At 44.2% G+C, this 57,671-nt stretch carries 53 protein-coding genes and 1 tRNA gene (2 of these 54 cut by a window edge); 24 read left to right on the top strand and 30 right to left on the bottom strand.

Translation table 11 applies throughout. From position 1 onward, the window contains the following. On the bottom strand, positions 1-62 hold the beginning of the coding sequence (locus OV592_RS05575) for a YHS domain-containing (seleno)protein (RefSeq protein ID WP_016402936.1). The gene continues 412 nt to the left of window position 1, outside the view; the window shows 62 of its 474 coding nt (coding positions 1-62); it begins with the start codon at positions 60-62; its stop codon lies off the left edge, out of view. A gap of 113 nt (positions 63-175) precedes the next feature. Here OV592_RS05575 and OV592_RS05570 point away from each other — a divergent pair, with 113 nt between their 5' ends. Further along, complete coding sequence (locus OV592_RS05570) at positions 176-1,006, top strand: AraC family transcriptional regulator (RefSeq protein WP_406610689.1); 831 nt, start codon at positions 176-178, stop codon at positions 1,004-1,006. Here OV592_RS05570 and OV592_RS05565 read toward each other — a convergent pair. Then, positions 1,003-1,611, bottom strand: coding sequence for a uracil-DNA glycosylase family protein (locus OV592_RS05565; RefSeq protein WP_406610688.1), 609 nt, complete (start codon positions 1,609-1,611; stop codon positions 1,003-1,005). The genes OV592_RS05570 and OV592_RS05565 overlap by 4 nt on opposite strands. Beyond that, a complete protein-coding gene (locus OV592_RS05560; protein ID WP_016402939.1) occupies positions 1,611-2,651 on the bottom strand; it encodes an NADP(H)-dependent aldo-keto reductase in 1,041 nt (346 codons plus the stop codon). Before OV592_RS05560 ends, OV592_RS05565 begins: the two co-directional genes overlap by 1 nt. 215 nt (positions 2,652-2,866) lie before the next feature. On the opposite strand from OV592_RS05560, the gene OV592_RS05555 reads away from it, so the two are divergent. Both OV592_RS05555 and OV592_RS05550 read left to right on the top strand, forming a co-directional pair. Beyond that, positions 2,867-4,228 carry a pullulanase-associated domain-containing protein gene (locus OV592_RS05555; protein ID WP_016402940.1) on the top strand — a complete coding sequence of 454 codons (1,362 nt, stop codon included), beginning with the start codon at positions 2,867-2,869 and terminating at the stop codon, positions 4,226-4,228. A 117-nt stretch (positions 4,229-4,345) separates the two neighbouring features. Next, the gene (locus OV592_RS05550) at positions 4,346-5,002 is read left to right on the top strand and encodes an HAD family hydrolase (protein ID WP_406610687.1); all 657 of its coding nucleotides are present in this window, start codon (positions 4,346-4,348) and stop codon (positions 5,000-5,002) included. 478 nt (positions 5,003-5,480) lie between these two features. Here the strand turns inward: OV592_RS05550 and bfr (OV592_RS05545) are convergent, their stop codons facing one another. The 4 genes from bfr (OV592_RS05545) to OV592_RS05530 form a co-directional block, all read right to left on the bottom strand. After that, positions 5,481-5,948 (bottom strand): bacterioferritin, encoded by a 468-nt coding sequence (bfr, locus tag OV592_RS05545; protein ID WP_016402942.1) that lies wholly within the window; start codon positions 5,946-5,948, stop codon positions 5,481-5,483. After that, the gene (gene bfr, locus OV592_RS05540) at positions 5,948-6,427 is read right to left on the bottom strand and encodes a bacterioferritin (RefSeq protein WP_016402943.1); all 480 of its coding nucleotides are present in this window, start codon (positions 6,425-6,427) and stop codon (positions 5,948-5,950) included. The genes bfr (OV592_RS05545) and bfr (OV592_RS05540) overlap by 1 nt, the downstream gene beginning before the upstream one ends. A gap of 451 nt (positions 6,428-6,878) precedes the next feature. Further along, the gene (gene mtgA / locus OV592_RS05535; protein ID WP_406610686.1) at positions 6,879-7,565 is read right to left on the bottom strand and encodes a monofunctional biosynthetic peptidoglycan transglycosylase; all 687 of its coding nucleotides are present in this window, start codon (positions 7,563-7,565) and stop codon (positions 6,879-6,881) included. A 44-nt stretch (positions 7,566-7,609) separates the two neighbouring features. Then, entirely contained in the window at positions 7,610-8,812 is a 1,203-nt protein-coding gene (locus tag OV592_RS05530; RefSeq protein ID WP_406610685.1) for a benzoate/H(+) symporter BenE family transporter, read from the bottom strand. 122 nt (positions 8,813-8,934) lie between these two features. Between OV592_RS05530 and OV592_RS05525 the strand changes: the two genes are divergently transcribed. Beyond that, positions 8,935-9,513: a helix-turn-helix domain-containing protein gene (locus OV592_RS05525; RefSeq protein ID WP_220718705.1), complete on the top strand. Its 579-nt coding sequence runs from the start codon at positions 8,935-8,937 to the stop codon at positions 9,511-9,513. Between the two features lie 53 nt (positions 9,514-9,566). On the opposite strand, the gene OV592_RS05520 is transcribed toward OV592_RS05525, so the two are convergent. Then, positions 9,567-9,642: transfer RNA gene (locus tag OV592_RS05520), tRNA-Phe, on the bottom strand. A 422-nt stretch (positions 9,643-10,064) separates the two neighbouring features. On the opposite strand from OV592_RS05520, the gene OV592_RS05515 reads away from it, so the two are divergent. The 4 genes from OV592_RS05515 (at position 10,065) to OV592_RS05500 (ending at position 13,044) form a co-directional block, all read left to right on the top strand. Beyond that, complete coding sequence (locus OV592_RS05515) at positions 10,065-10,514, top strand: Fur family transcriptional regulator (RefSeq protein ID WP_016402947.1); 450 nt, start codon at positions 10,065-10,067, stop codon at positions 10,512-10,514. Between the two features lie 87 nt (positions 10,515-10,601). Next, a complete protein-coding gene (locus OV592_RS05510; RefSeq protein ID WP_406610684.1) occupies positions 10,602-12,041 on the top strand; it encodes a peptidoglycan DD-metalloendopeptidase family protein in 1,440 nt (479 codons plus the stop codon). Between the two features lie 135 nt (positions 12,042-12,176). Continuing rightward, a complete protein-coding gene (locus OV592_RS05505) occupies positions 12,177-12,350 on the top strand; it encodes a hypothetical protein (protein WP_406610683.1) in 174 nt (57 codons plus the stop codon). A gap of 178 nt (positions 12,351-12,528) precedes the next feature. After that, a complete protein-coding gene (locus OV592_RS05500; RefSeq protein ID WP_406610682.1) occupies positions 12,529-13,044 on the top strand; it encodes a cysteine hydrolase family protein in 516 nt (171 codons plus the stop codon). A 19-nt stretch (positions 13,045-13,063) separates the two neighbouring features. Here OV592_RS05500 and edd read toward each other — a convergent pair whose 3' ends face one another. From edd to OV592_RS05480, 4 genes are read right to left on the bottom strand one after another with little or no spacing between them, the layout of a single operon-like run. Next, on the bottom strand, positions 13,064-14,872 hold the full coding sequence (gene edd / locus OV592_RS05495; protein ID WP_406610681.1) for a phosphogluconate dehydratase: 1,809 nt from the start codon (positions 14,870-14,872) through the stop codon (positions 13,064-13,066). Between the two features lie 7 nt (positions 14,873-14,879). After that, complete coding sequence (locus tag OV592_RS05490; protein WP_406610680.1) at positions 14,880-15,410, bottom strand: gluconokinase; 531 nt, start codon at positions 15,408-15,410, stop codon at positions 14,880-14,882. Further along, positions 15,407-17,848 carry a GH36-type glycosyl hydrolase domain-containing protein gene (locus OV592_RS05485; protein WP_406610679.1) on the bottom strand — a complete coding sequence of 814 codons (2,442 nt, stop codon included), beginning with the start codon at positions 17,846-17,848 and terminating at the stop codon, positions 15,407-15,409. The genes OV592_RS05490 and OV592_RS05485 overlap by 4 nt, the downstream gene beginning before the upstream one ends. A 4-nt stretch (positions 17,849-17,852) precedes the next feature. After that, positions 17,853-18,878 carry a LacI family DNA-binding transcriptional regulator gene (locus OV592_RS05480; protein ID WP_406610678.1) on the bottom strand — a complete coding sequence of 342 codons (1,026 nt, stop codon included), beginning with the start codon at positions 18,876-18,878 and terminating at the stop codon, positions 17,853-17,855. A gap of 405 nt (positions 18,879-19,283) precedes the next feature. Between OV592_RS05480 and OV592_RS05475 the strand changes: the two genes are divergently transcribed. The 3 genes from OV592_RS05475 to OV592_RS05465 all read left to right on the top strand — a co-directional run bounded on the left by OV592_RS05475 (position 19,284) and on the right by OV592_RS05465 (position 22,609). Continuing rightward, on the top strand, positions 19,284-19,916 hold the full coding sequence (locus OV592_RS05475; RefSeq protein WP_406610677.1) for a glutathione S-transferase family protein: 633 nt from the start codon (positions 19,284-19,286) through the stop codon (positions 19,914-19,916). Positions 19,917-20,135: 219 nt separating this feature from the next. Next, on the top strand, positions 20,136-21,326 hold the full coding sequence (locus OV592_RS05470) for a class I SAM-dependent rRNA methyltransferase (protein ID WP_406610676.1): 1,191 nt from the start codon (positions 20,136-20,138) through the stop codon (positions 21,324-21,326). A 233-nt stretch (positions 21,327-21,559) separates the two neighbouring features. Beyond that, complete coding sequence (locus tag OV592_RS05465; protein ID WP_406610675.1) at positions 21,560-22,609, top strand: alpha/beta hydrolase family protein; 1,050 nt, start codon at positions 21,560-21,562, stop codon at positions 22,607-22,609. Between the two features lie 57 nt (positions 22,610-22,666). Here OV592_RS05465 and OV592_RS05460 read toward each other — a convergent pair whose 3' ends face one another. The 3 genes from OV592_RS05460 to OV592_RS05450 all read right to left on the bottom strand — a co-directional run bounded on the left by OV592_RS05460 (position 22,667) and on the right by OV592_RS05450 (position 24,752). Next, a complete protein-coding gene (locus OV592_RS05460) occupies positions 22,667-22,915 on the bottom strand; it encodes a hypothetical protein (RefSeq protein WP_016402961.1) in 249 nt (82 codons plus the stop codon). A 228-nt stretch (positions 22,916-23,143) separates the two neighbouring features. Next, positions 23,144-23,533, bottom strand: coding sequence for a cyclic nucleotide-binding/CBS domain-containing protein (locus tag OV592_RS05455; protein WP_194164114.1), 390 nt, complete (start codon positions 23,531-23,533; stop codon positions 23,144-23,146). Between the two features lie 235 nt (positions 23,534-23,768). Then, positions 23,769-24,752, bottom strand: a complete 984-nt coding sequence (locus tag OV592_RS05450) for a lipase family protein (RefSeq protein WP_406610674.1) — start codon at positions 24,750-24,752, stop codon at positions 23,769-23,771. 280 nt (positions 24,753-25,032) lie between these two features. Here OV592_RS05450 and OV592_RS05445 point away from each other — a divergent pair, with 280 nt between their 5' ends. After that, complete coding sequence (locus tag OV592_RS05445; RefSeq protein WP_406610673.1) at positions 25,033-25,749, top strand: hypothetical protein; 717 nt, start codon at positions 25,033-25,035, stop codon at positions 25,747-25,749. A gap of 66 nt (positions 25,750-25,815) precedes the next feature. Here the strand turns inward: OV592_RS05445 and OV592_RS05440 are convergent, their stop codons facing one another. Next, a complete protein-coding gene (locus OV592_RS05440) occupies positions 25,816-26,580 on the bottom strand; it encodes an exodeoxyribonuclease III (protein ID WP_152781982.1) in 765 nt (254 codons plus the stop codon). A gap of 323 nt (positions 26,581-26,903) precedes the next feature. Here OV592_RS05440 and OV592_RS05435 point away from each other — a divergent pair, with 323 nt between their 5' ends. Then, complete coding sequence (locus OV592_RS05435; protein WP_016402966.1) at positions 26,904-28,478, top strand: BCCT family transporter; 1,575 nt, start codon at positions 26,904-26,906, stop codon at positions 28,476-28,478. A gap of 56 nt (positions 28,479-28,534) precedes the next feature. On the opposite strand, the gene OV592_RS05430 is transcribed toward OV592_RS05435, so the two are convergent. The 3 genes from OV592_RS05430 to OV592_RS05420 form a co-directional block, all read right to left on the bottom strand. Continuing rightward, the gene (locus OV592_RS05430; RefSeq protein WP_152781984.1) at positions 28,535-29,251 is read right to left on the bottom strand and encodes a 3'-5' exonuclease; all 717 of its coding nucleotides are present in this window, start codon (positions 29,249-29,251) and stop codon (positions 28,535-28,537) included. Then, positions 29,251-31,137, bottom strand: coding sequence for a DUF294 nucleotidyltransferase-like domain-containing protein (locus OV592_RS05425; RefSeq protein WP_406610672.1), 1,887 nt, complete (start codon positions 31,135-31,137; stop codon positions 29,251-29,253). The genes OV592_RS05430 and OV592_RS05425 overlap by 1 nt, the downstream gene beginning before the upstream one ends. 327 nt (positions 31,138-31,464) lie before the next feature. Continuing rightward, a complete protein-coding gene (locus OV592_RS05420) occupies positions 31,465-32,766 on the bottom strand; it encodes an anaerobic C4-dicarboxylate transporter (protein WP_338624571.1) in 1,302 nt (433 codons plus the stop codon). A 313-nt stretch (positions 32,767-33,079) separates the two neighbouring features. Between OV592_RS05420 and OV592_RS05415 the strand changes: the two genes are divergently transcribed. Then, positions 33,080-33,499, top strand: a complete 420-nt coding sequence (locus OV592_RS05415; RefSeq protein ID WP_406610671.1) for a GNAT family N-acetyltransferase — start codon at positions 33,080-33,082, stop codon at positions 33,497-33,499. Positions 33,500-33,516: 17 nt separating this feature from the next. Here OV592_RS05415 and OV592_RS05410 read toward each other — a convergent pair whose 3' ends face one another. The 3 genes from OV592_RS05410 to OV592_RS05400 all read right to left on the bottom strand — a co-directional run bounded on the left by OV592_RS05410 (position 33,517) and on the right by OV592_RS05400 (position 37,403). Then, positions 33,517-36,180 (bottom strand): family 14 glycosylhydrolase, encoded by a 2,664-nt coding sequence (locus tag OV592_RS05410; protein WP_406610670.1) that lies wholly within the window; start codon positions 36,178-36,180, stop codon positions 33,517-33,519. A gap of 196 nt (positions 36,181-36,376) precedes the next feature. Next, positions 36,377-36,847, bottom strand: a complete 471-nt coding sequence (locus OV592_RS05405; RefSeq protein ID WP_406610669.1) for a methyltransferase family protein — start codon at positions 36,845-36,847, stop codon at positions 36,377-36,379. Between the two features lie 13 nt (positions 36,848-36,860). Next, on the bottom strand, positions 36,861-37,403 hold the full coding sequence (locus OV592_RS05400; RefSeq protein ID WP_406610668.1) for a hypothetical protein: 543 nt from the start codon (positions 37,401-37,403) through the stop codon (positions 36,861-36,863). A gap of 1,055 nt (positions 37,404-38,458) precedes the next feature. On the opposite strand from OV592_RS05400, the gene OV592_RS05395 reads away from it, so the two are divergent. Further along, entirely contained in the window at positions 38,459-39,388 is a 930-nt protein-coding gene (locus OV592_RS05395; RefSeq protein WP_406610667.1) for a pyridoxal-phosphate dependent enzyme, read from the top strand. On the opposite strand, the gene OV592_RS05390 is transcribed toward OV592_RS05395, so the two are convergent. Beyond that, entirely contained in the window at positions 39,385-40,140 is a 756-nt protein-coding gene (locus tag OV592_RS05390) for a hypothetical protein (RefSeq protein WP_406610666.1), read from the bottom strand. The genes OV592_RS05395 and OV592_RS05390 overlap by 4 nt on opposite strands. A gap of 118 nt (positions 40,141-40,258) precedes the next feature. After that, entirely contained in the window at positions 40,259-40,975 is a 717-nt protein-coding gene (locus tag OV592_RS05385; RefSeq protein ID WP_406610665.1) for a substrate-binding periplasmic protein, read from the bottom strand. Positions 40,976-41,180: 205 nt separating this feature from the next. On the opposite strand from OV592_RS05385, the gene OV592_RS05380 reads away from it, so the two are divergent. Both OV592_RS05380 and OV592_RS05375 read left to right on the top strand, forming a co-directional pair. Next, entirely contained in the window at positions 41,181-42,215 is a 1,035-nt protein-coding gene (locus OV592_RS05380) for a DUF2157 domain-containing protein (RefSeq protein WP_406610664.1), read from the top strand. Positions 42,216-42,713: 498 nt separating this feature from the next. Continuing rightward, positions 42,714-44,345 carry a methyl-accepting chemotaxis protein gene (locus OV592_RS05375; RefSeq protein WP_406610663.1) on the top strand — a complete coding sequence of 544 codons (1,632 nt, stop codon included), beginning with the start codon at positions 42,714-42,716 and terminating at the stop codon, positions 44,343-44,345. A gap of 153 nt (positions 44,346-44,498) precedes the next feature. Here OV592_RS05375 and OV592_RS05370 read toward each other — a convergent pair whose 3' ends face one another. After that, the gene (locus OV592_RS05370; RefSeq protein WP_406610662.1) at positions 44,499-45,446 is read right to left on the bottom strand and encodes a LysR family transcriptional regulator; all 948 of its coding nucleotides are present in this window, start codon (positions 45,444-45,446) and stop codon (positions 44,499-44,501) included. A gap of 354 nt (positions 45,447-45,800) precedes the next feature. Here OV592_RS05370 and OV592_RS05365 point away from each other — a divergent pair, with 354 nt between their 5' ends. From OV592_RS05365 to OV592_RS05355, 3 genes are all read left to right on the top strand, one after another. Then, positions 45,801-46,925 carry an efflux RND transporter periplasmic adaptor subunit gene (locus tag OV592_RS05365; RefSeq protein ID WP_406610661.1) on the top strand — a complete coding sequence of 375 codons (1,125 nt, stop codon included), beginning with the start codon at positions 45,801-45,803 and terminating at the stop codon, positions 46,923-46,925. After that, on the top strand, positions 46,922-50,023 hold the full coding sequence (locus OV592_RS05360; RefSeq protein WP_406610660.1) for an efflux RND transporter permease subunit: 3,102 nt from the start codon (positions 46,922-46,924) through the stop codon (positions 50,021-50,023). The genes OV592_RS05365 and OV592_RS05360 overlap by 4 nt, the downstream gene beginning before the upstream one ends. Positions 50,024-50,279: 256 nt before the next feature. Beyond that, a complete protein-coding gene (locus tag OV592_RS05355) occupies positions 50,280-50,864 on the top strand; it encodes a PEP-CTERM sorting domain-containing protein (protein ID WP_406610659.1) in 585 nt (194 codons plus the stop codon). Between the two features lie 36 nt (positions 50,865-50,900). Here OV592_RS05355 and OV592_RS05350 read toward each other — a convergent pair whose 3' ends face one another. The 5 genes from OV592_RS05350 to hutX all read right to left on the bottom strand — a co-directional run bounded on the left by OV592_RS05350 (position 50,901) and on the right by hutX (position 54,871). Next, on the bottom strand, positions 50,901-51,218 hold the full coding sequence (locus OV592_RS05350; RefSeq protein ID WP_221074530.1) for a heavy metal-binding domain-containing protein: 318 nt from the start codon (positions 51,216-51,218) through the stop codon (positions 50,901-50,903). A gap of 463 nt (positions 51,219-51,681) precedes the next feature. Next, positions 51,682-52,326 (bottom strand): TetR/AcrR family transcriptional regulator, encoded by a 645-nt coding sequence (locus tag OV592_RS05345; protein WP_406610658.1) that lies wholly within the window; start codon positions 52,324-52,326, stop codon positions 51,682-51,684. A gap of 72 nt (positions 52,327-52,398) precedes the next feature. Beyond that, a complete protein-coding gene (locus tag OV592_RS05340; RefSeq protein ID WP_406610657.1) occupies positions 52,399-53,139 on the bottom strand; it encodes a DAPG hydrolase family protein in 741 nt (246 codons plus the stop codon). A 704-nt stretch (positions 53,140-53,843) separates the two neighbouring features. After that, positions 53,844-54,356 (bottom strand): pyridoxamine 5'-phosphate oxidase family protein, encoded by a 513-nt coding sequence (locus OV592_RS05335; protein WP_221074535.1) that lies wholly within the window; start codon positions 54,354-54,356, stop codon positions 53,844-53,846. Beyond that, positions 54,356-54,871, bottom strand: a complete 516-nt coding sequence (gene hutX, locus OV592_RS05330) for a heme utilization cystosolic carrier protein HutX (RefSeq protein WP_016402991.1) — start codon at positions 54,869-54,871, stop codon at positions 54,356-54,358. The genes OV592_RS05335 and hutX overlap by 1 nt, the downstream gene beginning before the upstream one ends. 180 nt (positions 54,872-55,051) lie before the next feature. Here hutX and OV592_RS05325 point away from each other — a divergent pair, with 180 nt between their 5' ends. The 4 genes in view from OV592_RS05325 to OV592_RS05310 are tightly spaced (at most 4 nt apart) and all read left to right on the top strand, a layout consistent with a single transcriptional unit that may run on beyond the window. Next, a complete protein-coding gene (locus OV592_RS05325) occupies positions 55,052-55,879 on the top strand; it encodes a TonB family protein (protein ID WP_406610656.1) in 828 nt (275 codons plus the stop codon). A gap of 4 nt (positions 55,880-55,883) precedes the next feature. Further along, entirely contained in the window at positions 55,884-56,621 is a 738-nt protein-coding gene (locus OV592_RS05320; RefSeq protein ID WP_406610655.1) for a MotA/TolQ/ExbB proton channel family protein, read from the top strand. Then, on the top strand, positions 56,618-57,040 hold the full coding sequence (locus OV592_RS05315) for an ExbD/TolR family protein (RefSeq protein ID WP_406610654.1): 423 nt from the start codon (positions 56,618-56,620) through the stop codon (positions 57,038-57,040). The genes OV592_RS05320 and OV592_RS05315 overlap by 4 nt, the downstream gene beginning before the upstream one ends. Next, on the top strand, positions 57,033-57,671 hold the 5' portion of the coding sequence (locus tag OV592_RS05310) for a hemin ABC transporter substrate-binding protein (RefSeq protein ID WP_406610653.1). 216 nt of this gene lie beyond the right edge of the window; the window shows 639 of its 855 coding nt (coding positions 1-639); it begins with the start codon at positions 57,033-57,035; its stop codon lies beyond the right edge, outside the window. Before OV592_RS05315 ends, OV592_RS05310 begins: the two co-directional genes overlap by 8 nt.

Raw genomic sequence — 57,671 nt, 5'->3', positions numbered from 1 at the left:
CTACTAACAGCTAGGGAAGTGGCAAGTGCGCTGGTACGAATAATTGCTTTTAGTGTGTTCATTTTCATTCTCCAAATAATAGTGTGCTAAACGACAATGAAACATTAACGGCTAGCTCCGGTCTGTTGGGATACAATCGTTCAGCAATTAGTGCAAAAAGTACGGAATAACTAAAATGGACCAACTTTCTAGCCTACTCAGACAGTTTTCAATCAGCGCTGGTGTTTTTTATTCAGGGCAATTATGTGGCTTATCTGATGTTGCTACAGGTGATGAGCTCGTTGGACACATTCATGTATTGCGATCCGGCAGATTAAGTATTCAAAGCAAGCAGCAACTGTTAAATGTAGTTGCACCAAGTTTAATTTTTTTCCCCCAACCGCAAGCCCATCGACTTATTGTGGATGAGCAACAGCCAGCAGAGCTAGTATGTGCCACTATTCGATATGACAATGCCAATCACAGTGCGCTAGCGAATGCCTTGCCAGAGCAAATTGTGCTATCGCTTAGTCAACATGCTCAATTTGCCCGTACTATAGAGTTGCTCTTTAGCGAAGCCTTTGAGACTGATCAGGGCTCGTTAGTGATAATGGACAAGTTGGTGGAAGTTCTCGTCACCTTATTACTACGCCACAGTATTAACCAACAAAACAAACACTCCGGCTTAATTGCCGGCTTATTGCACCCCAAACTATCGCTAGCCTTAGCAGCTTTACATAAGCAAACGGCTTTCGAGCACTCAGTTGAATGGCTAGCAGAACAAGCTGCTATGTCGCGCACTAGTTTTATTGAAAGCTTTAAGCAGACTATCGGCTGTTCGCCTGGCGACTATTTAGTGGAATGGAAAATCAACCAAGCCAAACAGCTGCTAAAGCGTGGAAAATCAATTACTTGGGTTGCTTCGGAAGTGGGTTATCAAAGTGTATCTGGCTTCACTCGAGCATTTAGAGCCAACACGAATATGTCTCCTAAACAATGGTTAGATGAGCGTAGCTCTAGCAACTAGGTTAATAACTGCTTGATCTGGTTTTGCAGTTTAGGTACTAAGTCTTGCTCAAACCATGGATGCTTAGCAAACCAATGGCGATTGCGCGGTGAAGGATGAGGTAAAGGCCATATACCTTGGGCCGCGTAATCCTGATAATTACCAACATTTTCGCTTAGCGTAGTTTTTGTATCTGTGGGCAAATAAAGAGCTTGGGCGTATTGGCCAATTAACAAAGTAAGCTCAACCTTATTGAGTTGCTCAATGATTTGTTGATGCCAAGTATCAAAACACAGTTTTGGTGGCGGCAAGTCTCCCTGCTTGCCTTTACCAGGGTAACAAAAAGCCGAAGGTACAATAGCCACCGTTTCTGCATCATAAAATGTCTCTGGTTCTAGCCCCAACCATTGTCTTAAACGCTTACCACTGGCGTCATCCCAAGGCACGCCACTTTTGTGCACTTTTATTCCAGGAGCCTGGCCAATAATCAATATCTTTGAGTGAACACTAGCCTGCACCACTGGGCGTGGCTCAAGCTGTTTCTCACACAAACGACAAGCACTTACCTGCTCTAGTAATTGCCTAAAGCTTTCAGAACGATCTTCTTTGATCATAGATTCACGCATTAGGGACAAGGTATCCTAAATTTATCACCCAACTCTTGAATTCGCTGCTCCAACTGATCAGACATTAACACTTTAGTACTACTCAGATTTTCTTTGAGCTGTTCAAGGTTGGTGGCACCAATAATATTGGCTCCCACAAAGCTACGCTGATTGACAAATGCCAAGGCTAACTGGGCAGGACTTAATTCAAATTCACGCGCTAAATCGACATAATGCTGAATCGCTTGTTGAGCTTCTGCGCCATAGCGAGCAAAACGCTTATATAAGGTGAGTCGTGCACCTTCGGGCCATTGATCATTCAAATACTTCCCAGTTAGTGCACCAAATGCTAATGGGGAATAAGCTAATAAAGGAATATTCTCGCGGTGCGACACTTCCGCTAAGGCAACTTCAAAACTACGATTAAGCAAATTGTAAGGGTTCTGGATCGAGACGATCTTCGGCAAGTTATGCTTCTCTGCTAGATGAACATAACGCATTGCTCCCCATGGTGTTTCATTAGAGATCCCCAGGTAGCGAACCTTTCCCGAATTCACAAGATCAGCTAAGGCTTCAAGTGTTTCTATAATAGGTGTTTGATCAGCGCCTTCTTGATGCTGATAGTTTAACTGGCCAAAAAAGTTGGTAGCACGATCTGGCCAATGCACCTGATAAAGATCAAGGTAATCGGTTTGTAATCGATTTAAAGAGTCTTCTAGTGCTTGATGAATACCATTCCATGTAAGCCGCATATCTTGGCGGATGTAACCACCGCGATCTGATTTAGAAGGCGCAGCAACCTTTGAGGCTAATATCAGCTCGTCTCTGCATTTTCGCCGTGTTAAGTAGTCACCAATGATAGTCTCGGTGTCACCTTGGGTACTTTGTTGAGGTGGCACCGGGTACATTTCAGCTGTATCAATAAAATTAACCCCATGCGCCAAAGCGTAATCAAGTTGATCAAAAGCCTGATCACGAGAGTTTTGCTCTCCCCAAGTCATTGTTCCTAAGCAAATTTCGCTTACTCGTAAATTTGACTCTCCTAATTGACGATATTTCATCATGCAATCCTCATAAGGTCAGACAATTTCTTTTTGACGTAAAAAACAATTAGCAGCAAAAACTGGACATTTTTACTGCAAAAACCTGCAGCAATTGGAGCTAAGTCTATTTTTCTTTAAAATTTAACACCATATTGGTGATCTAGTTGCTACTTCTTTAATGTTTTTTTAGTTATTATGGGTTCATGCGACTTAAACAAGTTAATGGAGTAATTGTGCAAAGAGCATCCATATTTATATTACTTTTCTGGTGTATTAGTACAGTTGCCAGTGCAGATAGCGTAACTGTTCACTACAAGAGCATTAATAACAACTATGATGGTTGGGGTTTACATATCTGGGCCGGTGAAGAAATGGTGAATGGCAAACAAGTTGGTGCTAGAACCGACTTCCGTTTGCGTAAAGGCACCACCCCTGGCGACCCGTTAATGCCGAGCAAGTTTGACGACTTCGGTGTAGCCTTTACGATCCCTGTACGTAAAGATGCTAAACAATTCTCATACACGTTAACTAATGGTGAACTTCACCATATGAACGTTGAAGAATGGAAGTGGATCAAAAGCAAGCATGGTTTAGAGATTTGGATTGTAGAAAAAGATCCGAAGATATACACCGGCGTGCCAAGACAGTTTGCTAAAAGCGCTACAACGCAAACGGCAAAAACCACAACTACTTCAGCTAAGCCTAAAGCAGTACTGCCACCGCCAGTGCCTAAAGCTAAAGCAACAACCACTACAGCCAAGGTAGCAGCTAAGCCTAAACCTACGCCAAAACCGGTTGCGAAGAGTACAGGCCCAAGCCCAGAAATGACGCGTACTTTGAATTTGCTTAAGAACGATTTAAGCAAAAAGAATAAGACTATTAACAAGCTTCAGTCTGCGCTAAACGATACTCAAAAAATCAACCAGCGTTTACAAAACGACTTAAACAGCAAGTTGATTGACTACCAAGCCTTACTGCAACTTAACGACAAAATAAGCAACGAAAACCGCACATTAACTGCGTCTAACCAAAGCTTATATGCGCAAGTTGAACAGGCTGGTAGCAGCAATGCCGAAGCTCAGTTGTTAGAGCGAAATCAGCAGCTTGAAAAACAACTTGCTGGCGTTAACGAGCAAGTGCTTGGGTTACAGAAAACCATTGCTGAAAACACCGGTAACTCTGAGCAACAAAAACAGTTGCAAGAGCAGTTTAACCAAATGCAAACGCAACGAGATGAGCTACGAGCAGACAACAACAAGTTAAGTGCTCATATTGTAGAACTTGTACAACGCTCGGAAAATGCCGGCCAAGCCCAAGAATCAGGCATTGCTTGGTGGTTATTCGGCGCGGTAGTTGCGGTGCTAGTGGTATTAATTGGTCTAGTCTTCTTGGCAACCAGCAAGCGTTACAAAGATCTTCAGTTAGATATGGAAGATGCGCTTAAACGTAAAGAAGAAGAAATCAAAACTGAGAAAATTTACGCTGCAGCTGCTAACGAGAAGCTACGCAAGGTACTTCACGGTGAAGCGCAACAACGCAGTTGGGCGCCAGTACCAGATGGCTTACCAGAGAATCTCAAAAAAGATACTGCATAAAATAACAAGGCCAGCTCAGCTGGCCTTTTCTTTACCCTCAATAAAATTTAGCCATTGAGCTATCCTTCAGTTTTCCTTAGCATCGTCTTTAGTCGTTCACTCGTGAAAGAGGCCTTTGTGGAACTACATATATTCGATTTAGATGAAACACTGATCGCTGGCGACAGCGGCGTACTATGGCATCAATTTCTAGTACAGGAAGGAGTGGTTACCCAAGCAGGTTTTCTTGAGCAAGACGCTGCAATGATGCAGCAATATGCTTTAGGCGAGCTAGCCTTAGAGCAATACATATCTTTCAGTTTGACTCCGATAAAACACCTTAGTGGTGAGCAAGTTGACCGTTTAGTAAGTCAGTTTGTTCGCCAGCAGGTTAATCGTATTGTCTACCCACAAGGCCAAGCATTAATCTCTCAGTTAAAGCAAAGCCATGAAGTACTAATAATCTCTGCTACAGTTAGCTTTATCGTTAACCAGGTTGCGCAATTACTAGGTGTTGAACATCATTTAGGCGTTGATTTACATGCCGAGCAGGGAAAGTACACAGAACAAATACAAGGTGTTGCTAGCTTTCGAGAAGGTAAAGTCACACGGCTTGAGCAATGGCTTACTGATCAATCAAGGCAATACTCATCAATCAGCTTTTATTCTGACTCAATTAACGACCAGCCCTTACTAGAGTACGCAGACAACGCATACACGGTTAACCCCTGCCCCAAGCTTAAACAGCTCGCTTTAGAGCGGAATTGGACGCAATTTAGCTGGCAGCTCAACTAATACCAATCGTACTAGGGTCTGTTGATCTTTGCTGATGGTTTTTGCAGTAATTTATTTGCCATTTAGGCAAGGCAGTGAGTGTGCAGTTAAGTGGGCTTAATAATCACTCGCTAACGCTGGATAAATGGCTAAGAAATGCTGCCCGAAAGGTTCGGATAAGCGAACTTTACTCTTTGTTAAGCACTTCTTGCTTAGCCCACTAGGCTTCTAAGTGCTCGCCGCGATTAAAGCCCGCTTATCTCGAACAAAATTTCAACACCAAAGACCAACAGACCCTAAGTAACAGTTCACTCTATCTGGTTAAAATACTCGATAACTGCGTTAGAATTTTTGATTGTAGAATAACTACTTATCGAAAAATCTTGCCTTATTCTCGAGTATTTTTCCTGCGTTTTATTGAACACCTACTTAGTGTGATTGGTATAAAACAAAAAACGAGAGCAATAGCTCTCGTTTTTATATCTGTTGAGCACAACTTTTACATTTGGCTTTGTAGGTAATTCTCTAAGCCAATTTTCTTAATTAAGCCTAACTGCTGCTCTAACCAATAAGCGTGATCCATCTCGGTATCATCAATCAGGGTTTGCAACATGTTACGTGTTACGTAATCTTGCTTAAGCTCGCATAGGGCCATCGCTTCTTTTAGTAAGGCATCAACTTCGTACTCAACTTTTAAGTCATTCTCAAGCATGCTTGGTACATCACTACCAATACGCAAAGGCTCACGTTTACTTAAGTCTGGAGTACCTTCTAAGAACAAAATACGTTGAATAAGCAATGAGGCGTGACCTTTCTCATCATCAAACTCGTGGTCGATGCGCTCGTATAACTTATTTAGGCCCCAGTCTTCATACATGCGTGAATGGATAAAGTACTGATCCATTGCCGTTAGTTCATTCATCAACAGGCGGTTTAGCACATCAATGACTTCATTATTACCTTTCATTAGTCATCTCCTTCGGTAATTTGAGCAGCTAAATAGTTTTCTAGGCCCATTTTTTCAATTTGATATTGTTGAGTTTCAATCCAATCAATGTGATCTTCTTCGTAATCTAAGATTTCTTCTAACAAATCTCGACTAACGAAGTCTTTAGCTAGTTCACACTCGGCAATAGCTTGTTTAATGATTGGCAACTGCTCTAGCTGGAAGTCCATATCACATTGCAGCATTTCCTCGGTCGACTCCCCAATGCGCAATACACCCAACATGTGGGCATGAGGTAAACCTTCTAGGAACAAAACTCGCTCCATTAATTTGTCGGCTTGCTTCATATCCTTAATCGATTTTTTATAGTTACGCTCATTCAGCGCATCAAAACCCCAGTTTTTATACATTCTGGCATGTAAAAAATACTGGTTAATCGAAGTAAGTTCTGAAACTAACACCTTATTTAACAAAGCAATTATATTTGGTTCGGCTTTCATTACTGCGCTCCAAGCTGCCAATTTGAGGTATCGAAAAAGTATACACCCTAACTAAGCTCGCTGCATAATATATTTACATTTCATTAACTTACGATAAAAAGAATGACAACCATTATCATTAATATTTAAATTTAGTGTGCGATTAAGTGACCAAAATTAAAATCGATTTACCGATCACACTCTTTAGTGATTGTTTAAAAAAACAGCAGTCAATATTGATCTAAAACAACTTCTAAAATTCAGTGTTTACTCAACATTTAGTATAATTACATTGAATCAAACTCCAGGGATGGCTAAACACAAGTGAGGTCACTATGTTCTTTGGATTCTTAAAAACACTCTCAAAAGCTAGCCTTATCGCAATCTCTGTATTTGTCATTTTGCTTTGTCTAAAGCTGTCATCTCAATTCGCTATAGACCTTTTCCAAGCAGCACTTTAGTCATGCGTAAACTAATGGCGGCTCAACTCTAAAGATCCTAATTGGCGCATTTGCTGGCGAATCCACGAGATTCGCTGGCTCATAAATGCACTGTTGGGGTTTAGTGAGTAACGATATGGACTTGGCAGCAAGGCTGCCAAGCTTGCCGCTTGATGAGCACTAAGTTGTGATGAAGACAAAGCGAAGTAATGCTGACTAGCGGCCTCTACGCCGTAAATACCAGGACCAAACTCAGCAATATTTAAGTAAATCTCGATGATTCTGGATTTCGGTAGGTTCAACTCCAGCAAACCAGCAAAGCCAGCCTCTACTGCCTTTCGCCAATAACTCTGACTAGGCCACAACCACAGATTTTTGGCTGTTTGTTGTGTAATAGTACTACCGCCCCTTAATCGCCCACCTTGTTGATTGCTCTTATACGCTTTCCAGATAGCTAAAAAGTCTACGCCATAGTGCGACAAAAACCGCTGATCTTCAGCGGCAACCACCGCCAAAGGCATTGATTTGTTGATATTAGCTAACGGTATCCATTGGTGCTGTATTTGCTCAGGGTAAGAAACAGGGGGGAACCAAGCACGGTGTATACGCCAAGACCAAATTGGCGGGTCGATCCAACGTAAAGCTAACACCATTAACTCAGCAAACAGAGCAAGTAGCAGAAAGCCTTTTAGTAAATAGAGCAAAAAACGTTTAATCAACGACGTAAACAATCATATTTGTGATGCTTCAACCTTAAGATAAGCTAGGCTTTATTGCTAGCTTCTCTAGTCTCTTTAACTATTCCGGTGGCTTCATTGCGAGAAAAAAGGTATTGCACGATCAAACCTAAACTTAGGCCCCAAAACGCGCTGGCAATGCCAAACAAGTTGACCGATGAAGCGGTTACCAAAAAAGTAATGGCGGCCGCCTCTCTCCCCTTTGTACAGGTTAAAGCAGTTGATAAACTGTTTGCGATGGTACTAATCAGCGCTAAACCAGCGATAGCCACCACCAACTCTTGAGGAAAAGCGGCAAACAAACTCACCACCGTTGTTCCCATCAAGCCCACCAGTAAATAAAACACTCCGGCCCATATCGAGGCATAGTAGCGTTTTGTGGGATCTTCATCGGCCTCTTTGCCCATGCAAATTGCAGCAGTAATGGCCGCCAAGTTAAAAGCAAAACCTCCAAATGGCGCTAGCAGTATCCCGGCGACGCCTGTCCAAGATATCAGTGGAGAAATTGCAGGCCGATATCCGTTGCCATGCAAGGCAGCAATACCAGGCATATTTTGTGAGGCCATGGTGACCACAAACAAAGGCAAACCTACACCCAAGATTGCTTGCCATGAGAACGCTGGGCTAATCCACACCGGCATAGCTAGCTCTAAAGTCACCGACGATAACTCCAGTAAACCCAAGTAAAAAGCTGCTGTAATGCCTACCAGTAAGGTAATCAGCATAACGTAGCGAGGGACATACAATTTGCCGATTAGGTAGCAAGCCACCATACTGGATACCAATACCAATTGGCTCTCTAGTGATTGAAACAACTGCAAACTAAATTGCAATAGCACTCCAGCTAACATCGCGGAGGCCACTGATTGAGGGATCCAACGGATCAACTTATCCATCAACCCACTTAAACCCACTAAAGTTATTAATAGCGAGCTAAACAAAAACGCACCAATCGCTTGATTAACCGAGAGCCCAGATAAGCTAGTCACTAGTAGCGCTGCGCCAGGCGTAGACCAAGCAGTAAGAATCGGCTTTTTGTGATACCAAGAAAAGCCGATGCTCGTCGCTCCCATCCCAATACCTAAAGCCCACAACCACGAACCAATTTGCTGTTCGCTTGCTCCTGCCGAAGCAGCAGCTTGAAACACAATAACGGCTGAGCTGGTATAGCCTACTAATACTGCGATAAAACCAGCCGACACTCGAGATAAAACAAACCAGTCACGCATAGCTACTCCTTGACTTAACTGTAAACTCCCACTCACACCGTGCGCTATAACGCACGCACTGGACAAGCCTAGCACTTGTGCGCTATAACGTACAAGACTATTTTTTCAACAAGTAGGTTATTTTGCTGGCCTTAAATCAATATCTCGCTGCAGCGCTCAAACAACAGCGTAAAGACAAACAGTGGAGTTTAGACACCGCAGCCAAACAAACCGGTGTGAGTAAAGCCATGTTAGGACAAATAGAACGTGGTGAATCTAGCCCCACTATTGCCACATTGTGGAAAATAGCAGGAGGCTTTAATACTTCCTTATCAACCTTTTTAGAGCCAGAACTTGCAGAACAAGCTCAGCCAGAAATTCGCAGCGCAGATCAACTTCGCCAACAACCCGCCAGCGATGACATGCTCGTAGCAATTTTATTCCCTTACGATGAAAAGTATGGCTTTGAGATGTACGAACTCACCTTGTTAGAGAACTATCAGCGAGTATCTGAGCCCCACGAAGCTGGAGTGAGTGAACATGTCATTGTGACCAGTGGGGAGATGGAAGTTTTAGCTAACGGGCAATGGAATAAACTCAGCCAAGGACAAGCGTTGCGCTTTGCCGGCGATAAACCACACGGCTACAGAAACTTAAACAAGCAAGCGGCGGTGTTTCATTGCTTAATTCACTATTCTCGCAATAAATCTCAGCAGAACTAAACGCAAGGCTTGAAACGAAAAAAGCCTGCTAAATTTAGCAGGCTTTTTAAAGATGGTGCCCGGAGGCGGAATCGAACCACCGACACGAGGATTTTCAATCCTCTGCTCTACCGACTGAGCTATCCGGGCAACGGCGGCTATTAAACGTTTTTAGCCGAAACAAGTCAACCGCTTTTTCGCAATTAAGGTTCGAGTGCTTACAAAGCGAGCAAACTAAATAAAAAATCAGCACTTTTAGTGGAGCCTTTATCTACAGCAGCTTCAGCGCTAATCAATCGCGTTAAATTACTCGTATTTACATGTCTTCACTCTTTTAAGTAAACAGCAATAGCAGACGGCATAATCACTTAAAGCAGCACATTTTAACCTGTCGCCAATCAACGACAGAATTTAGCGCTTTATTTACAATCACTTAAATAAGACATAAAAAACCATGGCAATGTCGATACTTGACCTTGCAAGGCTTGCCTATAAGCAGTGATTGTTATAATGTAACGCTCAAATTTTGTGGGTGTATTTCGCTCATCAGCTAAGTTCTATTTCGGTAAAGCATGTCTACAGCCAATTATATACAACGTGTCAGTGACTACTGTAGCCAAAATAAGCTTAAGTTCACGCCAAATCGTGCAGCAGTGTTGGCTATTCTTCATCAACATCAACAAGCACTTAGCGCTTACGATATTTTGGCTAAGCTGCAACAACAGCAACAAAATACCAAGCCTCCAACGGTATATCGCGCTTTAGATTTTTTACTGCAATATCACTTCATTCAGCATATTGAATCAAGTAGCCGTTACATCATTGGCCACCAGCATGCCCCATTTACTCCACAACCCTTGCTTATTTGCACCGACTGTAAATCTGTCACTCAAATAGGCTTGTCTGAATCATTAAAAATTGAATTGGACCAGTTTGCCGGACAGCAAGGCTTTAAATTGCATTCGCAAAGTTACGAATTCCAAGGGCTTTGCTCTGGTTGCCAACAAGGGCAAGTGTCGTGAATAGCACCACGAACCAGCAAAAGTCGCTCACTAGTATTAATACAATAACAGCTGCGTTAAGACAGCGTTCATTAGGTAAAAGATTGTATGTTTAACAGTAAAACTCGTTTGTTTGGTCGCCCTAGCAGGCTTCCCAACAAACATTGGCAGCTCATTATTGCCTGCGGTGTACTCGTAGGCATTGCCAGTATTTGGCCTAGCTCCAAACAAGTAAGTACCAACAGCCGCCAGCTCATCGAACTGCCGCAAAACGACTTTAAGTCAGAGTCCGATGGCATCACTTTTAGTCTGGCTAGTCGCTCCAATGAAGCCATCGATATAGTAAAGCAGAATACCCAAGATGAGCCCAGTGCCGAGCAGTTTAGACAAGCAGCTGAATCGCCAGTTGTGGCGAAGCAAAACACCAACGAGCCGACACTCACTGCTGCAAAAACAGAGCCTGAACAAGCTGAGGTTGGAGGCGAACGCAGCTATCAATACACTATTGAGAAGGGCGATACTCTAGGTAAAATTTTCACCCGCTTTAACATCGACCAAACCACGATGTATCAAGTACTAGAGGCGGATATTTCGGTACTAGCTTTAGATACCTTAAGTCCTGGTCATGATCTTACCTTTACCATCGACCACGACCAACAACAGTTAATGGCCCTACAACTTGCCTTTAATCCAGCGCAAAAAATCATCTTTAAGCGTGTAGATGCAAGCAGCTTCGAATACGAAACCATTAATATTGAAGGGCAATGGCAGAAGCAAGCCATAGCAGGCACCATTGAAGGTAGCTTTTACGTATCAGCCCGAAAAGCCGGCTTAAGCCCAAGTGAAGTAGAGCAAGTAGCGCAAATGTTTAAAGACAAACTGCGTTTTTCTCGTGACTTTAGAGCGGGCGATGTATTCCAAGTTGTACGTAATCGCCAATACATCGATGACGAACTCACCGGTCAAAGTGAAATTAGTGCAGTGCGTATTTTTAACCGAGGCAACGAATACAGTGCGTATTTGTTTAGCAATGGCAACTACTATGACAAAGATGGCGAAAGCTTAGCGCGCGCCTTTATGCGAGTGCCACTTAAAGGGGCTCACCGGGTCACCTCTGGCTTTAATCCACGTCGTAAGCACCCTATTACCGGACGTATCTCTCCACACAATGGTGCCGATTTTGGCATTGCCATTGGCACCCCGGTATTGGCCGCAGGTGATGGCGTAGTAACACGAGTCGAAAATCACCCTTATGCGGGTAAATACATCGTGATTCAACACGGCGGTAAATATCGCTCACGTTACCTACATTTAAACAAATTTAAAGTTCGCAAAGGGCAACGTGTCACTCGTGGCCAAGTGATAGCAGACTCAGGCAATACCGGCCGCTCAACGGGACCCCACCTGCATTACGAGTTCCACATTAATGGCCGAGCGGTTAACCCAATGACCGCCAAAATCCCCCTCGCCTCTGCCATTGATAAGCAAGAGCGTGCCGAGTTCGACCAGCTGGTTAGCACTATGAATGAATTGATTGCGGCAGGCTAAACCACTTCGCTTCCCCTTTAAAAACGGACCTAAGTTGGTCCGTTTTACTTTTCTTTACGTTTTATTACAAATTGCTGGCAATCAAAAGAGGCTATTCGCGGTCTAATAACATGTACAGCTTGTTAGGGGTATTTTATGAACCGACTTACATTGGTGTTCTTGCTGCTTGTTCCAGTGTTGCTCTCAATCTCTATTGCCAGCCAATTACACAAAGGTGTGGCGCTAAATTCATCATTGTTTTCTTCGCAAACTGATTTGCCAGAAAGCCACAACACCCATCCAATATTAACTAGCAAGGATAATAGCTAGCTCAACACTAAACATGCTAGGTTTTGGTAAAACAGTGGTGCCTACTGTTCCTTATTAACACTTCTCACAATGTCAGTTTTACCCTCATAGTTGTCACTTATGACTCTGTTAGCCAACCAGCACCAATCCGATAATAGCCTCACTGATTAAACGCAATTATATTAAAAGGCTAACAATTATGACCACTGCCCTGTTAATCATTGATCTACAAAATGACTATTTCCCTGAAGGCAAATACCCGCTTTGGAATACCTCAAAATGCTTGCAGAACATTCAATTTGCGATAGCAAAGGCTACAGAACAACAGATGGAGCTTATTCATATTCAACACATTGCCGACCCAGAAATGGGGCTCGCCCCGTTTTTCAATCAAGGCTCAAACGGCTCAGACATTCACCCAGAGATCTTAGCGGCAGCTCCACAAGGCAAAGTGATAGTGAAAAGATTTGCCGACAGTTTCGAGCAAACCGAACTTAATAGTTACCTACAACAACAAGGCATAGATAAGCTGCTAATGTGCGGCATGATGACCCAAAACTGTATTACTCACACAGCCTTATCGAAAGCAACCGAGGCTTATGAAGTATCCATTTTGGCGGACTGCTGCACCACGGTAGATGAAATGCTACACAACATTGCCTTACATGCCTTGTCTACCCGGGTTCCACTATTAAGCCTTGAGCAAGCTTTTTAAGTTGCGGCTACGTGAAGACTTAGTCATCAAATAATATGGTGGCGCCGCTTTCGGCGCTGCCGACCAAACGCCTAAAGGGATTAAATAGCTCTCTGCCACAACCCTCATCTTGTTTGGTTTTGCTGTCGGCGACAGGCTCTCGTTGCAGTAGTTCTTGCTCGCTGACTTGGCAGTCGATGCGTCCTTTAATCGCATCTAAGTAGATCATGTCACCGTCTTGTACTTTGGCCAGCAAACCGCCTTTGGCCGTTTCTGGACTTAGATGCAACGCGGCAGGAATTTTGCCTGATGCGCCCGACAAGCGACCATCGGTAAGCAGTGCCACCTTAAAACCTTGTTTTTGCAAGTTACCCAAAACTGGCATCAATTTATGTAGCTCTGGCATTCCATTGGCTGCTGGCCCGTTGTAACGCACAACTACTACAATGTCTTGGTCAAGCTTACCTTGTTGATACGCTTCTACCACTTTGTGCTGACAATCAAATACTTTAGCTGGCGCACAAATAACTTGATGCTCAGCCTTAACTGCACTGGTTTTTATTACAGCCCGCCCCAAGTTGCCGCTTAATACCTGCAAGCCGCCACTGCGATTAAACTGTTTGCCGTCTGCTGCAATCACATGGTTATTGTTGCTGGCCAGTGCTGGCCCCCACTTTAGCTCTTCGCCTACTAAAACAGGTGACTGTAAGTCATCACTTAGCTTTCCATAGAGAGTAGTGGCATCCATATGCAGCAAATCTCGTTGCGCTAACAAACGCAGCAAACAGGGCACTCCACCAGCTTGCTCAAAGGCATTAATATCTGCTGGGCCATTAGGGTACATACTAGAAAGTTGCGGCACTACCTCGGCAAGCAGCGCAAAATCATCCCAATTAATGATAATGCCGGCACAACGGGCAATCGCTATCATATGTAAGGTGTGATTAGTGCTGCCTCCAGAAGCCAACAAAGCCACTAAACCATTCACAATGGCTCTCTCATCGATAACTTGATAGAGCGGGCGATAAGCTGAGCCTCCGCGAGTAATTCCCACCATGTGACTAAGTAAATGTTGATTAAGCTTGTCTCTAAGTGCGGTATTCACATTAACAAAGGCGCTACCCGGTAGCATTAAACCCATGGTTTCAAATACCAGCTGATTAGTATTGGCAGTACCATAAAAAGTGCAGGTGCCGGGCGCATGGTAGGCTTTGTTTTCCATCTGCTGTAGCGCCGCTTTGTCCACTTCTCCGGCTGCATGCTGTTGGCGAACCGCCACCTTTTCATCATTGCTAATACCACTTGGCATTGGCCCGCTGGGCATAAAAGCAGTTGGCAAATGGCCAAAAGACAAAGCTCCCATTAACTGCCCTGGGGCAATTTTGTCGCAAACCCCTAATAAGACGCAGGCATCAAACCCTTGATGGCTCAAACCAATGGCAGTGCTTTGGGCAATAAGGTCGCGTGAATACAGCGATAAATCCATGCCCTCTTGGCCTTGAGTAACGCCATCACACATCGCAGGCACTCCACCAGCAACTTGCGCGCTATGGCCAAGTTCAGCCATTTTTTGCTGAATCAACTGAGGGTATTGAGCGTAGGGCTGATGAGCACTTAACATATCGTTGTAGGCAGTAATAATAGCCAGATTTACTTTGGTAAAATCTAGCAAACGGTCTTTTTGTTGCTGACCACAGGCAGCAATGGCATGGGCTAAGTTGCCGCAGCTTAGATGCGCCCTTGCGTTCCCCTGCTCTGCTTGCTTCTCCATTCTTTGAACATAAGCGCTGCGTAAGCCTTGGCTGCGTGCAATAATGTTTTGGGTAACGTGTTTGATAGTAGGATTCATTTCAACCTCAATTAAGCGCGGGCTTGCGACTAATGCTATTAATACAACGTGCTAGTACCTGCTCTAGGTTAGCGTCAATTTCAATCGGAATAACATCAGCTTCGGCAGAAGAAGGGGCCTCTAAGGTGGCAAATTGGCTAGCTAATAAGTGCTGCGGCATAAAGTGATTACTGCGCCGCTCTAGCCTTTGCTGAATAAGAGTTTGTTCACCTTTTAAGTAGATAAACACCACTTTGCTGCTTACTTGGCGCAATAGATCTCGGTAAGATTTCTTTAAGGCAGAACAAACAATGACTACCGTATTTCGTTGCTGGCTAATAGCATCAGCTTTAGCCACTATGCTCGCCAGCCAAGGCTTACGATCCTCATCATTTAGTGCAAGACCACTGCGCATCTTTTCTATGTTGCTTTGAGGGTGTAGCGTATCTCCGTCAATAAACTCAGCTTGCAGGTAGTTTGCCAGCCCCTCACCAATGCTAGATTTGCCGCAGCCGGAAACCCCCATAACGTAATAAACCATACCCTGATCAGCATTCATACTAAGGCACTCTCAGCAACGGCTTGGCTGGCCTTGTCTTCTAGCGCCTGTATTACCCTTATCTGATACCGCTCGCCAGCCACAAAACCACTAAGCAGCAATTTACCATCGGCCTGCTGAGTAATGGTGAGCTTAGCTTCATCAGCACTCAATAGCTGTTTTGCACTTATAGGCTTGGCACTGCCTCCTCTAACTTGTTGGTATTGGATTTCAAAGCTTGCCCCTCTAAACTCTCGAACCACCGAGGCTTTTTGCCAATCACTTGGCAGTTGCGGCCGAAGCAGCAAGCCCTGTGGCGTACCACGTAGGCCAAACAGCTGCTCAACCACTAATTGGTAGTACCAAGCGCAAGTACCAGTATTAAACAAGTTACTAGAGCGCCCAGCAGTGCGTGGGTATTGGTAATAAGCGCCGCGATAATAGTTAGGTAAATAAATTGGCAATTGCCCACGCACTTTCAATTCGTCTGCGGCATTGCTTGGCAGCATTTTGCGTAATACATTAAATGCCCGCTCCCCTTCGTCACTGGCATACAAAGAAGCCGCGTAAAACGCTGCTGCATGGTTATACACCGAGCCATTTTCGGCACTGCCCGGCCACTTTTGAGTAACTCGACCAACATCGTCGCGCATTTCGGTAAAGGCAGGCGCACTCATCATTACGCCAAACGGCGTGTCTAACTGTTCATCAATGGCCTGAAGCATCTGTGTTTTTTGCTCACCGCTTGCAGCTCCACATAACATTGCCCAGCTCTGGGCATTAAGAAATATTCGCCCTTCCTTATCGCTGCTTATGCCAAATAACTTGCCAGCATCGGTAATGCCGCGCCCATACCATGCGCCATCCCAAAAATAGTGATTAATGCGCTGATTCAATTGTTCTGCATATTGGCTAAAGGCTTGAGCTAAAGCGGCTTCGCCTAGGTGCTCACACACTGGCACCCACAGTTGCAAAGCATAAGAAATGGCTTCGGCCAACCAACCCGACACGCCCTTGCCTTGATAGCCCACCATGTTCATTGGGTCGCACCAATCCCCCTGGGCGATGTAAGGCAAACCGCGTTCATCTTTGGCCTCACACAAAAATTGCATCGCCTTGCTCACATGCTCAAATACACTTTGCTCGAGTGGGTTATCTGCCCAACAAAGCCTAAGTTTTAGCAAGCTATAGTCGTTGGTTTCTTGAAGATAGGCGTTTAACACAATGGCGAGCCAAACCGGATGGTCGGTATGCGGCACTTGGTTAATGTACTTAAGCTCCGCCTGTTCGCTTAATAAAATGCCGTCGGGCATCTCACCAGAGAACTTTTGCTGTTTAAGTGCGGTTAGCAATGCCTGTTTACAAGCTTCTGGTTTGAGGTAAACCATGCCCATGGCATCTTGCAGGAAGTTACGGGTTTGAGGATCGGTCGTTAAACGCTGACTATCACCATGATAAAACACCTGCCTAGGCAGCCAATGATTAACAAAGTGATTAAACTGCTGATCGGGCGTCTCTATTGCAATACAACCTTTGGCTTGAGCAAAATAGGCGTCGCTAGCTTGGCGTTGGGGCTCTAGCTCGGCGTACAAATACTGCTGATTGAGTCTCTTAATCTCGGCCTTATCTTTAGCCGGCCCAAAACTAAGATTAAGCACATCGCTGCCATTGGCCGGTAAATTGTATTGAAACTGCATAATCGCCGCTGGCAGTTCATAATGCGCTTCGCCATTATTTAAGTTTCCACCTTGCTGCAAAGCACTGGGGTTATGTAAACCACCCTCTCCTTCAAAAGCCTGTTGTGAAACTTCATAAAAATCTGGCAGTCGGCTGGCAGACATAAAGGTAAGATCTTTGAAGTGCTGATTTTTGAAATAATCAGTTACTTTTTGGTAGGGGGTAACACTACTGCAAACAATCGCATTAAGCTCAGCATCGTATTGCCCGCCCATATTCATCCACGAGGCATAACCTACTGGGAAATAAGGTATTAAAGAAATATCTCGGCGTTGCGAGCTTAGGTTTCGCAGAGTTACTTGCCAGCTCTCTAGCACGGCATCAACTGCAAGGCTAAGTCTTATGCTTAGTTCTATATCAAGCTTTTCTACCACCCAGCGAATGTCAGCCAAACCCGGCTCAAAAGCAAAGCGGTCTAAGTCCACTTTCATTGGCTCGTAGGGAGCAGAAAACATCTCTCCAGTTTGATTATCTCGTAAGTAGAAAAAACGCCCAGGATGATGACTAAAATAAGGCTGCTCGGGCTGCATAAAGCTTTGCGCAGCTAAATTGGGCACATGAGCATATTTGCGAGGTTCGGGATCCATATATTGGCTAACCGCAAAGCCACGGCAGTTCATGTGCAACATCATTTTTTTGTTCCACAAATAAGCCGCGCTGTTTGGCGCAATACAAGGGTCTTCTATGTGATAACGTGTTCCATCTTCTATAAACTTCGCCATAAGCTTAGCCTTCTTTAACCTTAAGATACGGGGATGCTTGGGAGCTCGCTCGCGCAATAAAACGCGGCTCAGACACGCTGGGAATAGTGAGTGTTAAGTCGTAAGCTAAATTGAGTACTTGCCTGCTAGCGGCTGTCGCCATTTGTTTGATGGGAATGGCAATCGTGCTAAGAGGTGGTGAGGCAACTGCGGCAAAATCGACATCATCGTAGCCCAATACCGAAACCTGCTGCGGCACCTTTATGCCAGCCCCCTGCAAAATTGATAAAGCCACTAAGGCTACTTTGTCGCTACCACAAAACAGTGCATCAAAAGGCAGTTGTTTATCCAGTAGCTGCTGTACTGCAAACTGGCTAGTGGCAAAATCAAAGCTTCCTTCAATACACAATTCCGGGTTAATCGGCCGGCCTTGGCGAGCCAATTCATCCACAAAACCTTGCTGACGCTGCTGCGCATCTTGGGCACTTAAACGGCCACTTATACAAGCAATATTCTTATGGCCTAGCGCCAACAAGCTGTTTGCCGCCAAACAACCACCTGCATAATGATCAACACTAAAAGACTGCTTCGACAATAAATCGGTGGAGTGATTAATAAATACCAGCGGTGGGTAATTAGCTTGAGCGATTAGCAGATCTGAAATGGCGATTTCTGGGCACACCATCAGCACCCCATCGCAATCACGATTAATTAAATAGTCTAAGTGCTGCAAATATTCTTCATTACTGTTTGCTTCTTCAGCATTGGCAATAATTAGGTGTTTGTCGTGCAGCCGCAGCTCAAACTCTATGGCTTGTAATATGTGCTGATAAAAAGGGCCAGACAATGAGGGTAACCAAACACCAATAATGTTGGAGCGCTGGGTAGATAAAGCCCGAGCAAGGCTGTTAGGCCGGTAGTTAAGCTGCTGCATGGCTTCGCTTACCTTTTGTTCAGCCTTGGCAGACACTCCGCCCTTGCCAGCTAAGCAGCGAGAAACGGTTCCCACACCTACTTGCGCCAACTTAGCCACATCTTTAATCGTTGCCATCGTTTCCAATATTGCTAACCCGCCTTGGAACTAGCATGGTCGCCAAAGCTTAGATGCTCAAGCTTTAAACAAGCAAAACGGAACCGATTCCAAATTACTATGAAACCAAGCTTGAATTGGTTCTTTAGTTTCACAGCCGCTCATCAAAACGCTGACAAATTGCCAACAACAAAAGCTCGCGTAGTCGCGTTCAAACAACTACTTTATACCAATCACACTAAGTAAGTGCTCAGAAATAACGCAGGAAAAGTACTCGAGAATAAGGCAGAATTTTTCGATAAGTAGTTATTCTACAATCAAAAATTCTAACGCAATTATCGAGTATTTAAACCAGATAGTATGAACAGTTATTTAGTACGATTGGTATTTTACAATGCTTGCTAATGCTGAATAGGAACAGTTTGAATGATTACTTTGTATGGCTCGCCACGCACTCGCTCTTTGCGCGTTTCGTGGATGTTGGAAGAGTTACAACTTGAATGGAATTATCACTACCTTAACCTTCAAGCCGGTGAACACCGCAGCGAAGAATACTTAAGCATTAATCCCTGCGGTAAAGTGCCTGCATTAAAAGATGGCGAGCTAGTCTTTAATGAATCTGCCGCTATTTGCCTTTATTTAGCCGAGAAATACGGCCCGCACTTTTTGCCCTCCCCAGGTAGCGACCAAGCTGCCCTGCACCACCGCTGGGTAAGCTTTACCATTTGTGAATTAGAACAAGCCTTGTGGAACATGGGCAAACATCGCTTTGCTTTACCTGAAGAGCTACGCGTGCCAGAGATGCTAGAAACCGCTACTTGGGAATTTAATAAAGCGGCAGCTATTGCTGAGCTTTGGGTTCCTGAAGAAGGTTATTTATTGGGAGAGCAATTTACGGTTGCCGATATACTGCTGTGCCACACCTTAAACTGGGCAATGGCGTTTCAGCAGCAACTTCCCACAAAACTCATGGCCTACCGCAAGCGCACTAGCCAGCGCTCGGCGCTCAACACCGGCCTAGAGAAAGAAATGAATGGCAAAGCCATGAGTAAACTCTAGGGACTGTTTATCTTTCGTGGTTAATTTTGTTCGTGAAAGATAAACAGCCCGTAGCCCACCAGACAAAAATCACTCACTAAAAAGCCAAGCTTCTGCTTGGCTTTTTCATCGCCTAATAAACCGAGTAAACCTGCCAACGAGTAATAAAGCCAAGCTATACTTGGGTTTTGCTAAGCATGGCGCTTATAATGCGCGGCATTAATCATTAGGAAGCAGAACATGAGCGGCATCATTACCCTTAAAGCCAAGCGCGACAAAGCGTTGTTACGTCGTCACCCTTGGATTTTTTCAAACGGCATTCATAAAGTATCGGGCAAGCCACTTTCTGGCGAAACCGTAGAAGTTTACAGTGCCGAAGGGAAATACTTGGCTACTGCTGCCTACTCGCCAGAATCGCAAATTAGAGCGCGAGTTTGGAGCTTTGATCAGCAGCAAGAGATTGATAAGCAGTTTTTTATTGACCGCTTAGAAGATGCCCAAGCGGTTCGACAAATTCTCGGTGAGTTTGCCGATACTAACGCTTATCGTTTAGTTGCTGGTGAAAACGATGGCCTACCAGGCATCACCATTGATCGCTATGCAAATGTATTGGTATTGCAGCTACTAAGTGCTGGTGCAGAGTTTCAGCGTGCCAACCTTATTGAAGCGCTAAAACATAGCTTCCCAGAGGATGTTATCTACGAACGCTCAGACGTAGATGTTCGCAAAAAAGAAGGTTTAGCTCCTCAACAAGGGCTGATTCACGGTGAGCTACCCGCTCAACCAATGGAAATAAATGAAAACGGTTTGCGCCTACTCATTAACGTGGAAACCGGCCATAAAACCGGTTACTACCTTGATCAACGCAATAACCGCAAACTGGTTGGCCAGCTCGCCAAGGGCAAAAAAATACTGAACTGTTTTTGTTACACCGGCGGCTTTGGCACCTATGCCTTGGCTGGCGGCGCTAAAAAGGTGGTAAACGTAGATGTCTCTGACGCCGCTTTAGAGATAGCCGCCAAAAACGTTGAGTTAAACGACTTAGAAGCTAGCAAAATAACCCAGCTAAATGCCGATGTATTTAAGCAACTGCGCGCCTACCGCGATTGTGATGAGCAATTCGACATGATAGTGCTAGACCCACCAAAATTTGTCGATAGTAAAGCCAGCTTAAATCGCGCCAGCCGAGGTTACAAAGACATCAACATGCTTGCTATGCAGATGTTACGTCCTGGTGGAATATTGCTGACTTACTCCTGTTCTGGCCTTATGCCAACTAGCTTGTTCCAAAAAATCGTGGCCGATGCAGCCATTGATGCCAAACGAGAAATGCAGTTTCTTAAAACCCTAGAGCAAGCCGAAGATCACCCAGTTGGTGGCCCCTATCCAGAAGGTCACTACCTAAAAGGCTTTTTGTGTAGAGTTAAATAACTCTAGCCACTTAACGCTTCAAAGGCGCTGCTTCTGCAGCGTTTTTTGATTCTAAAAACATATCTAGCTAAACAAGTCTCACTAGACAAATCTCACTACAAACGCTGACAAACCCGACACGGCTTAAACAAGAAGACGACAGTTCTATACAAAAGATCTAGCGTATTAGTTTCATAATAATAATCACTAACTTAATGTAAGGCAGCTAAGCGCTTAACAAGGGACATTACAGCATGAGCAGATCAACGATTTATCGCTATGGTTTGTTACTCCTCATCGTTGGAGTGGTATTTTCCTACTTAGATGATTCACCTCAAGTTAATGAAAAGAAAATTAGTTTCCCCTCTGGTGAGCTTAAGATAAGTGGCTCACTGATTACTCCCACCGATCTTCCAGGCCCTTACCCAGTTGTTGTGCTAGTACACGGCGACGGTGCGATGCCTTATGATGCCTACGGCTATTACAAACCCATATGGACCGAGTTTGCCAAACGAGGCATTGCTACTTTAAGTTGGGATAAACCCGGTGTTGGTGGCTCAAGTGGAAATTGGTTAGAGCATTCTATGGAAGAGCGAGCAGAGATTGTAAGAAATGCAATAAGCTACCTACGCACGCAAAATGCCGTTATCGACCAGCAACACATCGGTTTATTGGGCTTTAGTCAAGCTGGCTGGGTATTGCCTAAAATAAGCAATCAACAGCATCAAGTTGATTTCGCGGTGTTTGTAGGCACCGCGATTAACTGGTTGCGCCAAGGCCAATACCACCGCAGCATCAGTAATGGTACTGGCAGTAATCCAGAATTCTATAAAACGCTACCTAACTCCTTGCTCACTCAAGCAGTAAAACAAAACTTGTCTTTCGCGGCTTACCAAAGCGCGCACCAAGATATGCTCACAAGCGATCCCAACTTTAATGAGGGCTTGTTTAGCGATGAAGCTCGTTACGGTTTTATCGCAAAAAACTGGATGAATGACGCAAGTTCAGAGTTAAGCCAAATAGACATTCCTATTCTCGCAGCTTTTGGACAAGACGATCTTAATGTAGATATCAACGATAGCATTTACCATTATCGCCAGGCCTTCGCCCATAGCGACCCGGAGCTGCTAAGCATTAAGCAGTTTTCTGGAGCCAGTCATGGGCTATTGCAATCCTGGTTTTGGAATACTCAAAGCCCTGGAATCGCGCATATCTTAATGATTGAGTTTTTTGGCAAAAGCATGTTTGCCGACAACTCGCTTGACCAAATTGCGACTTGGGTGGAGCGCCAAGTCCAACACTAGCGACTTAAGTCACTAGGCCTTAATCGCTGCATACGAAGTCTCAAGATCAGCATTAAATTAAATCACTTTAAATACAACACGCTCATTGTCTTCAATATCTTCTATTTCGAGGATCACCCCAGAACTATCGCGACTCAGCAGCGACGCTTTGAGGGTTGCCAAGCTATCGGCGTCATCGGAGAAATAAGCAGCTAATTTAGGCGGTAAGCATTTAAACAAAGTTTTTGCGATGTATATGGGCAAATTGACCGAGTCAGAAAGGCTTCCGGTATCTAGCTGATAAGTTTCTATTCTTAATTTTTTCATACAGTCGCTTCCTTAGTGACTAACTACCATTGCTAACTAAAGCAATATCCATAAGAGATTTGAAATTAAACCATCCACAAGCCTTAGTGATAAAAAAATCACTAACAACTCTATAATAGTCAAAATTTTTATGAGCAGCTTGAAATGTATGAAACTAATTGCAGTGTTTACCCATAGCTATACAGGCAACAACAAGGATAGGAACTCTCTCAACCATAACTAGAGTAACTAGATAAACTCTGTTTTTAAGAAAGCACTTAATACATCAGAGGCGGAGACAATGCCAACACAGGCCGAACCTTCGGTAACAATAAGGTGATGGATCTTTTCATAACTCATAATTTCTGCGGCTTGCTGAATACTAATATCAGGCGCAACCTCTATCACCCGATGTGTACACAATTCCCAAGCATGTTCCAACTTTGGATTAGCGCGCTGGGTACTAAAGTGCACTAAATCACTCGCACTAATTACGCCAAAAATGGCGCCATCAGGGCTAAAGACTGGAACGCAACAAAGCTTGTTGTCATCTAATACTTGGCATACTTTTTCAATCGAATCGTCCAGCGCAACTCCGATTACATTGGTTTCCATGAAACTGCTAATTTGAGTGCTCATTAGATGCCTCCTTAGCATTTAGTTCTCAAACCTAAAGGTTATTGATACTTTAATCATAGTTGGAATTAGTACATTAAGTGGCCACTCTAGCGCAAATGAGGCTCTAGCTTGTTGAAGATCAATATTGCTTAAACGAGCAAACACTAAGTCTGGCGATTAGACTTGGTTATGCGGGTGAGCAGCCAGTGGTAACTAAGCTCCCTTATTTACCCCAACCACTAGCACCAAAGTGATTTTACTCTGGTAAGTTATTCCAAAGCTTTACGCAGTAATAGATGGGCATGTGATCGGTAAAGCTAATTTTGCTGTCGGCTTGCCACTGTTTAAGGTTATCTCGCCATTCTTTAAATGACTCAAGTAAGTGCTGGTTTATCTCGGTAAGATCAACACTCAAGCTCTTACGCCGTTGTTCTTGAGCTTTAAAAGTATTAACAATAAGCGCTTTGTACTCGGTAGGGCTCTTTTCCGGTCGTTGGTAATCTATTTGCTGATTGCTGTGAATGTAAACCAGCTCGCCAACATCCTCAAAACCAAAGCTTATCGCGGGCAAATTAGGCGGTAACATCGGGATAGGATCTTTAGCATGTTCTACTCGCCAAATAGGCCGGTGATTAATCTGCTCAATAAATTGTTGATTACCGACTCTGGGAGAACCATAAATATATAAACCCGTTGCTTGTGGCACTTTAGCAAAACATAAGCTTGCTAAAGCACCACCCAAGCTATGGCCGGTAAGCCAAATAGGGCGGTCTGGGAAGTCTACTATCTGCTGCTCAATAAACTGCTGTAAGCCTTGCTCGCCACTCCAAACTTCGTCGAGCGCTTTGGCAAAACCTTGATGTACTTTTCCACCCTCTGCAAAAGCTACTGGCATGCTGTCTAAGTCTGTTTTTAACTCGTATAAGGCAGACAAAGATTTAAGCTCTGTGCCGCGAAAGGCAATAATTAAGGCTTCTTGATTACCGGCTGCCATGCATTCTGTGCCGGTGCCCTCAAAAAAAGTAAACTGCTCAAAGCCAGCTAGTTTAAAAGCCATACGAGCAAAACCTGGGTGACAATAAGCAAGCAGTGAACATTCGGCCAACCACCAAGCATTTACCTCTGAGAACTCGGTATTGTTGGGCTGAAACGGATATTGATTAGCGCCTTCAAAATAAAAGTAATTCATATCGGGCGGAACAATGTCGTAGTATTTGGCTTCGGGGATTGGCTTCTTCATGGCTAAAACTGCTACTGTTAAGCGAACGATTAGCTTAACGCATTTACTAGGGGCTGTTGACCTTTCGAGCTGATTTTTGCGGCTTATATACAAGGCAAAAGCTTTAATGTGTAGCGAGCCTACATGACAAGCTGAAAACGCATTAGAAATAAGCCACAAACGCTGCCAGAAGGCTTCGGCTAAAACAGTAACACTCGCCTAGTTTTGAGTTACAAATGCAAGTTAAGCGGTGGCTGTCCGTGTATAAAACCTAGCTAACAATGAAATTGGAGAACAAGTAATGGCAATGATTGCTGGCAAAACTCGCCTTATAGCAACAATGGCTTTGAGCTCATTATTGTTAGCATGTGTACCTACCATTCAAACCGTTTACCTCACACCACAAGTGCAAGGGAAGGTAGTGTTATTTACCTCAGGTGAGAGCGCTAACTTTAGCCCTTTAAGTGGTATTACTGCTTACTACCCTTCTTCACCGGAAGCGGCGACACTATCCAATCAGCAAGGTGAATTTCTACTGGAGGCCAGCAGTACGGTGGAAGCCAGTTTATTGATGCCAGGGCACTCATTAAATTACTACCCAGTAACAGTAGAAACCGAAACATTTAGTTATACAGTATTAGCGCAAGCCTCGACGAAGATGCTAGATCTAGAAACGGTTAAGCTAAGCAGTGTAGTTGTTAGCGATGAACTCGAAGGTAAACTGCTGTTAGCTGATTCTGGCCCAAACGCTCTAAAGTACTGTAATCTGAATTCTGTTAAACAGCTACGCAGAGAACAAGCTGTTTATCAACTACTCAAGCAATACTATCCAGCGCCAGAGCAACTTGAACAGCCAGTGCTTAGCTATATCAAAGACCAACAGCAACAAACCTTAATGTGGTTAGAATATGTAAAGCGCTCATGCAATTGGGAGGATGAAGACGGCTACCCTCGCTACCGTGATATGAAAGACGCCCGTGAGTACTTTGCTAAATTAGAAACAAGCTTGCTCAACTAAAGCGCCAAGTAAAAACAAAAAACGCTGCTTATAGTAAGCAGCGTTTTTATTTAGTTCGGGGGAAAATTAAAGCGCAACATCTACTTGCACAGGGCAATGATCAGAGCCCATAACATCATTCAAAATGTCAGCATCACTAACTTGAGCAGCAAAGGCTTCACTCACCAAGAAGTAATCAATTCTCCAGCCAATGTTTCGGCCACGTGCGCCAGCTCGGTAACTCCACCAGCTGTATTTAACCTCATCCTGTTTCTTTAAGCGGAAGGTATCAACAAAACCAGCGGCGGTTAAATTATCAATACCGTCAATTTCTGCCTGCATATAGCCAGCGCTTTTGTTGTAGTTAGGTTTTGGACGAGCCAAGTCAATGTCTTTATGGGCCACGTTTAAGTCGCCACATACCAACACCGGTTTGCGAGCCTCTAACGCTTTTAGATAAGCGAGGAAATCGGCGTCCCATTGCTGGCGGTAATCAAGACGTTTTAACTCACTACCAGAGTTAGGGGTATATACGGTGACCAAAATAAACTCGGCGTATTCGGCCGCAATTACCCGCCCCTCTTGGTCGTGCTCCTCAATGCCCATGTCGTATTCAACATTTAGCGGCTTCTCTTTAGTTAAAATGGCAGTACCTGAGTAACCTTTTTTAACCGCCGAGTTGCTGTAAATGTGGTATCCCTCTAGCTCACTTAGGGCTTCAAGCACTTGATCATCTTGTGCTTTGGTTTCTTGTAAACACAGCACATCGGTTTGCATTGATTCTAGCGAAGCCATGAAGTCTTTCTTCATCACTGCTCTAATGCCATTTACGTTCCACGATACTAAACGCATTCGCCCTTCCTTAAGAGAGTAAAGTGTAATATTCAAGCTCAAGCCCTGCTCAGGCTGAAGCAAATTAGTGCTTCATTGTAGAGGCTAAAACCAAGGAAAAACACCCTTAAACACTAGGGGCTAAGATTAATACTCAAATACCAAATTGATAGAATTCCGCTTGATTCTTCTCATCTAAATGAAACTTTCATCAATTACTTGTTAACTTACACCTACACTAAGCTATTAGAAGGGCTTACTTTGAGTTAGTTTCTGAAAATTAATGCTTATTAAGGTACAGTAGGCATACAAAATCGCATGGACGTTGTGCTAAATGAGGATGAATGACTACCAACAAAGATAAATACAGTATTGATAATACCGATTACACTGTCGGACAAGATAATGTTCAAAAATGGGGCTTTGATGTACATAACCCAGTTTTTGGCATAAGCGCGTCTTTAATCGGTGTGTTCCTAATAGCCATACTGCTGGTTGATCCAGACGTATCAAAAGCCGCATTAGATGGAATAAAGTGGCAAATTATCGGCGCATTTGATGGCCTATTCATGTGGTCAGCCAACATATTTGTGCTGTTCTGCTTAGCAATGGTGGTATCCCCCTTCGGCAAAATACGCCTAGGTGGTGAAAACGCCAAAACCGATTACTCAATGATGTCGTGGATAGCCATGCTATTTGCCGCAGGCATGGGCATTGGACTTATGTTTTGGGGCGTAGCCGAGCCTGTTGCTTACTTTACAGGCTGGTACGAAACACCACTAAATGTTACCGCCAATACGCCAGAAGCGGCTAAATTAGCCCTTGGCGCCACTATGTTCCACTGGGGATTACACCCTTGGGCCATTTACGGTGTGGTGTCTCTATCACTAGCCTTCTTTGCCTTTAACAAAGGCCTACCGTTGTCTATGCGCTCGGTGTTTTACCCTATCTTGGGTGATCGCACTTGGGGTTGGCCTGGACACGTTGTAGATATTCTTGCAGTACTTGCCACGCTGTTTGGTCTAGCAACCTCTTTAGGTTTAGGCGCGCAACAAGCCGCCAGTGGCTTCCACCATGTATTTGGTGCAGATAACGGCCTACTGCTGCAAATAGGCATCATTTTCTTGGTGACACTATTAGCGGTGGTATCGGTAGTTCGTGGTATTGACGGCGGCGTGAAAGTCATTAGTAACGTAAACATGTTGCTAGCGGCGGCCTTGGTAGTATTTGTTGCCTTAGTCACCTTTGCGGTTTCTATGGGCACGGTGCCAACCACCGTTATGGGCTACATCGAAAACATTATTCCACTAAGTAACCCTGTTGGTCGTGAAGACTCAGCATGGATGCACGGCTGGACAGTGTTCTACTGGGCTTGGTGGATTTCTTGGTCACCATTTGTAGGCATGTTCATTGCGCGTATTTCACGTGGCCGTACTATCCGTGAGTTTATCATTGCCGTGCTAATCGTACCTACGGTAGTAACCACTCTATGGATGTCGGTATTTGGTGGCGTTGCGATTGATCAAATCGTCAACAAAGTGGGAACCTTAGGCGCCGACGGCTTAACCGAAGTGCCTTTAGCTATGTTCCAAATGTTTGATGCCTTGCCAATGGGCAGCATCTTATCTTTACTGGCGATCGTTTTAGTATTGGTATTCTTTGTAACCTCTTCAGACTCTGGTTCATTGGTTATCGATAGCATTACCTCGGGCGGTAAAGTGGATGCTCCGGTTCCTCAGCGCGTATTCTGGGCGACCATTGAAGGCGCAATTGCTGCCGCGCTGGTTTGGGTTGGCGGTACCGAAGCTATTCAAGCATTACAGGCGGGCGCCATTTCTACGGCCTTGCCATTCACCATTATATTGCTGGTGATGTGTGTAAGCTTGTTAATGGGTCTACGTACCGAAAAACGCAGTTAAGACTTTTTAAGCCTTAACAACTAAAAGCCGAGTAAGCCTATGCTACTCGGCTTTTTTTACAACCACAGTTTGTTGATGGGGGTATCGGGACTAAAGTGATAATGGATCTGCGCTTGCAGCAATTCGGCGGTAGCAATGGCGTCGGTAAGTGCGTCATGTGGCGGGTAAACCGGCAAGTTATAACGGCTACGGGTATTAGCCAGCCGAATAGATGTAGGCTTCGGTTTTCTTAGCAAATCTATTAGCTTTTTAGGTTGAGCGGCTAACATGTCGGCTTCAATTTGCATGGTATCCACCAGTGGGAAAATAATGCCTTCATTAATCAAGCTGCGTAACGTGTGATGCAAAAAATCTCGTTCAATTCTGCGATAGTGTACAACCACTACTTTACCCGCTAGCTCATCTAGTAGCTGCTCTAAAATCCGCAGTAAACTGGGCGCGCCCTTTAAATCAGAATGGGTAATGCCGTGAATCACAATAGAGTCTTCTTTAAGTTTATCCTCTGGGGTAACAAACCAATGTTTTGCTTCTCTACAGGCAATCCGTTGCAGCGTAAATGGCACCAAACCAATACTAATAATGCTGTTCTTCTTTGCATCTAAACCGGTGGTTTCAAAATCTAAGGCAACAAATTCAATGTCTTTAAGCTTGGTATCAGCATGATAAGTGCTAGCGTTATAAAAACTGCTCAAACGCTTATCTTTGCTCTCTAAGGCTTTAATCTTAAAGAAGGCTTTCCAGTTGAGAATTTCTTGCTGATTAAGATTCGGCATTAACTGTTCTGCATACTGTTAGCGGTGTAACGAAACTTCAGAAAGTTTTGCGCGCTGCTTAGTACCAAAAAGGCATCTTTAAGATTTCGCCTTTCAAAGTCAGACATGTTTTCCGGCTCAATATTATTATCAGGTTCTTGGTTGGCTTCTATGTCCAAGGCTTGGTGGCGAATCCGCACTAAAGAAATAAACTCCATCGCATGTTGTAAGTCTTTACCTTTTGAGGGCGGCAAAATTCCCGCCTCAATAATGTCCTCTAAGCGGTCAAAAGAATTCTGAGATTGCGAGCCAATAGCCAAGCCATGTACCCGAATAAGATCAGCCAGCGGCGCTGTACCGCGTCGTTTTAAGTTAATTGAGTTTTTATGGCGGCCATCTTTTTCCATCACAAAATCTTTAAAAAAGCCCAAGGGTGGCGTGCGATTTAAGGCGTTTCTGGCTAAACAGGCCAGAAAACGGTTGTTCTTTTTGGCCTTGCGAAGAATAAAGGCATTTAGCTGCTCAGCCCATTTGGGTCTGCCATACACGCCGTTAAGGTCAAAGAAAATAGAACAGTTAAGCAATGCTTGCGGGTTAGGATTATCAATCCAATCGGCGAAACATTCTTCCCATTGGCTTTGCGTTTTGCGGTACTCCGGATTTGTCGCCATTATGTCGCCGCTGCAATAGGTATAACCGCAAGCAGCCAAACCATCACATACGTAGCGCGCAAGCTCTTCAAAATACTTTCCGTGCTCCGCTTCTACATATTGGTTATCAAGAATAATCGCGTTGTCTTGGTCGGTCACAATCAGCTGTTCATCTCTAGCCATCGAACCTAAAGCCAAAAAGCAATAAGGTACGGGCGGAGGCCCTAGCTTTTCTTCCGCTAATTCCAATAAGCGCTGCTTAAAGCTGCGGCCAATTTCCGACATGGCTCGCCCCACCATGTGTGAATTGGCATCTTCGTTAATCATCCTTACAAAACAATCTTTAAGTTGATGCGATAGCAGCACTAAATCATCGATACTGTTTTGCTGAAAAATACTGCTCACAATCAACAAGCTATTTTGCGACTCGTAACGAACAATATCGCTAACTTCAATTAAACCAATCGGTTGCTTGTTCTTAAGAATAGGCAGGTGATGCACGTTATAACGCAGCATCAGCAACATAGCTTCGAATATATAAGCATTGTGATCTAAAGAAATAAGCTCGGTAGACATGACCTCAACGACCTGAGTCTCTACATCTAAACCTTGAGCAATTACTTTGGCGCAAAGATCACGCTGAGTAATAATGCCAACAAAGCTTTCACCACCTTCGTCAGACAAATTGGGGTCATTAATCAAGGCGGCTGAGACATTCTCTTCAGACATAATTTTAGCTACATCTTGAATTGAGGTAGTCGACGCCAACATCACCGGTTCGTTACTAAGAATAGTTTTAACCTTTGATGTGGTTAAGGAGTTGGCGTCATCACTGTTATCTTCAACCGCTTGCTGTAAACGAATAGTACCTTCAACTTCCACAAAGTCGGCAAATACATCGTAACGCTCACAGAACTCTTCAAAGATGTTTTCGGGAATACAATATAGCAGTGTGTCTCTAATCGCCTTGGCAGGGAAACGGACTTTGTTGTTGGTTAACAAGCCCATTTGCCCAAACACCCCGCCTTGATCTAAGCGGTTATATAACTCGCCAGTGCGGCGATAAATTTCCACCACGCCGCTGCGTATCATAAAGAGATCATGAATGTTATCGCCAAACTCGATAATCATATTGCCTGCACGGTAATAAGATATCTCAACACTTTTTGCGACTTCGATAATTGCTTCTTCGGGCAATTGGTCAAAGGGAGGGTATTGGCTAATAAAATTGCGAACTTCGAGTAGCTCTACGTCCATTAATCTCTCGGTGTAGAAGATAGTTTGAGTGGTTGGTGTCTAGTATATGGTATCTACCCGATAGTTGCAGTGCAGCAAAGTAAGCCTGAGTAGCATTATTACTAATTACTCGCTTTTGCCGACCCCAAGCAAGATGGCAAAGCCTTGGTAACAAACGGATTAAAGAAGCGTTGCGGTGAGCCGGTTTCCTCCCCCTCAGCAAGACCGGTGTTAAGCGCCATGCTGACAGTTTAGAGAGCATAAACCTTTATATTTTCGATAAGCTATTACCGAAACAACTCGCCATGGCGTTTTGCTAGAATAAACAAAACGCCGTAGCTTAAGCGCTTATAAAATAATGCCGGCAAACACAAAGCCGAGTATCACCGAACTGGTAATAGTAGCGACACCAGGCACAAAGAAAGGATGGTTAAATACCCATTTCCCAATACGGGTAGAACCGGTGTCATCCATTTCTACAGCCGCTAATAAGGTTGGGTAAGTAGGCAATACAAACAGGGCACTTACTGCTGCAAACGAAGCAATGGCCGCTTCTGGGCTAACTCCTAACATAAAGGCCGAAGGCATTAAGGCTGCCGTGGTTGCCGCTTGTGAGTAAAGCAACATGCTGGCGAAAAAGAGAATAAGCGCCAACATCCACGGATGATCTTCTAACAGACCACCCGACAAGGCTTTAATTTCATCTAAATGGCCTGATACAAAGGTATCGCCCAGCCACGCTACACCTAATACACAAATACAGGCACTCATACCCGATTTAAAGGTTGCGGCATTAAGCACTTCGCCAGTATCAATTTTACAAAACAATGCAATGGCGGTGGCGGCAGTTAGCATAAACACCATGATTGCTTCATTACGTGGCAAACTTGGGTTTTCAATTAAGCCAACCGCATCACTAATCGCCGTTGCGTAAAACACTACCGCTACAATAGCCACTAAGAATATAAGCACTGAGCGCTTAGCACTGGCCGGTAAAGCTTCACCTTGTTTATCTCGCTGACTCACTAAACCGTGGTCTAAACGTTCTTGATAAATAGGGTCGTCTTTAAGCTCTTTACCCATAAATTGGGCAACAAAGGCACCCACCATACAAGCTAAAAACGTGGCCGGAATACAAATAAGTAGCAGGCTAATATAGCCCACGCCTTTGTCTTCTAACATGCCGCTCATCAGTACCACTGCCGCCGAAATAGGCGAAGCAGTAATAGCGATTTGCGAGGCAACAACCGCAATGCTTAAAGGGCGAGATGGGCGAATGCCCTGCTCTTTAGCCACTTCCGCAATCACTGGAAGGGTAGAAAATGCCGTATGCCCGGTACCGGCAAACAAGGTCATAATGTAGGTAACAATCGGCGCAAGAAAGGTAACTTGCTTAGGGTTACTTCTTAGTACCCGCTCTGCAATATTCACCAAATATTGCAAACCACCAGCTACCTGCATTGCAGCAATGGCAGCAATCACCGACATAATAATTAGGATCACTTCAATAGGAATAGTGCCGGGGCTCATACCCAAGCCAAGAGTAAGCACCAATACCCCTAAACCACCCGCAAAACCAATTCCAATGCCACCTAAGCGCGCACCTAAAAATATGGCTGCTAATACCACCAGCAACTCTATCGTGATCATAATTCCTCCCAAGCTCTAATTGCGACGCACTTTACGTGAAAGCCAACGCCAACAATAGATGATTAAATCAAACTAACGGCAAAAATCAGACAAATAAACCCAAAAATACAAAATTGACAGAACTTAAAGCCATTCAAAATGTAAGGGAAATATCATTTGTTTTTAACCTATATGCAGCATTTGTTAGTAAGACTAGCACTAATTATGTCTATGTATTGATTAAATTTTTGACAAAACAATGATAGAAATTTGCCATGAAAATCCTAACAGCGAACAAAGTAAACAACTGTTAAAAGCCCAAGCCGATTCCTTAATGAAATTAACTGGAAACAGCGCGGTTGAATGCTTTAATGAAACTGAATTCTTAGCTGAAAATGCAGTATTTCTATTAGTTAAACATAACGGTGTAGCCCTCGCCTGCGGTGGTTTTAGGTATCTACAACCAGGTATTTGTGAAATGAAGCGAATTTACTCGCATCAGGCTGGATTGGGTAAGGTCATTTTGCAAGCGCTAGAGCAGTACGCAGTAACCCTAGGTTATCAACAAATTAATTTAGCCACCCGTAACTCAAACACTCAAGCCATCCAGTTTTACGCTAAACACGGCTACCGAGCTATCTCGCCTTTTGGTGTTTATTGCCACCATCCTCATTATTTAAGTTTGGCTAAATCACTCGCCAATGCTGAGCAGACGCTAGGCATAAAAAAAGCGCAGCTTAGTCGCTGCGCTTAATCAATATTACTCACCTATCAGCTAATGCGGTTAATCAGCTTTCTTAGCTCACGCATTGGCGTTGGCTCATCATCAAAGAAGTTTTGCATTCTTAACAAGGTTAAACCATCGTAGCCAGGTGCGCGCGTTAACGCCCGCGCCATTTGCTTCCAACCCTGCTCGCCATATAACTCACCAGCAAGGGCATTTTCACCCATCAGTGATACTTGGCATTCGTCTGCAGCATCGGCCATCCAGTCCACTAAATCAGCTGCACGAGAATAACCTTCATAGTCTTTGTTTATCATTTCTAAACAAGTGAAATGAATCGCGGCACGCGCTTGCTTGCCTTCTGGCAACAAGGCTTTAAGCAAACCTAAGTACTCTTGCTGGTTATTGCTGCTTAAGGTTGGGTGCACTGCAATTAAGCCAGCGGTAATCTCGGCAGCACGTGGCAACTCGGGATCGCTTACAACCCAGTGAATCCCAGGTATTTTAATGCCAATAGGCACTTGGCCAAATGAATCATCGTCAAACACACTCAGTGCATTTTCAAAAATGCGTCGACCATGAGCAACCAAGGCTTTGTGATACCAGGTTAAAAACTCCCGTGCCCACGCATTATGAATGTAGCGCTTGTGGCTAAATAACCAATCAGCATCTGGAATTTCGGCTTGCTCGAAGCTTTCCCAAGTAAAACCAAAACTGCCATTAAGCGCTGCAATACTGTGGTACTTCTCTTTTAAATAACGTAACCAGTCTTGTTTTGCTAAGCGGCTGTAACACTGCAAGGTGCCACGGTTAGGGTAATTCCCCCAGTCGTGAGCGTTGTAGCTTGGATAACGCAGCTCCCCTGCAGGACCAAGGCTTACGTTGATTTCATCCATCAAGCCAGCTTGGTTAATATAATGCTGCTTAAAGGCTTCCATAAAGCGCTGGTAATAAGGCATCACAAACTCATCGGCCCATAACGATACATACTCCATAGAAGCATCGCCGGTTTCCGATACATATTGCAGATCTTGCACCGAGTTAAGTTGATCGTTACTTTCCAGCAAACGGCCCCACAACCATAGGGGAATGGCTTGCATAAAGTCATCGTTCACATTGCCGCCCGCCTGGTGGAACGACAAAATAGGTACCCATTGCAAACCTAAACGCTTAAGCAGGCTTACTACACGGTCGTAGTAACTCCAGTCAAACTTGCCAGGTTTATCTCCTTCAACCAAGCCCCACCAAATATCGGTAGAAATAGCGGTAACACCAATACTACGAAGCTGGCGTAATTGCGCCTCGAACTGTTTCCAGTTTTCTTCATCCAGCAGTTGTTTCTGGTTGGCCACTTTAAGATGCAAAGGCCCCATTACTCGGAACTGCTTTTTACCCAATTGCTTAGTTTCGGCAATTTGATACTTAAACTTATTAAGTTGCGACAAACGCCCTTTAACGATGGCCTGCTCATTTAACTGAGACATATCGTTAAAGATCCAGCCTTCAAACCCGCTACCGTGTAATACCGAGTGATAAAGCTGATCCCAGCCAGGATGGCTAGCCAGAGCCTGTGGCTGAGAGTTTTGTACCAAAGCCGGTATTTTTAGCTTACGCATTGCAGTAAGTAAGGCTTGATTAACGCGAGTTGCATGGCTTGATTCAGCGCCGCTGGCCACAATCAACAAACGACCGCCAGCTTGCACATGCCAATACTCTAGCTGAGCGATTTGGTAATCAAGCAATTGGGGGCGGTCTAACCACGGCTGCGGATTAATCCCGGTTAAACAACCCAACCAAGGATGATCGCTTGCGGTAAGCTCTGGCATAGGAATGTTTAAACACAACTGGCTGTGTGACCATGCATCCGTAAACTGCTGCTCAGCGACAGCCAACACATTACCCACATAAGCTTGCCAATTACTGGCATACCATGCATTAAACTCTTTAAAACAGGTATTACTTGTTTTGTTCTTGTAACAACGGCTTAGCGTTTCGGCCAGTTGTTCTTGCCAAGGTGTATCGCCATTTAGCTCCCACAAACTCAACCAAGCTTGTTGCGAGCCATATTGCTGTTGCATGTCTTCGGCTAAAGCAGCCAAGGCAGTTGGGCTAAAGCTTTGATAGATAGGTTGACCATCGCGCTCACCCCAAGGAATACATGCATCACCATTAGGCCCTAAGCCCAGCAGCAAGGCATCACAACGCGGCGCAAACTCAGCCATGTGCTGTGCAAAGCAGCCCATCCAGTGGCTAAACATTTCCACCAAACCAGCCTCAGCCCATAAACTCGGGCTTTGGGTATTATCGCGACCATATTGGTTAACGTACTTAATCGCATCGGCAGTTTGAGTTTTGGGTAATGCCGCCAGCATAGAGCCCCAAAACCAATCAGGAAGACGTTGTTCTGTGCCTTGCTGAGTATCGGAAGAAAAGAACAACTGGTATTGCAGCTTAAAGCCATGCGACACCAAATGCGCAGACAAGCGCTTAAGAGACGCCCAGCACTCTGCCTGATCTAATTGCTCGGCACTAAACGGTGCTATGTAACGCCAATGCACTGGCACTACCAAAGCATCTACACCATTTTGGCGTAAATTACGAAGTTGTGGAGATAAGCTCTGAAGCTGAGCTTGATTACATGAAGCGGCATACTCTGCCAGAGGTAAAGAACCCTTTACCCAAGCTTTGCGTGCTGAAATTGGATTAGCCATGTTTAGCTTACTCTAAAAAAACTGTGCTAGTTATCCCTAGTCCGCGTCTTAACAGCAAGGCTGCAAAGCTTTTCAGCTGAACAAAAGGAGATCGAGATCACATTACATATTGGCTGTAGTGTAGCCTAAGTGCTTAATTTACCAAATTGATCTGGCTTAAAAGTCACTCCGTAAAGTTAAAAAACCTGCACTTTTGCTAAAGCCAACGTCGAACATTGCGGCAATATTGCAGGTATTGTCCATCAAATTGCTGCGTAAGTAGCTTTTCTTCAGGCTTTATTTGTAAACGATTGATAAGCAGCACAAACACTACGCAGCTTAATAAGCTTAACCCCGCCTGCAAATGCAAACACCAGGCCGTTAACAGTAGCAGCAAACTTAAATACATTGGATTACGGCTATAACGATAAAGCCCTTCCACAACTAAATGCTTACTGCGTTCCGGGTGATGAGGATTGATAGTTGTGTGTTTTCGAGCAAAACCAATCAGGCTAGTTACTGCGATAAAGGCCGCCAAAAACACCAAAGGCCACTGCAGCTTTACCAAGCCCAATGGCAGTATTAGCCAACTCCACTGCGTACTTAACTGCGCCAAGCCGTAAGCTATAGCTACACATAACAATAGCCAAAGGGGAGGAGGAACCAACAGTTCTAAGCGTTTAAGCACTAAGCCTCTCTAATTAGTTATCGGCGTTATCGGATTTTTCCACTTGCTGATAAATATAGTGCCCTCGGCCAGTAATTGCAGTATGAAATAGATTCTGGAAAGGAAACAAACGCTTTTTAAGGTAATAAGTAAAACCGGCAAACAGTGCACTTAAGGCTACATTAATCAGCCCTTCTAGCTGAAAAATGTAAGGCAAGCTTTGATAGATCGAATAGCCTGAAAACACCATCAGCAGTAAATAGCCATTGGCAGCATTTTTGTAAATCATAAAGATAATTAACAAGGGAACTAAGGCCGGCATCAATAAGGCCATTAACAACTGGGCACTCACTTGTTCTGCAGCCATTAGGCCAAACACCAATTTGCTCAGCACCATAAACTGCAATACTGCCAACAAAAACGCTTTCTGCTTGGAATATTGCTGCAAAGTACCGGGCTCTGGAATAGACGCCAAGGCTTTAGTTACCTTTCGCAGATTCCACTGCTTCTGCTCTGCATGTTCGTAGACTTGTTGTTTGTTTAGCCCTTGAGCTAGTAATTGATCAACTTGTTTCATTGCACCTCCGTAAAGGCTCACTTTACCTTAGTACGCAAATTAGCGACATCTTCAGGCGCACAAATAGCAATTAGCATAAGCAACAAAACAGATCAGATAATCAGCCAAAGATCCTTAGTATGAATTACCTACAGCTAAGCAAAATTTAGCGCTTTACTCTTGATTATCGCCAAACTTATTCACATAAGCGCAAGTTATTAACATTTAATCGTTCTACGCAACCAAATCATCTAGAAAATCGAAATGCCTTAGATTGAGAAAAAACACAATATGCTATTGAGTTACGACCGTTTTACAGTGCTTGCCTCTTAAACAAGCTGCTGTGATATCGATCAGCTTGCTTACGCTAACAGCATAAAAGTGACAATTATTGAACATTCCTGCGAAAAAACACACTTAGACTAGTTCAGCACTATCAGTAGCTTAGCCTGCATAATCGCGATATAGGTCAATATAGGCTTAGTATTTTAGCCATTACATTCTTAAAACAAGGCTCATGAAACGTTCTATTTTTGTATTTATTTTAACTAACAGAAAAATGTCAACGCCACGAAACAAAGAAGCAGTAAAAAAGAATTTTTTACTAATTTTAGGTGACATTATTGACGCTAAAAGCCGATCCGCTGCAAGCCACTAACTTCACCGGGTAGAGAATTTTATCCACAGCTTTGTGCACTGTTTCTGTGGGAAAAGCTGTTTGGATTATTCTGCTTATTTCAGTGAAATATATTGCGCTGAAGGATATAGGCAGTTGTTACTCTCATTGACAAGTAAAAAATCAACTAAGGCTTCTATTTTTATTTGTTAACTAAGTCTTGTCATCCACATAAATCTAATCTCCCGCGCCAACGCTGGGCTGCGCGTAAGATCTAAAGAGGATCGCAGAAAAATATGATAGATCTTTTTGCTCATTATTTTTTGTCACCAAATTTTCACAATTGAATGAAATAATAAGCAGTCGCCCAAGTTGTTGGCTCACAATCATTAAATTGCTTTGCCACTGAATCAAGTCAACGTAAACTAATCACCACAGACTCATCACATTTGGTTGCCTGTTGTTTAAACCATCTCCGGTACAGTTGGTACATTTTCAGCGTAAGAAAATCTACGTAAAGCGAGATGATTTGCTGCACCCGCAGTTTTCTGGCAACAAAGCACGTAAGTTCTACCACTTCTTAAATCACCCGCAACCGGGCGTAAGCACACTAGTAGGAAGTGGATCTGCGCAAGCTAACTCGCTGTATTCTTTAGCTGCATTAGCACAACTTAAGCAATGGAAATGCGAGTTCTACGTTGACCATATCCCCAGCTGGCTAAAACAAAATCCTTGTGGCAACTATCAAGCAGCGCTAGAGCTAGGCGCACGGATCATTGAGGTAAGTAGTTTACATCGTCAGCAGCAGGCTAACTTAGACAGCTTTATGCAAACCATTGTTAAGCCAAGCTTATCGCCGCAACAACTATTTGTCCCTGAAGGTGGTCGCTGTGAATATGCACGCGAAGGGGTGGTCACACTAGCGGAAGAAATTGAACAGTGGCAGCATCAAAACCAAATTGGCCGTTTAAACATAATGCTGCCAGCGGGCACCGGCACCACGGCCTTATTTTTGAGTGAATACTTTAGCCAAATGAATCCCTGCATAAAAGTGTATAGCTGCGCCTGTGTAGGAGATGAAGACTACTTAAGCCTGCAATTTACCCAACTTAATAGTAATACCGCCACTCACCCAATTATTCTGCCGCGAACCAAGAAGTATCACTTTGGTAAGTTATATCGCGAACACTACCAAACTTGGCTAGCGCTTAAGCAGCAAACTAAGCTTGAGTTTGAGCTTCTCTACGACCCTATTGGCTGGCAATGTTTAATGCGCTTTCTTGAAGAGCAAACGGATGAAACCCCGACCTTATATATTCACCAAGGTGGTTTATTGGGTAATCAAAGCATGCTGCCACGTTACAAACGTAAATACCCCGATTTAACTTAACGCCAATCTAGCCAATAACTGTAAGGAAACTCTTCAGACAAACTCACTGTTTCTTGATAGTGAGGACTAGGGCTATTTAAGCATTCGGTGCCATGAAACTCGGGCTCGGCCCAACCGGTGTTTTCGTCCAAATATTCGCGGCTATAACCCCAGCGGCCACAAGACAAAATGGTGTCGTAGCTTTGGTCTCGTTGGCACACCACGCAGGTTTCAAACTCCACCATTATATCTTGGCCCTCTTTACCCAAAGCATCAGAGACAAACGGGGTGTCGTAAATGGCTAAGGTAGACGCTCTCGTAGGAGGTTCATTCCAAGGCTTATCGAGCGTATCGGCTGGGGTTTGATGTACGCCAGCGCCGTGTTCTAAGGGAAAAGCATCGTAAAAAGGCTCTACAAAGCTTGCTGGCGCATCAATTTGTGCCCTGCGTTCATCACCTAATAAACGTCGATTGGTGGTGCGAATTTGTAACATGCGATATTGATTACACTGGGCTTGGTTAGCTAACTCTAACTCGCCTAAGCGATTAGCAAATAGGTGGATTTCTAGCCCCACCCCAGTGGCATTATCTCGCGGAATATAAGACGCTTGCTGGCGACTGCTGTGATACCAAGCTTCAGAAAAGACCAATACGCCTAGTGTTTGCTGTTGGTAGGTAACTGGACATACTTTACCCACCCATAACTCTTCAGCGACTATAGCTGAACTTAAGCTGCAATAGCTTAATGTTATCCATAAGCAAGCTCGCGTCATAAGCCATCCCCGCTATCACTATCATGCAAATGTCATTTAAGTGTAGTCGCTATGCCACAAGCTAAAAGTAAGGGGCGGGTTTTAAATCGATGCAAGCACTAGAATATAGGGCTTAGTGCTAGCGTTCTTGAATCGCTTTAGGTAGGTAACTCTCTACAATATCTTGAATTTCGCCACTCTCGAGAAGCTGTTGTACGCTCAGTTCAATGTCTTGCAAAATTTGCTCAGCATTGGCTGTATTCGGGGCGATAGAAATAGTGATGTATGATTTCGTAGACGTTAAATAAGCAGGCTGAGCAAGCTCTATTTCCATCTCTTGTGCTAGATTCGAAATGATCCCAAGATTACCCGCAAAGCCATCTATTCTCCCTGCTTCTAACAGCTTAAGTGCCTGTGAGTATGTTTGCGCCGACAATATAGTCACTTGTCCCTGCTCTGCAGCATCATACAACTTTAACCCATAAACCTTGCTAGCTCCCCTTAACGAGGCCACCCTTTTACCCTCAAAGTTATCCCAGGTAAATGGCTTATCCGAAAGGCTAACCACTGCTGTTTGAAAACTGGCTACAGCAATTGGCTGATGAATCGATTGGTCAAACTTTTTGTTAGGAAACAAGCAAGAAATAACCACTCCTTGTTCGTTATGCAGCAGCTCATTAACAATTCGTGGATAAGGAACCACATTCACTTCAGCATCATCTAACTTTAAGCGCTGAGCAACAAGCTTAAGTATATCGACATAATAGCCTTTCGGCTCAGCGCCTTCTTTAAAGCCAGCAGGTTTAGAATTCAAGGCATAAAAACGATAGAACTCGCCTGAATGCTTTGCGCTCAAACAGCTGCTACAGCTAAAAATAATTATGGCTATCATAACCTTAAGTGCCATAGGCTAATTATGTCCGTCACATTTGGGATAAGTAAGTAAAGCGACAGCAAGGCTTATCTGTCAAGTTAGCCTAGGGTAGATATTTTTGACAAATGACTTAGTTTTCCTCAGAAAACAATGGCAAGCTGATGAAATCTCGTAATAGGACTCACTAATGACTCAAATTACCCCGCGTAAATTACAACAAGCCGTTGAAGCTAATATCATCAGCCAGCAACAAGCAGAAAATTTGCTCAGTTTCTTAGAGTTGCCATCAAGCACTACGGCTCAATTCAACTTTAGTCATTTACTTTATTACTTTGGTGGATTAATCGCCATTGGCGCTATGACCCTGTTTATGAACTTAGCTTGGGAAGGTTTTGGAGGCTGGGGCATCGTTAGCATTAGCCTAGTATATGCGGTGTTGGCACTACTTCTTTGCCAACGTTTTAAACGCCAAGGCCATATTATTCCTGCCGGCTTATCTGCCACTTTTGTTATTTGCCTTACACCTTTGGCGGTATATGGCTTGCAACAAGCGATGGGTTGGTGGCCTAGCTCTAGCCAATATCAAGACTATCACCGCTATATTCAATGGCATTGGCTATACATGGAAATCGCCACCCTAATCGTTGGTTTAATTCTATGCTGGCGCTACCGTTATCCCTTTATGTTAATGCCGTTGGCCGTTACCCTTTGGTATATGAGCATGGACATCGCCGCCATGTTAGCAGGCGAGCGACCCGATTTTCAGTTACGAAGTTTAGTTTCACTATATTTTGGTTTAGCCATGATTTTGCTGGCCTTTTGGGTTGATCTACGCAGTCGTCACAGCGCCGATTTCGCATTTTGGTTATATATCTTTGGCGTACTCACATTTTGGTGTGGCTTAAGCTTCCAACAATCCAATAGTGAGTGGGCAAAGTTTTTGTACTTTCTCACTAACCTAGCCATGATGCTGGCTGGGGTTATTCTGGCCCGCCGCGTATTTGTGGTTTTTGCTGCCATGGGCTGCTTTTACTATTTTTACCACCTTGCCGATCAAGTATTTAAAGACAGTTGGCTATTTCCAATTTCACTAACGCTGATTGGATTAGCGATGGTCTACCTGGGTATTCTCTGGCAGAAACATCAAGACACAATTAGCCAGCGATTACGCGGGTATTTACCCTTGGCCATGCAAGAACTGCTGGCCAATAAAATGCACTAAGCGCTGTTAAGGTGGTGGTTTGGCTAAACGTCCTTCGAGCTCTCTAGAGTCTGTTGAACTTTGGTGTTGAAATTTTGTTCGAGATAAGCGGGCTTTAATCGCGGCCAGCACTTTGAAACCTAGTGGGCTAAGTGAAAAGTGTTCAACGAAGAGTAAAGTTCGCTTATCTGAACCCTTCGGGCAGCATTTCTTAGCCATTTATTCAGCGTTAGCGAGAGATAATTAAGCCCACTTAACTGCACACTCACTGCCTTGCCTAAAAGGCTAATAAATTGCTGCATAAACCATCAGCAAAGATCAACAGACCCTAGTCATTATGTATGATCAACTAAGCCGGAAAACATCAAGAAATCTAAAGCCACACTCAAAAACTAAAAATAATTAACATTTATACAAAATTAGCATTGCTTGCCTACAATTAAGGATTATAACTAAGCTTATATCGCTTTGTTTTATATAAGTTAATTATCAGTAAGTTGTTTAATACGGACGGTAACGATGAATGTTAAGAGCTTGAGATTTAAGTATTCGGTAATTTTTGCAGTCAATGCAATGTTATTGATTTTGGTATCGCTGATTGGTTTCAATGTTGGTAAAAGTACCTATAGCAGTTTACTCACCGTAGAAGAAAACATCTTACCCGCTCTGGCTGCGGTACTAAATGCCGATCGAGACCTTTACCAAGCCAGAGTGGCCGAACTAGAAGCACTAGAAGCTCCAAGCTCAGCGCTAGCCGGCTTAATGGATGATTACCAGGAAAATGCTGAGCAAGCGCATCAACGCATGCAAAAATTTAAAGAACTGTTAAGCGACTACCCCGAAGCCACCCAAAGCTTACAAAGCTTTGAACAAAGATTTAATCAATGGAAAAAACCGAGTACCGAAGTATTTGCCTTGGTTAAAAGCGGCAAAAGAAAACAAGCCATTGAGTTAAGTGCAAACCAAAGTGTGCAAAGTTTTGAAAGCCTGCGAGAGCTCTACGATATCGCGACTGAAGCCGCCGAAAAACTGGCCGATGATATTGAGCAGGAGTCTTCTGCCGACGTGACCAGTCAACTAAGTATGCTCGCAGTTGTGGCGAGCATTGCTGTAGTGCTGTCTATTTTGTTGGCTTACTTTGGACCTAAAATTCTAGTTGATTCCATTACTCGTATTACCGCCCGAATTAATGACATTTCTCAAGGCGATGGCGACTTAACTCAACGCCTAGAAGTACAACGTAATGATGAAATAGGCGAGCTAGCCACCAGCTTTAACCAATTTGTAGATTTGCTAGAAGGCTTAATTGGCAATGTAAACAAATTCTCGGTAGAGCTTAACCAGTCTATCGCTGGCATTGCGCAAAAATCTGAGCAAACAACCGAAGTAAGTAAAGAGCAAAACCAATCGGTAGAAATGATTGCTACAGCGGTGACACAAATGGCGGCTGCCATTAGAGAAGTGGCCAATAATGCCAACCACGCTGCCGAAGAAATCAATACAGTGAATAGCCAAACCGAGCAAGGACAAAACGTTACCAAAGAATCGGTAGAACACATTAGTTTACTCTCAAACACTGTTCAAGAAGCCGCCAATGTAGTTGAAAACTTATCGCAAGACTCCGACCGCATCGCCTCGGTATTAGATGTTATTCGTGGAATTGCCGAGCAAACTAACTTACTCGCCTTAAACGCCGCCATTGAAGCAGCGCGAGCGGGTGAACAAGGTCGCGGATTTGCCGTAGTGGCCGACGAAGTAAGAAGCCTCGCCAGTAAAACTCAACAATCTACCGAAGATATTCAAAAAATGATTGAAGCCTTACAAAGCGGTGTAACCCAAGCAGTAGATGCTATTAATAAAGGCTCCACAGTTGCCGAAGGCACCGTTGATTTAGCCGGACAAACCTTAGAAGCGCTTAATCAGATCTTAGAGTCTACTTCTAAGGTGAGCGAGGTTTCGGTCTCAACCGCCACCTCAACCGAAGAGCAAAGCCATGTAACCGAAGACATTGACCGCAACCTTACAGAGCTAGCCGATAAAACCCGCATTAACTTGGAAAACTCCAGCGACTCTTTAGCTGCAGCACAATTAGCAATAGAGAAAGCGGAACAATTAAACCAACAACTTAGTCGCTTTAAAGTATCGGTTTAGTTAAATAAGTAACCGGCGTTATCTATCAAAGAGTAAGCAACAATGCTTACTCTTTTTTATTGTGATTAAACCTGAACTTGGGATAAGTAAGTGACCATAACTCTGCAGGCCAGTACTTAATCTAGCTTCATGTTTCTGGTGAGATAGTTTGGCCTATTTATATAGCTGTTGGTAGTTGGGTAAGTGCTCAAGCCAAAATGGTGGAGTGCCAATATATTGCTGTACAGCACCAATAAACTCTTTCACTAACACCGTTTGCTTGCGATGTGGATACACCGCATAAATGCCTGTATCCATGGTAGAAATTTGGTAGTTGGTAAGCAGTGGCACTAAGCCAAGCTGCTCTGCTGAACACTCAAGATTAAACAAGTCAATCATGCTGTAGCCTAAACCATCACACACCGCGCCCATTAAGGCTCGTACATCACTCACTTTATAATTGCCACGCATGCGATAGCTTTGGTTGGGTTCACCATGCGGGGTTTCGCCCAGCTTGATATGATCGAGCACCCGCTCGCCATTACTATACACAACCGCGGGTAACGCCAATAATTGTTCTGGTGTTTCGGGCAAACCGTGCTGCTCAACAAAGCTTTTAGAAGCAACCAAAGCAAAGTGAGTATTCGCTAACTTTTTTGCAATCAAGTTAGACGCATTTAACTTACCAATGCGAAATGCTAAATCATAATGGTCGGCAATTATGTCTGAGCGGCGATCTTCCAATACCATGCTAATTTTAACCTGTGGGTATTGCTTCATAAACTGCGAGACCACGGGTTGTAAGTATTGCTGGCCAAAAAATATTGGCGCGACAATTCTTAAGGTGCCCTTAGGCTCCAGTTGGTAAGAGTCAGCAATAATCTGAATGTCGCCCAAGGTATCTAACAACTGCAAGGCTTTATCGAAAATCTCTTCACCAGCTGGAGTTAAGGAAAAGGAACGGGTAGAGCGATTAAGTAGCTGCACGCCAAGTTCAGTTTCTAGCTTTTTAATCTGCTTAGAGAGCAAAGAGTTATCCATATTGTGCAAGGCAGCAGCTTTAACAAATGAGCCTTGCTGCACAACATCAACAAACAAAGACAATTGCTTGGTATTCGACATTCCCTCTCCTTAACACAAAATTTTGACTAGACCGCTTACCCACTTACACGCACTCACTTACAAGTACTTACTCAAACAAACAGGCGCTTGCCAACATACCCTATTTGGCCTATTTACCCTAGAGCAACAACTCAGCTAGGCCGCACAATGGCCCAAACACACACCGCAGTACTTGCTCAAAAATAACCTTTGAATAATTCCATCCAGATGCCTTTGTCAGTGTATGTCATTTCAAAAAATACAAAATCGCCAGTAAGTCGCGACAGTACTTACTGCTAGCAATTTTATACTTTGCTCATTGTAAATCATTAAGCGATTAAGCCCCGTTTCAACAATAGATGCCAAGGAGCTTTTGTGAAAAAACTGGCGATTAAACCCATCTTAATGGCGATAGGCTTATTAGTACTCTCGTTAGCCACCATTGTAATTTTAGAGCCGCAAGCAATAGAAGATGCTCCCGCGAAGGTTGATTATCTGCCACTTAGCGCGTTAGTGGTAAGCCCCACTAATTATCAACCCAAACTGTTATTAAGCGGCATTACCAAAACCCGTTGGTTTAACCAACTTAAAGCCCAAAGCAGTGGCCAAATTATTAACTTTGATGAGCAGTTAACCCCCGGCAGTTTAGTCTCAAAACAACAACTGTTGCTTAAAATCGATCCCATTCATTTGCAAGCCGAACTTAGCGCTGCCTTAAGCCAAATAAAGCTAGCCGAACTTAACTACCAGCGAGAAAAGCACGAGCAAACGGTTGCGCTTAGTATGCTATCTAACACCGCCAGTTCAGCCTTTGCTCGACGCGAACCTCAATTGGCGGCAGCCAAAGCCGAGCTAGCCCAAGCAAAAAGCAGCTACCAAAGTATTCAGCAACGCCTGCGCGATAGCCAAGTAGATGCGCCGTTTAACGCCATCATCATCAATAGCTACGTTAGCCCCAAGCAGCAACTAGATGTTGGCGATCCACTGTTTGATATAGCCTCAAGCGAAAGCATCGACATTACCTTGCCAGTGTCAGAGCTGCACTGGTCGCGGATTCAAGCCAGCTTAGCCCAGCCACAAATTACCGTTATCGACCGCCAAAATAAAACTTGGCCCGCCAGCGTGCATTATATTGCGCCACAAGTAGACACCACCACTCGCCAACGGCAAGTGGTGTTAAGTGTGGCTAAGCCCTATCAAAGCAAACCTCGGCTATTGCCCGAGCAGCAAGTAAACATTCAAGTCAGTTTAAGTGTGCAATCTGCGGTGGCCAAACTACCAATGAGCGCATTAACCAAAGATGGCGAAGTATGGACCATCGACAGCAAACAACAATTGCAGCTAGAGCAAGTAACTATTTTGGATGAAAACGAAAGCACAGTATGGCTAAAGTTTGTCAATCAGCCGGAGCAAACTCGCAGCGTTGTAGTTTATCCCCTGCCCTCATTACTACCGGGGTTACGCGTTAAGCCAAACCTTGTGCAGGAGAGCCAATTATGAGACAGCTAAGCCATTGGTTTTTGCATAATAGCGTCGCGGCAAACCTCCTTATGCTGGCAATTATTGTGGCGGGGATGCTCTCGCTTAGCCATTTAAGGGTTGAGTCCTTTCCGCAAATTGCGCCGTCGAGTTTGGTTATTAGCGTTGCCTATCCCGGTGGAACCGCCGAACAAATTGACCAAAGTGTTACCCAGCGTATCGAGCAAGCCATTGGTGATTTAACTGGCATAAAACAAATAGTGAGTGAGTCTTCAGCAGGCTTTTCTCAGGTACACGTGCGGAAAACCTCTGGTACCGATTTAAACCGTCTAATAGAAGATGTTCGCAATCGGGTAAATGCCATTACTAACTTTCCAGTACAGGCAGAAAGCCCGCAAATAAGCCGTGATGAATACACCAACCTTGCGGCATTTGTGATTATCTCCGCCCCTCGGCCCGACCAACAATTGCAGCCGATTGCTCGCCAAGTAGAGCTGGCGTTGAAAAAACACCCCAAAATAGCCAAAGTTAGCAATTGGGGGGCGCGTATGCCCCTAATTGTTATTGAGCCAAAATTAGAGCAGCTAAAAAACTACCGGCTGAGCTTAGAAGAACTGTCGGCACGCATTGAACAAATGTCGATAGAAACCCGCAGCGGTGAACTAAAAAGCGCCCGCGGTCGCATGGTGTTGCGCGGCGATGGCTACGCCGACAACCTACAAGAGCTCAAACAACTCGGTATTTTATCTAGCCCAACCGGCAGCGTAACGCTGGGTGATTTAGCCCATGTTTATCGCGATTACGAAGCCAGCGGTTCAATTGTGCGTAATAACGGCGAGTCTGCCATTGCCCTACTCATTAGCACCAGCCAACAAGACAACTTACTCGAAGTAAGCCAAGCGGTTAAACAAGTACTTGGCCAACAAGCAGAGCGTTTACCTAATGATGTAAGCCTATCCACCATGGCCGACATGGCGCCCTATATTGAAGACCAACTCAGCCGTTTAGCAGACAACGCCTGGCAAGGTTTGCTGATTGTGTTAATTCTGCTAGGCATATTCTTAGAGCTAAAAGTGGCTGTTTGGGTAGCCATGGGCATTCCAGTTGCTATCGCCGGTACCTTTGCCGCCATGGGTTTTATGAATTACAGCATTAACGACATCACCCTATTTGGCATTATTTTGGTATTAGGAATTTTAGTCGACGACGCCGTAGTGGTCGGCGAAAGTATTCACGAACAACGCAGTAAAAGTAAGCAAGCACTAAAAGCTACATGGCGCGGCTTAGAGTCGGTCTCTGTTGCTACGGTATTTGGCGCACTTACCACCATTGCTGCGTTTTCACCCATGTTATGGATAGATAACGAGCTAGCCAAATTACTCGCCAGTTTTTCAGCTGTAGTAATTTTTGCGCTGATCTTTTCCCTAATCGAAAGTAAATTGATTTTGCCGGCTCATTTAGCGGCAATTCGCTACCCTTCAACAACCAATAAGCAATCGGCATCGTGGTTTCGCCGAATACAACAGCTGGCTCAAGCTGGGCTCAATCGCTTTAGCCAAAAAATCTATAGCCCAATATTGAGCAAAGCCATAGATAACAAAACCGCTACCCTTATTGGCTTTTTTGCCTTAGTACTTTTAGCTTACGGCTTTTGGTCTACTGGGCTTATTCGTAGTGCTATTTTCCCAGAAATTCCCGGCCGTTATATTAGTGCCAACGTAAGTTTGGAAGACGGCGCTCCACTGCCCCTGCAACAAAAAACCTTGTTTAAGTTAGAACAAAGCGCACTGCAACTAAACCAGCAAGTTCAAGAGCAATATCAGTTACAGCAACAACCCATTAGCAACCTACTCATCTGGTCAGACGGTTACGGCTCAATAGAAGCCACCTTAGAGATTAGTAATGAAGCGCTTAGCAACTTGCCAAACAACTTATTACTCAATCAGTGGCGCGAACTTAACGGCAGCATAGAAGGAGCTTACTCCAGTGAGTTTACCGCCGACGATGAACCAGCGGGCGGCACCAGCCTTGCCATTAGTGCAGAAGATCGCCAACTTGCTGTATTAGCCGCTACCGCACTAAGCGAACAAATTAGTCGCCTAGCAGGCGCGCAAGATGTGCGCCACGATGCACGTGGCGGTAGCCAGCAATTGCGCATAGAGCTAAACGACTTTGGCCGCCAACTAGGCTTAACTCAACGACAACTAGCGCTATTTGCCGGCGGCGCCTTTGGCGAGCGAGAAATCCACCGTTTATTGCAACAAGGCCAAGAAACCAAAGTTATCGTGCGTTATAACCACAGCCAAAAAACCACTACCCAACAGCTTCTCGCCACGCCGATATTTTTAGAAAACGGCGAATCATTAATGCTGGGCGACGTGGCTAAGCTGCGTTTTGAGCAACACGCAGAAGTGCTCTATCGCCGCAATCAAGAACAAGTGGTTAATTTATACTGGCGCCAAGACCGCAGCGTTCAATCACCCGAAGAGCTACTAGTCAAGCTACAACCTATTTTTAAAGACATTGAACAACGCTACCCAGGGGTGAGCATAAACCCCGATGGCGAGTTTGAAGAACTAGGCGAGGTACAAGCAGGTTTTAAATCGGCCATGATCATGACCTTGCTGTTAATCTACATTTTGTTGGCGGTGCCTTTAAAGTCTTATTGGCAGCCGCTCATCATTATGGCGGTTATCCCTTTTGGTTTTGCTGGCGCTATATTTGGCCACGGCATCATGGACTTACCCCTAAGCATCTTGTCGATGTTTGGCATGATGGCCATGACCGGTATCGTGATTAACGATTCACTGGTGCTAATTACCCGCTTCAACCAATATTACCGCGCTGGCATGCCCTTAAAACAAGCATTAATTACAGCCGGCACTAGCCGCTTACGCGCAATATTTTTAACCACCATTACCACTGTGTGTGGCCTGCTCCCCTTATTATTAGAAAGCGCCGAACAAGCGCAATACTTAAAACCAGCCGCCGTATCTTTGGTATTTGGCGAGCTATTTGCCACAGGGGTAACCTTGGTGATTATTCCCACTTTACTGGGGGTATTTACTCGCCGCGATGTAGTAAAACTCCCAGCAAAAGTGGCAGTGTTTAACTCGTAAATAAAAAGCCAATAAAGGCCGAGCTTTCGGCCTTTATTTGTTTAATGTAACCGCCGCAGCCATTGTACACAAAACCAACAAACAATAGTTCAACTATTAACCACAGGTGACTGATTTATTTACACTTTTTAATTACCAATAAAACCAAATATAGTAAGTAACTGAAATAAAATAGCTTTTTATTTAGGCTCGATTCATGCATAAACAGGCCGTGAAAGAATGAGTCTTTCAAGAATTAAATTACAAAGGAAGTAATATGAAGACCTTAAAGGCTGTTATAGCTGTATTAGCTATCTCATTTAGCGGTTTTGCAAGTGCTGGGGTGATTGAATTTGAGTACACAGGCACAGGCTCAGGCAGTATTGGTGGTCAAGCATTCACCGATAGCTTTTTTACCATAACAGAGTATTCCAATACAGATGATCTTCAATCTTGTAGCGCTACTTGTCGATACATTGATGCCATTAGCACCACGATTACTATTGATAACATTGGCGTGTTCGATTTTGTAAGTGGCACTCGAACTTTCGTTAACAACGGGATCTTAGGCCTTTCTAGAGCAGGGCAATTCGGTTCGGACCTCTATTACGTTTTTGACATTGGCAGCTATGATCTATTATCGGCCCTCGATACTGTTGTGAATAACGTATCATTTCTGCAATGGGACAAAACCCCTAGTGTGATCACAAGCGGGGGCACACTAATATTTAATGATGCTGACGCAACCGGAACGTTCCAAGCTAGATTAAACAGTCCAGCGACGGTTACCGAGCCTAGTACCCTAGCCATCTTCGCCTTTGGTTTAATGGGCTTAGCTGCACGTCGATTCAAAAAAGCTTAATAGAAAAACACCTCTAATAGGCCGAGCCCTCGGCCTTTATTGGCTTAACTTAACGGCAGTGCCAAACACCATAATTTCTGAAGAACCGTCCATAATTGCACTGGTAGTAAAACGGATCCCCACCACTGCATCGGCACCTTTGTTTTTTGCGCTCTCAACCATGCGTTGAATCGCCACGTCACGCGCTTCGCTTAACATCTCGGTGTAACCACGAATCTCGCCACCAACAATGCTTTTAAAGCCCGCCATAATATCGCGCCCAATGTGTTTAGACTGCACCACACTGCCAGTCACCACACCTAATACTTCGCTAGTAGGTTTTCCGGCTATTGATTCTGTCGTTGTAAAGATCATCTTGATTCCTTAGGTGGAGTGACTTGGTTTTCTATTGGCATGATAGCTTAAAAGCATAGCTTCCAGTACTTTCAGCCAATGTTCTACAGACACAACCACTATTGGTCATATTGTTATCTTTTAACGCTAGGTAACTGATGACCAAGAGGAAAAGTGATAAGCTATTTTTGAGAGATGTGTTGACTAAGAGAGAATCATGCACAAGGAAGCTGATTGTAAACTGAGTCAAGAAGCGTTTAGCTTTAAAAAAGACTCATATCCTTTCGAATTTGTACATTGTCATCCCTATATTCGCCAGAGTGTACATAGGTGCCGTTCATAACAACGAGAGACATCGGAAAACAATAAAGTTTGACCATTTACAACAACTGTTCATTTTTTGACCCCCTGCTAAGTTTAGCTTGTCGGAGGTTATTTTATGTTTGGTGAAATTAAGATTAATCTTAAGAAAATTTTTAGGTCTTCAAGATTCCTCAAAAAGCATATTCATTATCAAACATTGGTATTTAGTTCGGAAATCGGAACTATCTAACTCTGTATCTGACAATAGATTACTCAGAATAGTCAAGAGAATAGGTGAGGCAATTAAACCGAGTAACGCGATTAGGAAAGTTTCCTCGTTGTAGATTTCTAGCCGCTTAGACTCTTTCCTTGCGGCTGTGAACAACTTACTAATGTGCTCATGGGTAGGCATCAACGTTTTGGTTAGGTACTGAGCACGTTCATTAGTCGCATCATACTCCATACATATGATTCGAAGCATCTTTGGATGGTCAAACAAGGTTTTGATTAATATAAGTACTGCGCTCTTAAATAGACTTAAACTATCTAAGTCACGGTTTGTTGTTTGCTCTAAAGCTTGATTCAAATCGGTGATATAGGCAGCATTGTGTCGGTCTACAATAGCCAACCAGATATCTAGCTTGGATCCAAAATGATGCTGAATTGTACTGTGGGAGACACCCACATAAGTGCCGATCTGTCGCATGGAGGTGGAATCAAAGCCTTTGGTAGAAAAAAGCTCAAATGCCCCGTTAAGGATTTTGATTTTCGTCTTGTGGGCATCTTCAGCTGTTTGTCGCCCAACCCGAATTGTTTTGTTGCTCACGTCGTTGCTACCTGTTAATCGGATAAAGTCTGAGCAGCCTTTTTTGGCGGCTACTCAGCGAGTTATCAAAGATTAATGGTTAGTCTCTGTTTCGTAAAGCTCAGGTAGGAAACCGGCTAGAATATTCATCTCTCCAATCGCGTGATCCATCAGTGCAAGCGCAGAATGCTTATCAAAGGTTAAGGCTCTAACTATAGCAGTATTACCAAGCAGGCTTTGGATTGACAACACGGTATAGTTTTGATTATCCGGGTCTCTTGTCTCAATATATCCCATCCAAAATACCGAACGCATTTCCGAACCGTACTCTGTCTTTGTGACGATATGACACATCTTATTTGCGTTAATCAGCTCTTCGCGCAAACCTCCGCGAGCACAAATAACAAAACGATCATCAGTCTCCTCATAACCAGTAAGAATTTCTGATGGGTTAACAAACTGAATACGCAGCTTGTTCATCGTGTCACCTATATATTCGTCGACAAGATGGCTAGCTCCAATGTGCTCACCAGGAAGCTTATTCTCCCAATCCATCCATAGGTGCTGAGTAGGATACCAACGCTGATAATGCTCTGTTGTCTGCATGTAGTCAGCGAACCACCAACGCACCATCTCTGGTTCGACATTCGGCATTCGTGTTAATGCCTTCACCACCATGATGCCATTCCCTGCTCGATATACACCAGTCTCTAGTTCAGTATGTGCATAAGATAGGACATCCTTTCCTCGGTTTGATGTAGCCCAAGGGTTAACACCAAATACAGCAACAAATAAGAGGACTGCTCCGACCCTAATCACCCATTTTTTCATCATCTTCCTTCTCCTAGCATGAATCATACGATACAAGTGCATTACACAAGACACCAACTTGCAATACAGTTGTATTGTATAGAGTGCAACTTTGCAATACAACTGTATTGTTAACTAACAATTAACTATCTATGGGCAACTTTAAGTACTAGGTTTATCAATTTAGCTTACGTTTTTTCTTAACAAGGTACTTCGATGTCGAGTACTTATTTTTTGATTACCTCTTTGCTTGCTCATCGAAGTGCGTTCTAGCTACGCATATGGCATTCATGTCACGAGGGTTGAAAAATGATGTTTACTACTGAGAAAAGTGTCCATATTGTCAATGCCATGGTAGAAGCATGTACAATGCGTTTGCGGTCAATAATCATTACCTCACTCGCGTTTGGACTGGTGTGATACAACTCGTAATTAGCACAGGAACCGCAGCGAGCGCTGAGTGTTTTACTTTTGCTTACCAACTCCGTTACCGGGTTTATCACTTATAAACTGGACTTACCAAACAGTTGTCCATAAACGAGTTAGTAACCTGCTTAATCAATGCTATTCTTCGATAAACTCTTGTTTCAAAGACATAAAAAAAGCTGCACCAATACTAGTGCAGCTACAGTCTAATAAGACCCAAGGTTTCAGCTTTCGCTGAGTGTGGAGAGAGTACTTACGTACAAGGGCAGCTAAGCCCCAACGGGTGTAAAACCCACGGGCAATTAAGCCCGCTTTTTATGCCCTTCCTTCAAGTGCACAAAATCGACATCGTCTAAGCCTTTAATATCAAAAGCTTGACCAAATCCTTTTACATAACGTCCTTTAATCGGTTCTAAAGCAAACAGGCTAAAGTCGGCTAGTTGGCGTAAGTTGCCAACAATTTCGCCGTGGCGCTGTTCGAGTAAATCAATCACTTGCTCGCGCGGTTCGTCGTCTACTTGCTTGGCAATAACGTCGTAACTCAAGCGTTTACGGGCATAAATTTGCTTAGTATCGGCTTCGTCGTCAATTAGCATTACGGCGGCTTTGTTGTGAGCGCGCAAGTAATCGGCATGCTTGGAAATATCGCTAATTAAAATGTAAAACGCCCCTTGGTAACAAATAAATGGCGAGTACGAGCTATGTGGGAATTCATCTTCCCCCAGCGAGGCAATCAAAATACTCTGCTTGCTAGCGACAAACTCTGCTATTTCGGGGCCTAGGCGCGATGCCAAGCGTGCTTTTTTATCAATCATTACTGTTGGTTCTCTAGTTCCGTTAGTGCCATGTTTTGCTTTAGCAATTCAAAGCGTTCTACTTGTTCTGGCAACAATACGCGTTTGCGATCTCGCCCTAAATAAATCTTAAATATAGTGCTGCCATTATCATCAAAGAACTGAAAACAGTAACTTTGGGTGCCGCGCAAGGGCTTACTTATTAAGGCAATGCTAGCAATGTTGTCTAGCTTTAAATGGCCATGTAAATGGCTTTGCTTATCCATTAAATTGTAATAACCGTGGCCTGGTTTACCACAAGGAAAGTTATCTTTTATTTCAAATACTGAGCCAGCCACTTGAATGATGGTGGTCATAGGTCCCCAGCTTGGGAGATCGTACATTAGCCATTGCAGCTGCTCGTTAGGTAACCAACAGGCCCATTCTTCCGGCAGAAGTTGTACAATTTCTGCTTCGCTGCATTGCGCTTTTTCTGCCAATTGAGCCACACTTAATTCGCTGTGCTGCTCTACTACTTCGGCTGGCGTTAAGGCCATTTAACTCTCCTATCTTGCTTGCTATTAGCGGCTTGTTTGGACAATAGGCCAAACTGCTTAACTGTTTGCCACCTTAACCTAGCAACAAATCAAATGCAAATCATTATCATTTGTATTTACTTATTTTTTATTTGCCAGTATCCTAGGCCCAATGTCGAGTTAATGGTGTAAGGGTAAAAGATGGGGAAGCTTAGTTTGGCCGTGCTAATTTCAGCGGCTATACATGGCTACTTTATGTATATGCAGCCCAACATTAAAGAGATGACTCAGAGTAGTGGCGGCCAAACGGCAGCGCCAAGTTTAAGTGTTGTGGCTATAAATACCTCGGTGGTGGCAGCAGAACAAACTGAATCACCTTTAGAAAAGGCCCTGCCCGCTGAGACTCCGCCACCAGTTAAGCCCCTAGTAAAACCAGAGCCGGCAAGCCCAAAGGCGCTAACAAACAAGCCTACACCTCGCCCAGTTGAGCAAAAAACAGCGGAAGTAAAACCTGTAGTAAAGGACACACCGAGTGAAAAACAGCCCCCTAAACCTAGAGAGCAAAATCAACTTGCCCAGCATAAACCGCCGCAGCCGGAGCAAGTTAAAAAGACGCCTACAGAACCCCTTAAACCCGCAGCAAAGCCTGATCCTAAGCGCGAGCCTGTTGAAGAGTTAGACACCGCTCAAGCAAGTGCTAGCCAAGTAAATAGTCAGGCGCAAACCGAGCAAGGTTTGTCTAAATTGCCGCGCATTAATACCCAGCCTCGCTTTGCTCAACCACCTACTGCGCCAGTGTATCCACGGGTGGCTAAAAAACGCGGTTTAGAAGGCACAGTAATGGTAGAAGTTTGGTTAGACCCTACAGGTCGACAAACCAAACGTGAAATAAACAGTAGTTCGGGCGTAAAAAGCTTGGACAAAGCGGCATTAAAGGCAGTGAAGCGCTGGCAGTTTAAGGGCCTGATTGTAGATGGCCAAGCTCAAGCTTCGCGCGCGCTTATCCCTATTCGTTTCAATTTGAGTTAAGTTTATGCAAATAATATCTTCTGAACAGCTTGGTGCGCTAAGCAACATTTTAACGTCGGAGCAATTGGGCGACTTACGCTGGCCAATTGTACTTTGCTCGGTATTGGCTTGCGCCATCATCATTGAGCGCATCGCCAGTTTAGCCTTTACTCACATTGCTATTCACCAACGTAACTGGCTTAAACTTGCCACCCATTTACTTACCAGTAAAAAAGCCCCATGCAAAAATCAAAAGCAGTGTTTTTCTAAATCTCGCAGTTTGGCGCGCAAAGCCATTTGCTTGTTATTGGTACATAAAGATCAAGCTAAGAACCTACGCGAAGAAATCGCCGCAGTATGGCTGCGCCAGCAGCAGCAAAAACTGGCTAGAGGTTTAAAAGCCTTGCACATACTGGCCTTAATTAGCCCTTTGTTGGGCTTGCTAGGCACGGTACTCGGCTTAATAGAAATGTTTGATGCGCTGGCAGTAAGCGAGCAAGCTGTTAACCCTGCAATGTTATCGCAAGGTTTAGGCACAGCCATGTATACCACTGCCGCAGGCCTATTAGTTACAGTGCCAGCACTGGCTTTTGCTCATGGTTTAAGCCTTTGGAAAGACAGGATTATTCATGAATTAGAAACCACCATTAACCAGGCAAATCTAATGATTGAAGGGGTAAATACTCTTGCCGATGACGCTCGCACCTTAGCGGCATTTCAGCCTGAAGCGAAGACTAAAGAGTTAGAGCACGCGCCAGCATGATCCGCATCGAACAACAGCACAATAGCTTTAGCATGGTGCCCGACTTAACCGCCCTACTCGATATTATTTTTATTGTATTGGTGTTTTTGCTGCTCACTGCCAATAGCCGGGTTTACCAAATGGATATGGATTTACCCAGCACCAGCCAAGAGCAAAGCAGCGTAGCCAGTGAACCTGCCGAGCTGCAGCTTAGTTTGTTTCAAGATAACCCTATTTGGGGCTTGGATGAGCAGCGTTATCAAACGTTTGCCGACTTTGAACAAGCCATAAAACAACAAACTAGTCAGCAAAGCGATCCCAGCGTGAGCTTAGCTAGCGAGCGCCAAGTGCCCGTTGAAAACCTATTAAAAATGTTAGAGCTGTTGCAACAGCTAGATATTAAAACCACCCAAATACTCATGGATAAGAACAATGATTAAGCGCCATCTCTCCCCGCTGTTTTCTGCCTGTTTAGGGCTAAGCGTTATTGCCAGCACAGCGCTGCAAGCTGAACCACTAAAACGCGTAGTAAGCGCTGGCGCTAACATCACTGAAATCATAATTGCCTTAGATGCCGAGCAACAGATTGTTGCGGTAGATTCTACCAGCCAGTTACCCAGTAACCTTTCGCTGCCTGTAGTGGGCTACCATCGCCAACTTAGCGCCGAAGGTTTGTTAGCTCTTGCGCCCGACGCAGTAATTGGCAGTGATGAAATGGGCCCCGACAGCAGTCTTAATCAGCTGCAGCAAGCTGGCGTGCAGATCCACCGATTAAACAGCCAGTCTACGGTTGCCAGCCTTGAACAGCGTATTGATGCCTTAGCTACACTGCTAGGTCACCCAGCCAAAGCCACGGAGTTGCATCAAAAGCTAAAACAACAGCTAACTCAGCTAGACGAATATTCACAATCGGCCAAGCCAATGAATACTCTGTTTTTTATGAGCCACGATGCGAAAAAACTACTCACTGCGGGCAGCGATACAACTGCCAATAGCATTATGGAGCTAGCAGGTGCGGTAAACCTGGCCAAACCACATTTAAACAGCTACAAGCCGCTATCAGATGAAGCG

It is taken from the genome of Agarivorans sp. JK6, from assembly GCF_045277145.1.
Taxonomy (GTDB): domain Bacteria; phylum Pseudomonadota; class Gammaproteobacteria; order Enterobacterales; family Celerinatantimonadaceae; genus Agarivorans; species Agarivorans albus.
This window is presented reverse-complemented; position numbering and strand designations above follow the sequence as displayed.

Coding starts and splice junctions, on each gene's coding strand:
- OV592_RS05460 (WP_016402961.1), bottom strand. CDS start 22,915: ATGAAAAAATTAAGAATAGAAACTTATCAGCTAGATACCGGAAGCCTT.
- OV592_RS05410 (WP_406610670.1), bottom strand. CDS start 36,180: ATGGCTAATCCAATTTCAGCACGCAAAGCTTGGGTAAAGGGTTCTTTA.
- OV592_RS05320 (WP_406610655.1), top strand. CDS start 55,884: ATGCAAATAATATCTTCTGAACAGCTTGGTGCGCTAAGCAACATTTTA.
- OV592_RS05380 (WP_406610664.1), top strand. CDS start 41,181: ATGACTCAAATTACCCCGCGTAAATTACAACAAGCCGTTGAAGCTAAT.
- OV592_RS05425 (WP_406610672.1), bottom strand. CDS start 31,137: ATGGACGTAGAGCTACTCGAAGTTCGCAATTTTATTAGCCAATACCCT.
- OV592_RS05515 (WP_016402947.1), top strand. CDS start 10,065: ATGTCTACAGCCAATTATATACAACGTGTCAGTGACTACTGTAGCCAA.
- OV592_RS05375 (WP_406610663.1), top strand. CDS start 42,714: ATGAATGTTAAGAGCTTGAGATTTAAGTATTCGGTAATTTTTGCAGTC.
- OV592_RS05490 (WP_406610680.1), bottom strand. CDS start 15,410: ATGAATGCTGATCAGGGTATGGTTTATTACGTTATGGGGGTTTCCGGC.
- bfr (WP_016402942.1), bottom strand. CDS start 5,948: ATGAAAGGTAATAATGAAGTCATTGATGTGCTAAACCGCCTGTTGATG.
- OV592_RS05440 (WP_152781982.1), bottom strand. CDS start 26,580: ATGCGTTTAGTATCGTGGAACGTAAATGGCATTAGAGCAGTGATGAAG.
- OV592_RS05465 (WP_406610675.1), top strand. CDS start 21,560: ATGAGCAGATCAACGATTTATCGCTATGGTTTGTTACTCCTCATCGTT.
- OV592_RS05450 (WP_406610674.1), bottom strand. CDS start 24,752: ATGAAGAAGCCAATCCCCGAAGCCAAATACTACGACATTGTTCCGCCC.
- OV592_RS05485 (WP_406610679.1), bottom strand. CDS start 17,848: ATGGCGAAGTTTATAGAAGATGGAACACGTTATCACATAGAAGACCCT.
- OV592_RS05340 (WP_406610657.1), bottom strand. CDS start 53,139: ATGATGAAAAAATGGGTGATTAGGGTCGGAGCAGTCCTCTTATTTGTT.
- OV592_RS05315 (WP_406610654.1), top strand. CDS start 56,618: ATGATCCGCATCGAACAACAGCACAATAGCTTTAGCATGGTGCCCGAC.
- OV592_RS05530 (WP_406610685.1), bottom strand. CDS start 8,812: ATGCGTGACTGGTTTGTTTTATCTCGAGTGTCGGCTGGTTTTATCGCA.
- OV592_RS05390 (WP_406610666.1), bottom strand. CDS start 40,140: ATGACGCGAGCTTGCTTATGGATAACATTAAGCTATTGCAGCTTAAGT.
- OV592_RS05470 (WP_406610676.1), top strand. CDS start 20,136: ATGAGCGGCATCATTACCCTTAAAGCCAAGCGCGACAAAGCGTTGTTA.
- OV592_RS05565 (WP_406610688.1), bottom strand. CDS start 1,611: ATGCGTGAATCTATGATCAAAGAAGATCGTTCTGAAAGCTTTAGGCAA.
- OV592_RS05570 (WP_406610689.1), top strand. CDS start 176: ATGGACCAACTTTCTAGCCTACTCAGACAGTTTTCAATCAGCGCTGGT.
- OV592_RS05435 (WP_016402966.1), top strand. CDS start 26,904: ATGACTACCAACAAAGATAAATACAGTATTGATAATACCGATTACACT.
- OV592_RS05480 (WP_406610678.1), bottom strand. CDS start 18,878: ATGGCAACGATTAAAGATGTGGCTAAGTTGGCGCAAGTAGGTGTGGGA.
- OV592_RS05560 (WP_016402939.1), bottom strand. CDS start 2,651: ATGAAATATCGTCAATTAGGAGAGTCAAATTTACGAGTAAGCGAAATT.
- OV592_RS05360 (WP_406610660.1), top strand. CDS start 46,922: ATGAGACAGCTAAGCCATTGGTTTTTGCATAATAGCGTCGCGGCAAAC.
- OV592_RS05430 (WP_152781984.1), bottom strand. CDS start 29,251: ATGCCGAATCTTAATCAGCAAGAAATTCTCAACTGGAAAGCCTTCTTT.
- OV592_RS05510 (WP_406610684.1), top strand. CDS start 10,602: ATGTTTAACAGTAAAACTCGTTTGTTTGGTCGCCCTAGCAGGCTTCCC.
- OV592_RS05350 (WP_221074530.1), bottom strand. CDS start 51,218: ATGATCTTTACAACGACAGAATCAATAGCCGGAAAACCTACTAGCGAA.
- edd (WP_406610681.1), bottom strand. CDS start 14,872: ATGAATCCTACTATCAAACACGTTACCCAAAACATTATTGCACGCAGC.
- OV592_RS05455 (WP_194164114.1), bottom strand. CDS start 23,533: ATGAGCACTCAAATTAGCAGTTTCATGGAAACCAATGTAATCGGAGTT.
- OV592_RS05420 (WP_338624571.1), bottom strand. CDS start 32,766: ATGATCACGATAGAGTTGCTGGTGGTATTAGCAGCCATATTTTTAGGT.
- OV592_RS05500 (WP_406610682.1), top strand. CDS start 12,529: ATGACCACTGCCCTGTTAATCATTGATCTACAAAATGACTATTTCCCT.
- OV592_RS05475 (WP_406610677.1), top strand. CDS start 19,284: ATGATTACTTTGTATGGCTCGCCACGCACTCGCTCTTTGCGCGTTTCG.
- OV592_RS05370 (WP_406610662.1), bottom strand. CDS start 45,446: ATGTCGAATACCAAGCAATTGTCTTTGTTTGTTGATGTTGTGCAGCAA.
- OV592_RS05355 (WP_406610659.1), top strand. CDS start 50,280: ATGAAGACCTTAAAGGCTGTTATAGCTGTATTAGCTATCTCATTTAGC.
- hutX (WP_016402991.1), bottom strand. CDS start 54,871: ATGGCCTTAACGCCAGCCGAAGTAGTAGAGCAGCACAGCGAATTAAGT.
- OV592_RS05325 (WP_406610656.1), top strand. CDS start 55,052: ATGGGGAAGCTTAGTTTGGCCGTGCTAATTTCAGCGGCTATACATGGC.
- OV592_RS05505 (WP_406610683.1), top strand. CDS start 12,177: ATGAACCGACTTACATTGGTGTTCTTGCTGCTTGTTCCAGTGTTGCTC.
- OV592_RS05400 (WP_406610668.1), bottom strand. CDS start 37,403: ATGAAACAAGTTGATCAATTACTAGCTCAAGGGCTAAACAAACAACAA.
- OV592_RS05415 (WP_406610671.1), top strand. CDS start 33,080: ATGAAATTAACTGGAAACAGCGCGGTTGAATGCTTTAATGAAACTGAA.
- OV592_RS05445 (WP_406610673.1), top strand. CDS start 25,033: ATGGCAATGATTGCTGGCAAAACTCGCCTTATAGCAACAATGGCTTTG.
- bfr (WP_016402943.1), bottom strand. CDS start 6,427: ATGAAAGCCGAACCAAATATAATTGCTTTGTTAAATAAGGTGTTAGTT.
- OV592_RS05335 (WP_221074535.1), bottom strand. CDS start 54,356: ATGATTGATAAAAAAGCACGCTTGGCATCGCGCCTAGGCCCCGAAATA.